We start from the raw sequence: 57,671 nt of genomic DNA on the forward strand, positions 1-57,671 counted from the left end.
TTTTTGTCTTTAAATATTTTATCTAAAATACCTTTATTTTCATTCGATTCTTTTTTATTTAACTCTTCTTCATCTTCCCAAAAAGATGCAGAATAGGTTAAGGAGTTTATTCCTATAACCATTGATTCAACTAATTTATAGGCTCCTCTAATAATTGGCAAGGCTAGTATTTTATATTTTTTTGATAGGTCTTTTGCTTCTTCAACCTTAAGTTCTATATCATTATCGGGCTTTCTAACTGCTATTGCAATTTTTGAAGGACCTCTCATCATAACTCCTTCAATTAGAGCTTGTCCACCAATTGAAGTTTTAAATAACTCCTTAGTATTTCTTTTCTCCATAATGCTCCTTATAGAAAAATGGTTAGCCTAGCTAACCATTAATCATTTCTTTGATATTTCTTATTGAATCTTTCAATACGTCCGCCATGGTCAGTAAATTTTTGTTTTCCTGTAAAGAACGGATGGCATTCAGAACAAATTTCAACTTTTAATTCTTCTTTAACTGAACCTGTTTTAAATGTTGTTCCACATGATGCACAAGTTACAGTTGCTTCTTTATATTCTGGATGAATTCCTTTTTTCATTAATATACAACTCCTTTATATCAACTATTTAAGTTTAACATAATATTTATACTATTACAATAAATAAAATGACAATTATCTTAAGCTTTTAATATACTCTTTAACGTCTATAACTTCTCCTGAGGATAAAATTATTTTTATAACAAAATCCCCTAAAAAGTCCGTTCCCATAATGCCCACTCCCAATAGAGCTGCTACAGGCGCTATAACTATACCTATAGCAGATACTGTAAGAGAAATATTTAATAATAGCTCTCCATTTCTTTCTATTGTCAATCTGCTGGCATTACCTTCTTCCCAAATTGACTTTATGGCATCTTTAATATCATTAAAATCTATTGTATCTTTTTTATTTTCTTTATTTTCAAAAGGTTCTAAAGAATTTTTAATTAATTTAATCGCCTTATCAACGTCACCATCTGAATCCAATAAAGCTTTTCTTACAACTTCATAGGGAACTCCTGTTATATTCATAACATAATCTATTTTTTCAATTGTTATCAATTCTCAACACCATCCTTATACTACAAATATAATACCCAAATTTAATAATTATATACCTTGCATTTTTTCTAATTTTTGAATATCTTCATTACTTCCAAGTAGTACAAGTATGTCATTTTCCAAAAGGATAGTATCTGAGGATGGAGAAATATCCAAATTATCCCTACTCTCAATGCCAAGAATTGTAACGTTAAATAACTTTCTAAATTGCACTTGCTCTATGGTCTTACCATACCAATCGGGTACAACTTTAATTTCAGCAATTGAAAAATCAGGCGATAATTGAATAATATCCAATATATTACTTGAAGTTAAATTGTGTGCAACTTTGTAACCCATATCTATTTCAGGATAGATTATTTTATTTGCACCTACTTTTTCAAGTATATTTCCATGTCTAAGTCCATTTGCCTTTGCAACTATATAACTGATACCTGCTTCCTTAGACATTATTGTAGCCATAATTGCGGCTTCTAAGTTTGTACCTATTGCAATTACAGCTACATCAAAATTTTTTAATCCTAAATCTTTAATGGCATTTTCGTCTAGTACGTCACATTGAACTGCTGCAGTAACCTGATCCGAAATCCCTTGTACCTTATCAAAATTAATATCTACCACTAAAACCTCATTATCAAGTTCAGCTAAAGTAGTAGCTACAGTAGAACCAAATCTACCACATCCAAAAACAACAAATGATTTCATTTTTCCTCCTAGCCTACCATTATATTTCCTTCAGAGTATTTTACACTTGAAGGTTTCTTTTTCTTTAATATACCCATTGCAATAGTTGCCGGTCCAACTCTTCCAATAAACATAGTAACTGAAAGTATAACTTTGGATAAATCACTTAAATTACTAGTAATACCTCTAGTCAATCCCACAGTACCGAAAGCAGATACCGCTTCAAATAAAATATCCTCGAAGTTAAATCTTTCGTTTTCAATTATTGATAAACTAAAAGCCACAACGATTACTAAGCTTAAACAAATAATTATAATAGTCAAACTTTTTAAAATGGTCTTTGTAGGAATAGTTCTTTTATAAGCAACCGGCTCTCTTTCACCTCTTAAAGCTGAAATGGTTGAAAAAATCAACACACCTATTGTAGTTGTCTTTAACCCACCTGCCGTAGAAGCTGGTGAACCTCCAATAAACATTAAGATTATTATTAAAAATGCTGTTGCATCTTTTAAACCACCTATATTTATAGAGTTAAAGCCTGCTGTACGTGTAATTGTAGATTGAAAGGCAGAAATCAAAAACTTTTCTCCTAAAGAATAATTCTTTAAAGTTTCCGGATTATTGTACTCCAAAATAAAAATAAAAAAAGTACCTATTAACAATAGAGATAAAGTCATTACCAAAACTATTTTAGTATGCACTGTTAGTTTCTTTAAATTTCTCTTAGAATATATATCCAAGTATACTACAAAACCAAGACCACCAATAATAATTAAAGCCATTATAGTAGCATTTACAAGAATATCGGTACTATAAGGTATTATTGAATTTCCTAAAATATCAAATCCTGCATTACAAAAGGCTGAAATTGAATGAAAGATAGAATACCATATTCCTGTTTTTAAACCAAACTGAGGTATAAAACGTATCATAAGCATTAAGCTACCAATGAATTCAATTAAAAAGCTGACGCCTATTACATACTTAGTAAGTTTTACGACTCCAGACATTGAATTGCTATTTAGTTGTTCAACTATTAAAATCCTCTGTTGGAATCCAATCTTTTTCCCCAATAATAAGGCAAACATTGTAAATACAACCATAGTACCAAGTCCGCCTATTTGAATTAATAATAAAATTATTACTTTTCCGAAAATAGTCCAATGCTCTGCAGTATTCACAACCACTAATCCGTTTACTCCAGTAGCAGAACTGGATGTGAATAGAGCATTAACAAAGCCTATAGATTTACCATCTTGACTTGCCAAGGGTAAGTTTAATAGAATAGCCCCTGCAAGAATTACTGTTATAAATGATAAACCTATGAGTAATGGAGGATTTCGTAAAAGACCTAAAAATCGCGATTTTATTTCAGACCACATTTTTATTCCCCCAAAATATTTATAATTTCCCAAAAAAGAAAGTTCCCGAGGGAACTTAATAATTAATTACCTTTTGCAATTTCCACTAAATGTGCAAATCCCTTTGGATCATTAATAGCCATTTCTGAAAGCATTTTTCTATTAATATCAACATTTGCTTTCTTTAATCCATTTATAAATTTAGAATAGCTTAAGCCATTATCTCTAGCTGCTGCATTAATTCTTGTAATCCAAAGCTTTCTAAAATCTCTTTTTCTGTGTTTTCTTCCTATATAAGAATAATTTAAAGACTTCATAACTGCTTGATTAGCAGGTCTAAATAATTTTGATTTTGCTCCAAAATATCCTTTAGCTTGTTTTAATATTTTTTTATGTTTTTTCTTAGCATTTACTGCTCTTTTAACTCTAGCCATTTATCTTTCCTCCTTAAATTATGGAATCATATTATTAATTCTTCTTTGATCTCCAGCACTTACTAAAGAAGATTTTCTAAGTGTTCTAATTCTCTTCGGACTTTTTTTACCTGTTAAATGACTTCTAAAAGCAGAAAATCTTTTAATTTTTCCTGTACCTGTTCTTTTAAATCTCTTAGCAGACCCTCTGTGAGTCTTCATCTTACCCATAATAATCCTCCTTATTTATCTGTCTTAGGAGATAAAAACATTGACATATTTCTACCTTCTAATTTAGGTTTTCTATCCACTACTCCATGCTCAGAAACTAATTCAACAAATTTTTCGAGTACTTCTTTACCAATTTCAGTGTGCCCCATTTCTCTACCTCTAAATCGTACAGATACCTTTACTCTATCTCCATTATTTAGAAATTCAATGGCTTTGTTTGATTTTGTATTTAAATCGTGAGTCTCTATATTAGGTGTCAAACGTAACTCTTTTACACTAATTACCTTTTGTTTCTTCTTAGATTCTTTTTCTTTCTTCATCATCTCATACCTGTACTTACCATAATCCATAATACGACATACAGGCGGTTTCGAATTAGGAGCAACGTTTACTAAGTCTAGTTTCCTCTCCTCAGCCATTTCAAGAGCACGATTTCGAGATACCACTCCTATTTGGTTTCCTTCATCGTCAATTAATCTAACTTCTTTTTCTCTTATCTCTTCATTGATTTGAAGTTCTTTAATTTCTAAGCACCTCCATATAATTAAAAAAAGCGAGCAAAAGCCCGCTAGAATATAAAACTTCTATTCTAAAATAACCTTATAACTTAAGAATAAGGTGAGAAGCGGACTTCTTCTTTACAACTCTTGATAGTATACTACTATAATTAAAAATTGTCAACATTAATCTTTATTTTCCTTTAAAAAAGTTTGAATTTTAGTATTAATCAAGTCAATTGCTACTTCGTTATATCCACCCTCAGGTATTATTACGTCAGCATATTTTTTTGAAGGTTCAACAAATTGCAAATGTGCAGGACGAACAGTCGACATATACTGCAATATAACAGACTCCAAAGACCTGCCCCTCTCTTTTATGTCCCTTAATATTCTTCTTATTATTCTAACGTCACTATCAGTATCTACAAAGACTTTAATATCCAATAACTCTCTAATACTTTCTTCAGTTAAAATTAAAATACCCTCCAGTATAATAACTTCTTTAGGTACAATTAGTTTAGTTTCCTCTTTTCGATTATGGATTTCAAAATCATATATAGGTTTTTCAATAGTTTCGTTATTTCTAAGTTTCTTTAAATGTTCAATTAAAAGATCATTATCAAAGGCGAAAGGATGGTCATAATTGGTTTTTACTCTTTGTTCATATGGTAAAGCACTTTGATCTTTATAATAACTATCCTGCTCAATTATAGTGACTTTATCTTCATCTATTAAAGACTTTAACTCATTGGTAACTGTAGTTTTACCTGAACCGGAACCACCTGCAATTCCTATTATAATTGATTTTTTCATACGCTTTCACTTTTTCTCCTAATCATATAACCCGATTTAACTTCATTGTCTACTTTTATTTTAAAAATTTGCTGAGCATGATTTGCCACATCTAAATCATTACCCTCATCATCAACCATATAATATAATTTTTGTTCAAAATGTTCAATGGAAGGTCCAAATATTTCCACTAATTCATCTTTGAAAATTCTATTTCTCTGTTCAACAGTTGCAATTTTAGATTTTGGATCGTAATCTAAAACCAAACCTACAAAATCATAACCTCTAATATAGGAATTTGTCTTATAAACTTGAGAATCCTCATTTGCCTTACCAAAATAAAATCCGGTTGTAAAATCTCTGTGACTTACCTTTTTTATTTCCTCCATTAAATATGGATTAAATTTATATTCACCCGGATTTTTGTAATAATCATCTATGGCCATTCTATAAGATCGAATTACAGTGGCCAAGTAATACTCGCTTTTAACTCTTCCTTCAATTTTTAAACTTTGAATTCCCGCTTTTATTAATTCATCTAAATGTTCAATAATACATAAGTCCTTAGAGTTCATAATAAAAGTTCCTTCTTCATGTTCCTCTATTGGAAAATACTCCCCAGGTCTTTTTTCCTCAACTAAATAATACTTATATCTGCAAGGTTGGGCACAATCACCCATATTTGCATCTCTTCCGGTCATATAATTAGATAAAAGACATCTTCCGGAGTATGACATACACATTGCTCCATGACCAAAGGTTTCTATTTCAATAGTGCCTTTTGTGTCATTAATTATACTTTTTATTTCATCTAAGGATAACTCTCTTGCAAGAACTACTCTTTTAGCTCCCATTTTACTCCAAAATTGTACTGTAGATGTGTTTGTTACAGAGCCTTGCGTTGAGATGTGTATATCCATTTCAGGACAAGTTTCTTTCACTTTCATAAACATACCCGGATCTGCAACTATTAGAGCATCTACGCCTATATCGTATAATTTTCTTACATAGTCTTCAACGCCGATAATATCCTTATTATGTGGAATTATATTTAAAGTTACGTGAACTTTTTTTCCTCTACTGTGAGCATATAAGATTCCTTCCTCTATTTCATCCATAGAGAAGTTTTTAGATGCTTTTCTTAATCCAAAACTTTCTCCACCTAAATAGACAGCATCTGCACCATAGTCAATTGCTGTCTTTAATTTATTTAAATCTCCGGCTGGAGCTAATAGTTCAATTTTTTTCATTAATTGCTTCTCCTAACTAATAAAACACCGTCTCCTATTGGTACTATTGAAGACTGATATTCCTTATTTTTTGATATTTTATTTAAAAAGTTTCTAAGTCTTTTTACAATAGTTTTTTTTCTTTTGTTAACCAACTCTTCATTGGCAATCATCCCTTTATATAGAACATTGTCGCAAATTATTATACCATCTTCATTTAAATTTTTTAATACTAAGTTGAAATACTTCTCATATTGACCTTTTGCGGCATCAATAAATATTATATCAAAACTATCTTCAAGTTCATTAATAACTTCTGCTGCATCTCCTTCAATAACTTTTATTATAGAATTTAGTTGCTCTTCTTCTATGTTTTTTCTTGCAATTTCTACCATTTCATTTTTTATTTCTATAGTAGTAAAGTTTTTAATGCTATCTGAACTCTTAGTAAAACTTATAGCTGAATAACCAATTGCAGTTCCCAATTCCAACATTTTTTCAGGTTTCTTTATAGAAATTAAAAATTTTATGAATTCTTCCGTTTCTTCTTCAACTATGGGAACATTATGCTCTATAGCAAAATTTCTTAATTTAAATAAATTATCAGTTTTTCTAGGAATTACACTTCTTATATATTCTTCAATATAATCATAATTAATATTTGACATTTGCACCTCTAAAAGGGGAATCTATTAGATTCCCCAAATCTTCAAAAATTAAATTTCCATAATAATTGGAAGTATCATAGGATTTCTTTTAATTTTACTAAATAAAAATCCTTTTAAATCCTCGCGTATATTGTTCTTAAGTGTTGACCAGTCTGTAATTGATTTACTGTCACATTTTCCCAATGTTTTTTTAACAATTTCTCTAGCTTCGTCCATTAAATCTTCAGATTCCCTAACGTATACAAATCCTCTTGAAATAATATCAGGACCTGAAATTATCTTTCCATCTGACTTAGATATTGTTACAACTACTACAATTAATCCATCTTCTGAAAGATGCTTTCTATCTCTTAAAACTATATTTCCAACATCACCAATTCCTAAACCGTCTACTAATATATTTCCAGCCGGTACATCTGATACAAACTTAGCATCTTTTTGTGAAATTTCTAAACAATTTCCATTTTCCATTATAAATATATTTTCTCTTCCTATTCCTAAATCTTCTGCAATACTGGCATGTTTTAACAAGTGTCTTAACTCACCGTGAGCAGGAATAAAATATTTAGGTTTTACTAAAGATAATATAAGTTTTAGTTCTTCCTGACAAGCGTGCCCTGAAACATGGATTTCAGTTAACGTTTCATATATTACATTCGCTCCAACTTCCATTAATTTATTTGTTACTTTTGAAACATCCATTTCATTTCCAGGAATAGGAGTTGCAGATAGAATTACTATATCATTAGGGGTTAACTGAATTCTCCTATGTTCTCCATAGGCAATTCTAGTTAGGGCGCTCATAGGCTCTCCCTGAGATCCTGTCGTTATTATTACCAAATCCTTATCATCATATTTATCCATATTCTTAATATCAATTAAAGTGCCTTTTTTTACCTTTAAATAACCCAATTTATTTGCAGTTTCTGTTACATTTAACATTGATCTGCCAGATAAAACCACTTTTCTATTAAAGTTTTCAGCTGCATTTATAATCTGCTGAATCCTATGAACATTTGATGCAAAGGTTGCAATAATAATTCTATTGGTAATATGATTTGAGAAAATTCTATTAAAGGTTTCTCCAACCTTGCTTTCACTCATTGTATAGCCTTCTCGAAGTACGTTTGTAGATTCTCCAATCATTGCTATTACACCTTTTTCGCCAATTTTTGCAATTCTCTGTAAATCTATTACTTCTCCTGAAATAGGCGTATAATCAACTTTGAAATCTCCTGAATGATATACATAACCTAAAGGTGTTTTAATAGCTAAAGCACAGCTATCAGGTATTGAGTGATTTACCGATATCCATTCAACTTCCATTTTTCCCAGTTTAACATTCTGTCCTGCATGGACTACATTTAAGTCCACTTCACCTAATTTATGTTCTTTTAATTTGTTCTCCAATAAACCTAAAGTTAAAGGTGTACCATAAATAGGCATTTTAATTTTCTTTAGAATATAAGGTATTGCTCCAATATGATCTTCATGTCCGTGAGTTAACACCAAAGCTTTTATTTTTTCTTGATTTTTAATTAAATAGCTTATATCAGGTATTACTACGTCTATTCCCAACATTTCTTCTTCCGGGAATGTCAGACCGCAATCTACAATTATTATCTCGTCCCTATATTCCACAAGAGTAAGATTTTTCCCCACCTCATACATTCCACCCAGGGGAATAATCTTTAATTTGTTACTATTTTTCATTAATTCTCTCCTTCTCATTACTACATTTTTCACAGTAACCATAGAATTTGAGATTGTGGTCAATTATTTTAAAATTTTCTGCTTTTTCAATTTTTTTCTCAAGCTCATCTAATAAATCAAGTTTAAATTCAATTACTTTTCCACAGTTTGTACAAATTAAGTGGTGATGTCTATGAACTGCATCATCAGACTTAATTTCATATCTTATTAAACCATCATCAAAGCTTATTTTATATAAAATTCCCAATTCTTCAAAAAGCATTAAAGTTCTATAAACTGTTGCAATTCCAATTTCAGGATTATCTTTTTTTAAATGTTCAAAAACATCTTCTGTGGAAAGGTGACTATCTCTATTATTTAGAAAAACCTCATAGATTTTCGCTCTTTGATGAGTATACTTATAACCGTTTTCTTTCAATACATTTTTTATATAATCATCACTATATTCCATAATTCACCTCATTGCAATTTATCTTTCATAAGCTCTTCGTATACTTCTATAGCTTCTTCAAGTTCATCATCATCAATTCCCGCCAATAATTCGTTGCCGGCATCATCTACATCAACTCTTAGTATATATACCAAAGGTTCTATATCATCAGCAGGTACCATTGCAACGTAATCATAATCATCAATGCTGAACTTAGCTTTTATGATAAATTCTACAGCATTTCCTTCTTCATCGTAAAAAAGTTGTCTTTGCATTTAAGCCTCCTTTAACCCATCGAGATAAGTCTGCAAAATATAAGTTGCAGCTATTTGATCTACATATTTTTTTCTATTCTCTCTTCTTACGTCAGCTTCAATTAAAACTCTTTGTGCTGAAAGTGTGGTCATTCTTTCATCTAAATAAATAATTTCAACATTATATTTCCGACTAAGTCTAGAAGCAAACTTCATTACTTTTTCTCCCTGAGGTCCTATTGTATTATTCATATTTTTAGGTAAACCTACAACTACTTTTCTTATATCGTATTCAAGTATTATATCTTGAATCTCCTCAAGGGTTTGTTTACTTGTATCTCTCTTTATGGTTTTTAAAGACTGGGCAATTAATCCTAAGGGATCACTTATGGCAACCCCAATCCATTTGTCGCCAACATCTAATCCTAAAACTCTTTCTATTGTTACCACAACCTCATTCTAAGTACATATTTTATAAATTAATTATTTAACAATATGTAAAAGAGATGGATAAATCCATCTCATCACTAATTATTTTAAATAGGATTTTAAAAGCTCTCCTAATAATTCATCTCGCTCAATTTCTTGTATTATGGATCTTGCATTATTATGACTAGTAATATAAGTTGGATCTCCCGATAATATATATCCAATTATTTGATCAATGGGATTATACCCTTTTTCACTGAGAGCTACGTAAACCGATTTTAAAATTTTTTTATATCTTTCCGATTCTGAGTTCTGTTTTTCAAAAACTTGAGTTTCAAAATTCTTATCGCCCATAATATACCTCCAACTTAATTATATCATAAAACCATATTTAATTATATTTTCAAAGTAAGTTTTTTAATTCAGATAAAGCTAAGTCTAATTTGGAAATATCCTTTCCACCAGCGGTAGCCATGTCCGGTCTTCCACCGCCTCCGCCTCCAACTATCTTAGCCACTTCTCTAACTATGTTTCCTGCGGAAATTTTTTGTTTTACCAAATCTTGTGAAACAGTACAAACAAAATTTATTTTATTCTCACTTACAGTTGCAAAAAGTACTACTACACTACCTACTTTATCTCTTACTTCATCAGCTAAATCTCTTACAATGTTTAGATCTACATCTTCAAAAACATGTGTTACATAGTTTATTGAATTGTGATTTTTTACATCTTTAATTATATCAGAAATTTCATTTTTTACTTCTTTTTGCTTTAATTTTATAATTTCTTTTTCATAATTTTTATTTAATTCTATTATTGACTTAATTCTCTCAAGTAATTCTGTGGAATTGACCTTTAAGAACTTCAAGCTCTCATCTCTCATAAATTCTAAACTATTTAAATAATTATAAACTGAAGGGCCTGTTATAGCTTCTATTCTTCTTACTCCTGATGAAATCCCATTCTCAGCTAATATTTTAAACATTAAAATTTCTGAAGTGTTACTTACATGAGTACCACCACAAAGCTCCATGGAAAAATCTCCCATGCTTACTACTCTTACCTCATCGGAATACTTTTCATCAAAGAGGCCTACAGCACCTAATTTAAATGCTTCCTCAACAGAAGTAATAGTCGTTGTCACAGGTAATGATTCACTTATTTTTTCATTAACAATATCCTCTATTTCCCTTAGCTGCTCTTTAGTTATTCCCTCAAAATGAGTAAAGTCAAATCTCATTCTATTATCATATATCTCAGAACCTGCCTGATTTACATGAGAACCCAATACCATTTTTAAAGCTTTATGAAGTAAGTGAGTAACAGAGTGATTTCTACGTATATTAGATCTTCTCTCCGTATCTATCTCAGCATATACTTTTGAATTAGTAACTATACCCTCTTCAACTTCAACTATGTGTATATGAATACCCTTTGAACTGACTTTTGTATCTATTACTTTCACTTTAAAGTTTTCAGATGTAATAGTACCGGTATCTCCTACCTGACCTCCCGATTCTCCATAAAAAGGAGTCTTATCAAGAACAATTAAAGCCCTATCCCCTTCAGAAATTTCTTCTACTAATTCATTATCCTTAACTATCCCAATAATATTAGCTTCTACAGACTCTTTATCATAACCTACAAATTCACTTGTAAAGCTTTCAAATATTTCATCATTGTCTCGATTTGACCATCCAATGTTATCTGAATCGTCTCTGGCTTTTCTTGCCATTTCTCTCTGATGCTCCATATTTTTATTAAAGCCCTTTAAATCTACTTTAAAATTGTTTTCAGCCAATATTTCTATAGTTAAATCTATTGGAAAGCCATAGGTATCGTAAAGCTTAAAGGCAATATCTCCTGAAAGTGTATCTTTATTAGTTCCCTTTAAATCTTTTACCATATAATTATCCAGTAGAGCCATACCCTGTTCAATGGTCTCTAAGAACTTTTCCTCTTCAGCCTTAATTACGGAGATTATTCTATCTTTATTTTCATTTAATTCCTTATAATAATCTCTACCCCAATAATCTATAATAACCTTAGATAACTCACTTAGAAAACTTTCCTTTATACCTAAAATTCTTCCATGTCTGGCAGCTCTTCTAATTAATCTTCTAAGAACGTAACCTCTTCCTTCATTTGAAGGTCTAACTGTATCTGAAATTAAAAAAGTAATAGCTCTAATATGATCAGTTATAACTCTAACTGAAATATCTTTGTTTTTATCACTACCGTACTTATAATTAGATATACTTTCAATTTTATCTATAATGTTTTTAATGGCATCAATTTCAAATATATTATCAGTCTTTTGCAATACAGTTGCAAGTCTTTCTAAACCCATTCCCGTGTCAATGTTAGGATGTTTTAGCGGATGATAATTTCCTTCTTCGTCTTTGTCAAACTGAGTAAATACAAGATTCCAAACTTCTATAAATCTATCGCAATCACAACCCGGCTTACAGTTTTCATCTCCACAGCCATATTCCACTCCTCGATCTACAAAAATCTCAGAGCAAGGACCTGATGGACCAACTTCAAGCTCCCAAAAGTTATCTTCTTTACCTAATCTTACTATTTTTTCTTTTGGTAAACCAACTTCCTCATTCCAGATTTTATAGGCTTCATCATCTTCAAAAAAAACTGTAGCCCATAAATCTTTTTCGGATATTTCAAGATTTTCAGTTAAAAACTCCCAAGCCCAAAAAATTGCTTCTCTTTTAAAATAATCACCAAAGGAAAAATTTCCCAACATCTCAAAAAAAGTAGCGTGTCTATCTGTTATTCCAACATTTTCTATATCACCAGTTCTGATACATTTTTGACAAGTAGCCACTCTTCTAGATGGAGGAGTTAATTCACCTGTAAAATATTTTTTCATTGGAGCCATACCTGCTCCTATTAATAATAAGGATTTATCATTTTTAGGTATTAAAGAAAAACTTGGTAACACCAAATGCTCTTTTGATTCAAAAAATTTTAAATATTCCGATCTAATCTCATGTAATTTCAGATTTTTCATTATACACCTCTTCATCATAAAAAACCTCCCATCAAAGGGAGGAACTTTGCTAATAAAATTATAAGTTGTTAATAAGCATTTGTCAATTTATACTAGCTTAGAATTATTTTCATTATATTTCATTTTTGCAAAATCTATAAGAATTATAATTATTGACACCACAGGCACTGCTAAAATCATACCGAATACACCAAATGTTCCTCCTCCAATTATTATGGATATTAGAATTAACATCGGATTAAGTCCGGTCTTATCAGATAACAACTTAGGTGCAAGTATATTATTTTCTACCCATTGTAGCAATACAAATAAAACACCAACCCAAACTGCTTTAATCGGAGACTCTATAAAGGCGAATAATACTGCAGGTATAAACCCTAGGAATGGTCCTATATAAGGTATTATATCCGCAATACAGGTAATCATACCGATTACTATGGCAAAATCCACACCTAAAATCAATAAATACAACATAGTTGCAAATCCTACAAATAAAGCCATCAAAAGTCTTCCTTTTACAAAATCCAACAAAGCCTGATTTATTTTTTTTGAAACATAAAATATATCATCTTTGTATTTCTTAGGAATATTTCTAATTAAAATATTTTTATACTTATCTTTATCCACTGTAAAATAGAAGGAAAAAATAAATACCAATACAAGCCTAATTAACTTGGAAAATACAACATATACTCCGCTTGCAGCATTTCTCAAATAATCTCCCAATCTATTTTGGAATTCCTCTAAGGAACCAAGGAGGAAATCTTCAAAACTGTTTATTATTTTTTCTATATCTAAAGTGAACATCTGTGTTGAAACTTCACTGGTTACAACTTGTTGAGTTGTTGAACTTTCAATGTTAAAGATATTTGATATTGAATCTAAAAATCCTGTAAGTATATTACTTCCTGCCTCAATTATAGTAGGTATACTTTTCAATAGATTCGATATCTCTTGTATTGTCTTCGGTATAACAATTGTCAAAAGTAAAGTGAATATTAATATTGCAGTAAAGTATACTATAATTACCCCATACTTTCTACTTACATTTTTTTCTTCCAAGAAAGTAACTGCTGGATTTACTACAAAAGCCACAATAATACCAGCTAAAAGTGCCCATACAGTATCTCCTACTATGGAATATCTGCTAAAAATAGCCCTTATTATAAAAATTACAATTAGAACTACAATAATTTTTAGAACTAATTTCAAATCGATTCCAAGTCTTTTATTTTTTTCAATATATCTATTACCTATGTTTATTAAATAATAAATTATTAAAAAAAGTAAAATTATAGATAAAATTGTAACTGCTCCAGTTAAAACCTTGGGCATCATATCACTTACTTGTGGTGTTATCATAGTTGAGTTCATAATCTTACCTCTATCTTCTCAGTGTAATAATTGCATCTTTTAAAATATTTGTAACAGTTTCCACCTCTTCAAAAGTATTCTCATAGTCCAAGCTAAGTCTTAAAGAATTTTTTGCAAGGTCATCATTTAAACCTATAGCCTTTAAAACATGAGAAGGTTCTATACTTCCAGTAGTACATGCACTTCCACTTGAAGCACATATGTTTTTCATATCTAGAAAAATTAATAATTCCTGAGATTTAACTCCCTCAATGGAAATATTGACATTTCCCGGTAGTCTTTTTAAAATAGGGCCGTTTAAGACTATACCCTTAATAGAAGTTAAATCCTCAATTAATTTGTCTCTTAAAGGTAGTAGCTGTACCCTTTTCTCTTCTAAATTTTCAACTGCACATTCAATTGCCTTACCCAACCCAACTATTCCTGCAACATTTTCAGTTCCGGCTCTTTTGCCTCTCTCTTGGGTACCTCCGTGAATAAGGGGTGTAATCTTAGTTCCATTCTTTACATATAAAATTCCAATTCCTTTAGGTCCATTTACTTTATGTCCGGAAAAACTCATTAAATCAACATTAAGTTTTTCTAAGTCAATTTTAATATTTCCTAAAGCTTGAACTCCATCTACGTGAAATAAAATATTTCTTCTCTTTGCAATTTCTGAAATAGTCTCAATTGGCTCTATGGTTCCAATTTCATTGTTGGCATACATTACCGATATTAATATCGTATCATTTCTAATTGAATTTTCAAGTTCTTTTAAATCAACAAAACCTTCTCCATCTACATTTAAATAAGTTACTTCATATCCTCTAGATTCTAAAAACTCCATAGTATGAAGTACTGCATGATGTTCAATTTTTGTAGTAATAATATGTCTTCCCTTATTCTGAAATGTATCAGCTACACCTTTTATAGCCCAATTATCAGACTCTGTTCCTCCTGATGTAAAATAGATTTCCGTTGCTTTACAATTTAAAAGCTCTGCTATTTTAGTCCTACTACTTTCAATTACACCCTTTGATTTTTGGCCAATTCTATACATACTAGATGCATTTCCATAATAATCTTCCAAATAGGGCAACATTTCTTCTAATACTTCTTTTCTCAATTTTGTAGTAGCTGCTTTATCAAAATTAATTATCATTTCTACCTCACATATCGGCAAGACTCATTGAATTTAATACTTCTTCCATTTTAACTTGTAACTTATCCAGTATATTTTTTGTTGCGCAGTCCTCAGTATTTTTACACTCCGGAAAATTTTTCATACTACTACATGAAAGAGCCATGTCACCTTCTAAAACATTTAAAACTTCACCAATTTTAATTTCCTCAGGCTTTCTGGTCAATTCATAACCGCCTCCGGCACCTCTTATGCTCTTAACGAGACCCCCTCTTTTTAAAAGAGTAAATAATTGTTCCAAGTACAATTCCGACAAATTTTCAGCTTTTGCTATGTCATTTATTGACATTGGACCATTGCCATAGTTTAATTGCAGTTGATACATTGCCATAAGCCCATATCTACCTTTTGTTGACAATTTCATACTATCACCCTTTTTAAGGAATAAAACTCCCCTCTTTTTTATCATTTTCAATTATATCTTTAAGTGTATACCAAGGCAAAACAGCACATTTTAAACGAGCCGGAAGATTTTTAATACTTTCAAATACTATTGCATCGCCTAAATCCTCCAAATCAGCCTCATCTTCTATTTCATTTTTCACCATTGCAATAAATTTATTACTTAAATTTAATGCATCCTTTACTTTCAAACCCTTTACTGTATCAATCATTATAGAAGTACTGGCTTGTGATATTGCACATCCATGACCCGTATAGGAAATATCTTCTATAATATCATTAACTATTCTAAGCTGTAAAGTTATTTCATCTCCACAGCTTGGATTATGCCCTAATTCTACGTGCGTTGGATTTTTTAACTCCCTTTTATTTCTCTTATTTCTACTTTGTTCTAGAATCAATTCAGTATAAATTTCATTAAGATCCAATTCCCATCAACCTCCTAACATCCTCAAGATGATTTAAAAAATAATCAACCTCATCAAAAGTGTTATAGATTGAGAAAGATGCTCTACAAGAAAAATTAATACCCAAGTATCTATGAAGAGGCTGTGCACAATGATGCCCACTTCTAATGGCTATATTATAATTATCTAAAATAGAAGCTACGTCATGGGGATGAGCCTCTTTGAAATTAAAAGAAATCACAGGACTTCTCTTTTCCACAGGAGTTGTATAGACTTCCAAGTATGGTAATTCTATCATTTTATCATAGGCATATTTCATTAACTCTTCTTCATATTTGAAGATATTTTCACTTCCTATTCCTTCAATATAATCAATAGCATCTCCCAAAGATTTAGCACCGCTAACATTTACAGTTCCAGCCTCAAACCTCTGTGGAGATTTTAAAAATGTTGAATGATCTTCATATACATATTCTATCATTTCTCCCCCGTACATAAAAGGCTCCATTGAATTTAACAGCTCTTCCTTTCCATAAAGAACGCCAATACCCATTTCCGAAAACATTTTATGCCCTGAAAAAGCTAAAAAATCACAACCTAAGTCTTTTACATCAACAGTGTGATGTGGAACGTACTGCGCCCCGTCTATAACTGTTATTATACCACTGTTTTTTTTCTTTGCCATTTTAATAAATTCCTTTACATCAGGCATAGTTCCAACTACGTTTGAGGCGGCAGTAATTGTAAATAATTTAGTTTTTGCACTTAATTTTTTATTTAACTCCTCTTCAGTAATTTGCATTTTATCATCTAAATATAGATATACCAATTTGGCTTTCGTCTTATCTGCAACAAATTGCCAATTTACAAGATTTGAATGATGCTCCATAATTGATAATAGGATTTCATCACCTTCCTTTAAATTATTTAAAGCCCAAGAGTAGGCTATTAAATTTAAGGCTTCTGTCGCATTTCTTAAAAAAATAATTTCATTTGAAGAAGAATTAATAAACTTTGCTACTTTTTCTCTTGCGCCCTCATAAACTTCCGTAGATTTTATTGCAAAATGATGGGCTCCTCTGTGAGGATTGCCGTTCTCATTGTAATAATAATTATCCACTCCATCAATTACCTTCTTGGGCTTTTGCGTAGTAGCTCCGTTATCAAAATATATATAATTATTTGTTGATTCTAAAAATTTGAAATCTTTTCTAATTTCTAAAATATCATTTTTATTTAACATAATTATTTCCCCTCTATTTCCAGAACCTTATCCCAAAGTAATTTTTTAATTTCCTCATCTGTTACTTTAGATATTGCTCTTGAGAATTTGGATTGTATTATTAATGTTTCTGCCTCTTTTTCTGAGAAACCTCTACTCATTATATAAAACATTAAATTATGATCAATTTTACCTGAACTGGCAGCGTGATTTCCCTCAATATCATCTTCATGGGCTAAAAGGATGGGAACTGAAAGTGCGTGTACTATATCGTCTAATAAGATAACATACTCCTCTTCCGAACCTTTAGAGTGGGTAGAACCTTTTTTAAAATCCAAAGTAAATTTTAAATTCTTATAACTTTCTCCCTTTAAAGCTCCATTCACTAATATATCAGAATTAGTACTTTTACCGCTATGGATTATATTGTAAAGCATATTTAACTCACGGGAACCATATCCGAAATAAATACTATCTAAATTTAACTGAGATTTTTCTCCTATTAAATCACTTTGAAAGTTAGTATATAATTTTTGTGAACCTAACTCATATTGATGCACATTAATAATGGCTTCTTTCCCAAGTTGGACTGCTATTGATTCCAATGCTACAACCTCTTCTCCGTCATTTTGTACTACAAATAAATCCACCGTTGAATTATCCTCTGCAATAACTTTTATAACAGAACTTTTAAATTTTTCACCTTTACCAACACTACTGTAATTTAGTATAATTTCAATTTTAGAATTCTTTTTAGCAACTATATTATGAGTGTCTAAAAGTTCATTGTAATTATCATTTAATTCTAAATTCACTATTTCTTTATGAAAACTGTCTTCTTCACTTTCATAGTATCTAAATAAGTTTCCCTTTTCACTGTTTAATTTTAATATATCTTTTGAAATTCCATATTCTAAATTATTAAATTTAACTTCATCAAAATAGCTGTCAGATTCCAGCATATATTCTTTTCCCGATAAATCAGGTATTAATATTTCCGTATTATTTACCTTCAGCCAATTAAAAGTTTTAAAGGTTAGGTCATTTCCTATTGTTTTCATTTTTCTTTCCTCCTAACCAATTGAACCTTCAAGTTCAAGATTTATAAGATTATTCATTTCAACTGCATACTCCATAGGAAGTTCCTTGGCTATTGGTTCTGCAAAACCTCTCACTACTAAAGCCTTAGCTTCTTCTTCAGAAATTCCTCTTGTCATTAGATAAAAAATAACCTGATTTGAAATTCTACCTATTTTTGCCTCATGACCTAAATCCACATTTTTATTTTTAATATCTATAACAGGTATGGTATCAGATCTTGATTCCGGATCCATCATCAAGGATTCACAGCTTACCGAATTTTTTGAACCGTAAGCATTTTCATTTATTTTTACCAATCCTCTATATACAGCTACACCACCGTCTTTAGAAATTGATTTTGAATTTACTGTGGAAGTAGTATAAGGTGCAGCATGGACTACTTGAGACCCGGTATCTATATTTTGTCCCTTACCTGCAAAAGAAATACCCGTAAACTCACTTGTTGCATATTCTCCCACTAAAATAGATGATGGGTATAACATAGAAACTCTTGAGCCAAAAGAACCGGATACCCATTCAATTTTTCCGTTTTTTTGTACTATTGCAGTTTTCGAGTTTAAATTGTACATATTTCTTGACCAGTTTTCAATTGTAGAATATCTAAGCGTTGAATTTTCTCCGATAAATAATTCCACTCCTCCTGCATGGACATTTAGAGCATTATACCTTGGAGCTGAACAACCCTCTATAAAATGACAATAGGCATCATCTTCAACAATAATCAAAGTATGTTCAAACTGTCCTGCTCCAGGAGCATTTAATCTAAAATAAGATTGTAAAGGTACGTCCACTCTAACTCCCTTTGGAACATAGACGAAACTTCCACCACTCCATACAGCATAGTGAAGTGCAGAATATTTATGAGCAGAGGGCTTTAAAGCGGTACCAAAATATTTTTTAATAATTTCGGGATATTCTTTTAATGCAGATTCAAAATCAGTGTAAATAACCCCTTGATCTAGTAAATATTTCTGTATATTGTGATATACTACTTCGCTATCATACTGTGCACCGACTCCTGACAATAACATTTCCTTTTCCGCTTCAGGAATACCAAGCCTATCAAAAGTATCTCTTATATCATCTGGTACTTCATTCCAATCATCAGTTAATTCAGCATCAGGTCTTATATAAGTTGTAACTTTTTGAATATCAACTTCTGTTAAATCAGGTCCCCATACGGGATTTTTCAATTCGTTAAAAGTTTCTAAAGAATTAAGTCTAAAGTCCAACATCCACTTAGGTTCCTCTTTTTCTTGGGAAATTTTCCTTACTATATCTTCTGTAAGTCCTTTTTCCGTTTTAGATTTATAGGTGAATTCATTTTTTATATCGTAGACACCTCTATCTAAATCTTCTACTTGAGTTTTTTTCCTAACCATTTCAGCCAACTTAATTCACCTCTTCTCTTATCCAGTTAAATCCTTCATTTTCTATTTTATCTATTAAAGTATGATCTCCCACTTTTACTATTTCTCCATTTAAAATAATGTGTACAAAATCAGGCACAACTTCTCTTACAAGTTCTCTGTGGTGAGTAATAATAATAACTGCATTATCTTTACTTAAAAATCTTTCAATTCCCTGAGATACAATTTTTGTAGCATCTACATCTAAGCCGGAGTCTGTCTCATCTAAAATAGCAAGCTTGGGATTTAACATAAGCATTTGTAAAATTTCATTTTTTTTCATTTCGCCTCCGGAAAATCCTTCATTTAAATATCTGCTAGCATAGGAATGATCCATTGAAAGTTTATCCATTTCCTTTTCTAAATCTTTTTTAAATTTTAAAATAGAAATGTTTTTATCTTCTATAGAAGATTTCGCAGTTCTAATAAAATTTTCCACACTTATACCAGAAACCTCCATAGGATTTTGAAAACTCATAAAAAGTCCTTTTTTAGCCCTTTTATCTGTTGATAAATCCATAATGCTTTCTCCATCAAGATATATTTCTCCACTAGTTACTTCATATTCAGGATTATTCATTATTACATTTGCAAGTGTACTCTTGCCTGAACCGTTAGGTCCCATTACAACGTGAACTTCTCCATAATTCACCTTTAAATTTATATTTTTTAAAATTTCCTTACCTTCTACTCCAGCTGATAAGTTTTCTATTTTTAATAATTCTTTCACTTTCTTTCCTCCTAAAAACGGTCTTTTAATTCATATCATTTTACTATGAATTAACCTACTTAATTATAGCATAAAAACAATAATAATAGTAAATTTTTTTTAAATATTTATAATGTGCTGATTTTGACAAATACACTATATAAATATATAATTTAGATGAGGTGGATTATGAATTCAGATGGTTATATATACCTGGTATTATTCCTGTTATTTTTATTTTTTTCCTATGAGTTTACTTTAATAGAAAATGCTTATTTTAATTTATCAACTCATAGAATAAAGAAATTAGAAGAAAAAGAAGTTAAAAATTTAGTTACTATAAAAGAACTTCATAATAATAAAAAATTTTATTCAACTATTTTAATTGCTGATTACTTTTCAAATGCCATATCTGCACTTTCTTTTGGTTTATTGTTAAATGTGCTATATGGTTTTAAGGGTTTTATTTTCAGTGCACTGCTATCTCCAATTTTAATTATAATCTTTGGAGAAATGTTACCCAAATCTATGGCTATTCAAAAATATGAAAAAATTGTAGTTAAAAAAACTAAGCTATGTTCCATAATTTATTTAGTATTAAGACCTCTGGTATTCATAGTAGACGGTCTCTATTCAATTTTAGCCATAGTTACTAGAACACATAAAAATTATGAAGTACCTTTAATTACAGAAGATGATTTAATTGATGCTTTTTCCCTTGGAATGGAAGAAGGAATCTTGAATAAAGATGAATCGTTTTTTATTGAAAATGTATTTGAATTTAAAGACAGTTTAGCAAAAGATATTATGACTCCACGTACAGATGTAATTGCTGTAAGCTTAGATGACAGTTATGGTGAAATTATAAAAATTATTAAGGAAGAGGCCTTTTCAAGAATGCCTGTCTATGATGGCGATTTAGATAATATAGTGGGAATACTTCATGTTAAGGATCTTTTAACTATATCGGAAAAATCAACTTTAAGAGATAATTTAGACATATTAAAGAAAACATTTTATACTTTTGAATTTAAACCCATTGGAGAACTTTTTGATGAAATGCGAAAAAATAAAATCTCCATTGCCATAGTTAACGATGAGTATGGCGGAACTGAAGGTTTAATTACTATGGAAGATTTAATAGAAAAAATCGTTGGCTCCATATCTGATGAATATGATGAAGATGAGGACGAAGATATAATAAAATTAGGACCTTCCGAATATTTAATAGATGGATCTATGAATTTATCAAATTTAAATCAAATACTTAATTTAGATTTACAATCAGATGAAACCGAATCCATTGCAGGATATATTATTGAAAATATTGATAGATTCCCTAAGAAAGACGAAATTTTAAAAATTGGTGATCTTCAATTTAAAATTAAAGAAACGTCAAAAAATAGAATTGAAAAAGTGACCTTGAAACTATAATCAAGGTCACTTTTATTCTACTTCTACTACTTTTAAATTAGAATTTTTCCAGCTTGCATCGTCACCTAGTTTTTCTATTACTACCTTTAATATTTCATCTTCTTCGTAATCCTCATCTATTGGATTAACTCTTATATTGTCATCAAAAGGTATTTCTGAAACTCTTCTTCCCAAATCTACAAAGGTTAAAATCCTATTTTTTAATTCTCTTTCATTGGATAAATCATCCACTCTTAAGTACGTGCCATCACTACAACGTGTATAAACATAAATATTTTTATTAGATTTCCTTTTAAAATATTCTATATAGGCTTTGCAAGATAATGAAAAAGAACCTAAAGGATTCATATCAAATATTATCTTTTTCATACTTACCTCCTTTGAAATATTATATCATTTTATTTTAATAATACATCATATAAAGTTTAATACTTTCCTAAGAATATCTTAAATTACAATAAAAAATTATATTACATCTTAACTTTAATTTTTCCATTTACGGTTATTATCCCTTTTAGTTCAAGTATAGTTATTATTGAACTGATAAAGGAAACATCTTCTTTTAAACTTTGAGCAATTAAATTAATATCATCTACTCCTTCTGATATAAGATTGTAAATAGCCAATTCAATCTCACTTAATTCAACTTCATTTCTTTGATTTCTTTTTAAATTATGTATTTCTTTTAATTCAGATATTTCATTTAAGATATCATCTATAGTTAAAAGTAAAGTAGCTCCATCTCTTATTAACATATTCGTACCTTCACTATAGATTGAATTAATATTTCCCGGCACTGCAAATACTTCTCTACCCTGTTCGGCAGCCAGTCTTGCAGTTATTAAAGAACCGCTTTTAGCTTTGGCTTCTATAACTATAGTCCCCAAACTTAAACCGGATATGATTCTATTTCTCTCTGGGAATCTAAAAGGCAATGGCCTTGTTCCTAAAGGATACTCACTAATAACCGCTCCATTTGTTATAGTATTCCAGTATATAGACGAGTTTTTATTAGGATAGATTATATCAACTCCATTACCTAACACTGCTATAGTCCTATTATTGTTTTCTAAAGAACGTTTATGAACTAAACCATCTATTCCGTAGGCCATACCACTTATAATTGTAATTTCTAGTTTTGAAAGTTCATCTACAAAATAATTTAATACATTGTTCCCGTAGGAAGTATATTTCCTAGATCCAACTATACTTATTGAAATACTATCTTCTTGGATTAATTTTCCCCTAATATATAGAACTTTCGGAGGATTTTCTATATGTTTTAGATTTTCCGGATAGTCTTCATCGACAATTGTAATTATCTCTACTCTTTCTTTTAAACAAAGGTCACATAAATTATGTAATGTATTTTCATTATAGTAGCTTAACTTTTCCAATGTTTTGCTTGTTAAATAAGTACTTTGGTTCTTAAAAACAAATTTATTGAAAATCTCTTTAAAATTAATATTATGCTTTTTTATAATAAATTCAATTTTATCTATCTCATCATTTCTCATTCCAATAGCATTTAAACATATTAAAAATTCTCTATACTCCATAGTTAACCCCAATATCTTAAATCCACACTTCTAAATCTAATAGCTTCCAAAATGTTTTGCTCTTCTATATTTTCATTTCCATCTAAATCAGCTATAGTTCTGGAGACTTTTAATATTTTATTATATGTTCTTGCTGAAAAGCGAAACTTTTTAAAGGCAATATCCATAATCGTCTTACATTTCTGATTCAATTTACAGTACTTATGAATTTGATTTTCTCTTATCTCGGAATTAGTATATATGCCAATGTCTTTAAATCGTTCCTTTTGAATATTTCTTGCGTGTTCTACTCTTTCTCTAATACTTTTAGAACTTTCTTCTCTTTTATCTACAGACATATCATCGTATTTTACAGGGCTTACTTCTATATGGATGTCTATTCTATCCAGGAGAGGATGGGAGATTTTTAATAAATATCTATTAATTTCATTCATAGAACATTTACACTGATGATAAGGATCTCCATAATATCCGCAGGGACATGGATTCATAGCAGCTACTAAAATAAACTTTGCGGGATAGGACAGACTTGCATTTGCTCTAGCTATATTAATGGTCTCATCTTCAAGAGGTTGTCTTAAAACTTCTAAAACCTGTTTAGAAAATTCCGGCAGTTCATCTAAAAATAAAACTCCATTGTGTGCAAGAGAAATTTCTCCGGGTTTCGGAATCCTACCTCCTCCAATTAATGAAACAGCCGAAGCAGTATGATGAGGAGATCTGAAAGGAGGTTGGGTTATTAGTTTATTATCTGTCAATAAATTTGCAATACTGTATATTTTTGTAACTTCTATTGCTTCCTTAAAATTCAACATTGGTAAAATAGTGGGAAATCTCTTTGCCGCCATAGACTTCCCACTACCTGGTGTTCCTATTATAAGGATATTGTGTTTTCCCGCCGCTGCTACTTCAAGGGCTCTTTTTAAAAATTCTTGACCTTTTATGTCAGAAAAATCTATATTATAATCTATTTCTTCATAGTAATATTCATCAACATATCTATCTATACTTAAATCTCCATTTAAGAAGTTTACAACATCTTGTAAGGAAAGCACCGGATATATTTCTACATCTGAAATTACAGAACACTCTTTCTTGTTTCCCTCAGGAATAATAAATTTCTTAAATCCCCTTTCTCTTAAGGATATTACCATTGGAAGAGCACCTGTAACTTTATTGACACTTCCATCTAAGGATAATTCACCTAAAATAATAAAATCTTCTACATCTTTAAAATTAACAGTTCCATTTGCAGTTAATATAGCCACTGCTATTGCCAAATCAAATTGAGATCCATCCTTCTTTAAATTGGCAGGCGCTAAATTAATAGTTATTCTCTTTAAAGGAAACTCATAGGCACTGTTTTTTATTCCGCTCCTAACTCTTTCCATGGATTCTCTTATTGCTATGTCAGGTAATCCTACAATGGTAAACTTTGGTAATCCATTGGATAAATCAGCTTCAACTTCTATTAATTCTCCATCTAAGCCTGTTAATGAACAGGTATTTACATAGGAATACAAATTCTCACCTCTAATCCAAATCAAAAGCGTTTTCTATATGGTTAATATATTTTTCATTTACATAAACTTCAATAATGTCATATCTAACTTGAAAGTTTTCAAAATTATTTTGCAAAATATAGTTAAGAGAAGTATTAATAATATTTTTTCTCTTATTAAAATCAACTGCTTCAAAAGCGTGACCAAATTTTTTACTGGATCTGGTTTTTACTTCTATAAATACTAAGATATCATCATTTAATGCAATTATATCTATTTCAGTACCGGCATATCTAAAATTTCTCTCCAACAATTTATAGTTTTTTGATTTAATGAACTTAGATGCTAAATTTTCACCATATTCACCTAAAGTTCGTTTTTCCACTACCAATCACCTATATTTTTTAGAAAAGATTTTCTATGCATATCTGAAGGTCCATAAAGCTTAATAGCTTCTCTATGCAATTTAGTTGCATAACCTTTATGCCTTTCCAATCCGTATCCGGGATATTCTTTAGCCCATAATTTACAAAGTCTGTCTCTATATACCTTGGCAACTATGGAAGCACAGGCTATTGAATAACATTTATCATCACCCTTTACTATTGATACTTGAGTAAATTCACTTTCAATTTTCTCAGCATCAATTAGTAAAATATCGGGAGTGACCTCATCCCCATTTCTATCTCTCAAATTGGAAATAGCCTTTGACATAGCTAAATGCGTAGCCATCCTAATATTGATTTTATCAATTGTATCTGAATCAACTCTGCCCACTCCCACAGCTAGAGCTTCTTCTAAAATAATTTCATATAATTTTTCACGTTTTTTTTCAGTAAGTTTTTTAGAATCCTTAATACCTTCAATTCTTAAATCCATAGGCATTATAATAGCACATGCTACTACATCTCCAAATAAAGTTCCTCTACCAACTTCATCAATACCAACTATGTCTTTAAAACCCATCTTGCTGTAATCTTTTTCATAATTTTCAAACATCACAATCTCTCCAAAGTAATTTTACCAAGTATTCCCTTTCTAAATTCGTCTAAAACTATATTGGAAACTTTAGTATAATCAATTTCATTGCCTTTTAATTTTGCGCCTCTTTTTGCTCCAATCTCCTCCATAATTTCAATAGGCTCCTTACCTTCTATAGATATATTATATCTATTTTCCAAAATATTTTTATCTATACTATTTAATTTTTTAATAAGTTTTAAGCAAAGAGTCTCAACATCCATAATTTCATCTTTTATTGCACCGGTAAAGGCTAAATTCAAAGCAGTTTCTTCATCTTCAAACTTAGGCCACAGTACACCCGGAGTATCTAAGAGATGTAGTTTTGGATTTATTCTTATCCATTGATCAGTTTTAGTAATTCCAGGTCTGTTTCCAGTCTTAGTGGACTTGGTTTTAGATATGCCATTAATAAATGTAGATTTCCCCGAATTTGGTATACCCACAATCATAGCTCTTAAAGGGCCCTTATTTATTCCTTTACTTTTTGCCTTTTCTATTTCATCTTTCATAAGATCCAATGATTCTCTCACAATTAAATTTCCGTTAGGTTTTGAAGAGTTATATAAAATTACATGTTTATGTTCATCTGAAAGTTTATCTGTCCATTTTCTATTTTGTTCATCTTCTGAAAGGTCTGATTTGTTTAATATCAAAAGTCCCTTCTTATTCTCAAGCACTTTATTTAAAAGCGGATTTCTACTGGAAATAGGAATTCTTGAATCAATTATTTCAATATAAAAATCTACAAGTTTTAATTTTGATTCAATATTTTCTATTGTCTTTTTCATATGTCCAGGATACCAATTTATATTCATTAAATCACCTTTCTAAATTTATTATATTTAAAAATAGAAAGTATAAAAACTTTCTATTTATTTCTTTCGAAAGGTTTACCGCTTGCTGATGGTCCCTTAGTACCCTTTACAAAAAGTACCAGTACCAGTAACGTTATAATATATGGAAGCATGGATAATAAATTAGGATCTATTTCAATTCCTATATTTCCAAGTGAAACTGAAAGCCCCTGTGCTGCGCCAAAGAGCAAACAAGCTACTAAAGCCCCCTGAGGTTTCCAACCGCCAAATATCATAGCTGCAAGAGCAATAAACCCTTGACCCGATATTAATGTCTCTCTAAAATTAGATACTACTGCAAGACTCATACTTGCTCCGCCCAGTCCGGCTAAAAAACCAGATGTTAAAACACATATATATTTTATCCTATAGGCATTTACTCCCAAAGTCTCAGCTGCTTGAGGATGTTCTCCAACAGCTCTGATTCTCAATCCCAATTTGGTCCTATACAGCACAAACCATACTATAACTACCAAGATAAATGCAAAATAAACGACAATATATTGTTGCAATACCATTTTTGCATATCTCATCCAAGGATGTGCTGAAATTAAATCTGCAGTAAAAAAATTACTAAATAATTGAGGTAATTTATTACTAAAAGGAATGGATTTAGTCATTGCAGCGCCATCAAAAAATATTCTGGCTAAAAATATAGCAAGTCCAGGACCAATTAAGTTAATAGCAATCCCTGAAACTACATGGTCAGCCGCAAAATTAATAGTTGCAATTGCATGCAGAAGGGATAAAAACATCCCCGCTAGACCTCCACATAAAAATGCCAACCATGGATTCCCAGTATAAAAACCAACTGTAGCTCCAATTAGAGCACCTAAGGTCATCATTCCTTCAAGACCAATATTTACAACTCCGCCATTTTCACTTATTACTCCTCCCAAGGCTGCATATATAAGCGGAGCAGAATATAAGAGAGTAGTATTAATAATACCAAAAAATTCTATCATTGTTTATTACCCTCCTTTTTTTTAAAGATGAAGCCAATTAAATCTAGCAATTTAGGCATAGCAACAAAAAGTATAATAACACCTATTACAATTTCAATAACTTCAGAATAAATTCCCAATGCAGAATTTAATTTTCCGCCGCCGTAATTTAATCCTGCAAATAATAACCCTGCAGGTATACATGCCAAAGGATTATTTCCGGCAATTAATGAAACTGCCATACCATCAAAACCATATCCCTGTTGAGAAGCCATCATACCTATGTTTCCAGAAACTCCCAATACAGTTATAGCCCCAGCAAGTCCCGATACAAAACCTGCAATGGACATTGATACAATCTGACTTCTATTAATATTTATTCCTCCATATTCGGCCGCATCCTTATTAAAGCCCACTGCTTTTAATTGATATCCCAATGTAGTCTTTTTTAAAATAAACCATATTATAATTGCAACAATAATTGCTATAACAATTCCCCAATTTACAGGCGGTCTTAAAAGTTGTTTGAAAATAGCATGTTCGCTTAAAAATTCAATTCCTGATTCTGAAACTTTCCAATCTTTTAAAAACTCTATATTTGCACTTGGCAAAATTGAATAGGAATTATCGGACTGCGGTCTTCTTATTGAAGAAAAACTTAAAAGGTAGTTACTTAAATAAAATCCAATCCAATTTAACATTATAGAAGAAATAACCTCATTAACTGCGAATTTGCTCTTTAGTAAACCTACAATAAAGCCCCATAGTCCTCCTAGTAAAGCACCGCATAATAAAGCCACAATGGGATGAATAATTGGAGGTAACTTTAAAAAGTAGCCTGCAAGCATAGCCCCTATAGACCCCACTATATATTGTCCTTCTGCTCCTATATTAAAAAGTCCCGTATTAAAAGCAAAGGCAACAGAAATACCCGTAAGTATTATTGGCACTGAATTTACAATAGTCCATGAAATATAATTGGGCTTTCCAACAGCTCCTAAAATTATTACTTTATAAGCTTCAATGGGATTAGTTCCGTTAATTAATAATATTACAGACCCAAATATTAGACCTAATAATATTGATATAATTGTATAAAAAAGTCTGCTCTTACTCTTCACTATTCCCACCTCCTGCCATTAATAATCCTATTTCTTTTTCATCAGTATTTTTTCTTTTTAAAGTTCTTATTATTTTACCTTCAAATATTACCGATATTCTATCTGATAAGGAAAGGACTTCATCTAATTCAAAAGATATTAAAAGTACAGCCTTGCCTTTATTTCTTTGGTCTACGAGATATCTGTGAACATATTCAATTGCCCCTACATCTAATCCTCTAGTAGGTTGAGCAGCAATTAAAACGTCAGGATTATTGGTGATTTCTCTTGCAATAATAACCTTTTGCTGGTTTCCTCCTGAGAGAGACCCAGCAAGATAATCTATTTTTCTAGGTCTTATATCAAACTTTTCCACTAATTCTTCAGCAAATTCATTTATTTCTTTATCTTTTAATATTCCATTTTTTGAAAATTTAGAGTCTGAAAAATTTTCCAGTATTAAATTTTCCGCTACTGTAAACTCCAGAACCAAACCTCTTCTCTGTCTATCTTCCGGAATATTAAACATACCAAAATTTTGAATGTCCCTAGGCGTTTTATTCACTATATCTTTACCATTTAATGTTATTTTTCCGCTTTCAACTTTTCTAAGTCCCGTTAAAGCTTCCAAAAGTTCACTTTGACCATTTCCATCAACGCCTGCTATTCCTAGAATTTCTCCCTTTCTCAATTCAAGGTTTAATCCGTTTACTTTATTTATCTTTCTTAAATCCTTAACTACTAGATTTTCAACATTTAAAATTACATCTCCCGGATCTTGTTCTTCCTTTTCAATTTGTAACCCTACTTGTCGACCAACCATCATATCGGCAAGATTAGATTCTGTTACTTCACTTACCTCTACGGTGTCTATCTTTTCTCCCCTTCTAATAATAGTACATCTATTAGCCATGGATTTTATTTCTTTTAACTTATGTGTAATTAAAATAATCGTCTTTCCCTGAGCTGCAAGATTTCTAATAATATCCCCAAATTCTTCTATTTCCTGAGGTGTTAGTACAGCAGTTGGCTCATCTAGAATTAAAATATCGGCTCCTCTATATAAAGCCTTTAAAATTTCAACCCTCTGCTGCATGCCAACGGAAATATTCTCGATTTTTTCGTCAGGATTAACTACTAAACCATATTTATTAGAAATTTCCATTACATTCTTTTTTGCCGTTTTAATATCTAAAGAAATCCCCTTAACTGTCTCCATTCCCAAAATTATATTTTCTACTACAGTAAAGGGTTCCACTAACATAAAGTGTTGATGAACCATTCCCAAACCCAATTTTATAGCATCATTGGGCTCGTTAATTTCTACTAAATTCCCATTTATAAATATTTCTCCCGATGTCTTTGAATATATTCCATATAATATATTCATCAATGTGCTTTTGCCGGCTCCGTTTTCTCCTAAAAGAGCATGAATTTCACCTTTTTTTACTTCGAGAGTAATATTATTATTAGCTGTGAAATCTCCGAATTTTTTTGTTATATTTCTCATTTCAACTGCTAAATCACCCTGTAAATTATCCACCTCTTCACTCTCCTTTATGACAATTATACTATAACAAACTCTTTTAATGTAAAAAAAATAGTCTGAAAATAAAATACTTTCAGACTATTTTTTTAATTAAATTTTTTAGTTTTTATTATAATCTTCCTCATTAGCAGGAACTACTATTTCGCCACTTATAATCTTTTCTTCTATTTCTTTAACTTTATCTAATATTTCCTGTGGTACATGAGTATCAGAAGTTGGAGCTATTCCTACTGCACCTTGATCTTTCAAACCAAGATATATTGTAGTTCCTCCTTCAAACTCCTCACCATTAACTAAACTTTCAATTAAATCATAAATTGCAACATTGGCATTTTTCATAGCTGAGGTAAGAACATTGTCAGGTGCCATTTCACTTTGATCCTTATCAACGCCTATTGCCCACTTATCCTGTTCCTTTGCAGCTTCAATAACTCCATCTCCTGCTCCTCCAGCAGCATGGAATACTATATCAGCACCTTGTTGGTACATTTGATTAGTTATAGCTTTTCCCTTTTGAACATCGGAAAAGTTTCCTACATACTGACTCATAATTTCAATTTCTTTTCCAAGTTCTTTTGCACCATAGTCAACGCCAGCTTTATATCCATATTCAAAACCGCTGATTATTCCAGATTCCTGTCCACCTACAAAACCAACCTTATTAGTTTCAGTAGTTAGTGCTGCAATGTAACCAACTAAAAATGATGGTTCTTCTTGCTTAAACATAATTCCCAATAAGTTTTCAGGAGCCTCCACTGTAATAGGATTTTCTTCTTCATCAAAACCAGCAGTTGGATCCACATCTACTATTGCAAATTTAAGTTCTGGATTTAATTTAGCTTCTTCAACTATAGTGTCCCCCATTTTAAATCCTGCACCAATAATTACTTCCATACCTTCATCAATTAGAGTTTCAAAATTAGGCTTGTAATCGTTAGCATCTGTTGACTCCATATATTTATTTTCTATACCAAGTTCAGCTTCAGCTTTTTCAATTCCTTCCCAAACACCTTGGTTAAAGGATTGGTCATTAATTCCACCTTCATCAGTTACAAATCCAATTTTCAATGCTGTTTCAGCATCAGTTTTCTCCTCGCCTTCATTTGCAGGAGCTTTGCCATTATTTCCTCCACAGGCAACTAGTACAAGTGTAAGAACTAAAATTAAAGCAATTAGAGAATTTCTCTTTTTCATAATTTACCTCCTATATTTTTATACTCTAATTATAATTCATTTTTTAAAGTTTTTCAATTTGCTAAATGTTGTAAAAAAAGGTTTTCACATAGTGGATTCAATAAAAAATCCCATACTGTTCAAGTATGGGTTTTAAATTTAAAATGCTCTTGGAATAATTATTAAAACAAGAACTACTACTAAAAATACAAGTGTGTAGGCTAAGTTCTGTTTTAATTCATTCTTTGTTACAACAAGGGCTTCTTTTGACATTAATTTAGAAATTGTAATTCCAATATAACCTAAAATAGGATAAGAAATTAAAACACCTAAAGTTGTAGAGCCCTTTCCTAGGAATCTATAAAAAGTTATTAAAATAAGCATTAACAATATAGGATAAAATTTATTTAAACGCTTATTATCTAGCCAAACAAAGGCTAAAACTATTACTACAGAAGCCGCAAAGACAATGTAACTTAAATTATTTAATAATGAAATTCTAGATATAGTTTTATTTTCTTTAATCTCCTGTGCATTTACATAGAAGCCATCATCTTTAAAGAAAGTATTTTCACCATCATTCATTTTCTGAGTGTTGGCAAATTTAACATTTGTTACATTGGTAATAAAGACATCTGTTTCAGAAACTAAATTTTTTCCTCTGTATAGAAGCTCCCTAGGTTCGTAATAAATAGTAAATGAATATGTATTTTCACTACTAACTAACGGAACTCTAATTTGAGAAATAGCTTTTAAATTATAATTGCTGGTTTTCTTATAATAATCTCTTAAAGAAAGTTTTTCATTAAATAATCTATTATTTATCTTATCGTAATCGCCTTTTAAAGTAACTACACTGTGACTTGGCTCAATTGCATCTCCAAAAAATATCTGTCTTACAGGAGTCCCTAAAATTCTAACACTTGAATCATCTCCCAAATAATCAAATTCCACGTCGTATTTTACTAATTTTTTTGAGGAATTAGATTCAATACTGCGAGAAACAGTTAAATTTGAAACGTCAAGTGGATTTTTAAATAATAAACCATTAAAACTCTCTCCACTATCGCCAACATTTTTCCACAAAACGGAAGAATCAAATTGACTACTTAATGTGGAGAGAAATAAAAACAGAATAAAAACTCCGAATAAAATGACGTTTTTAAGTTTTTTATTCATTAATAAACCTCCATAAATTGTGAAAACATTTGATTATTAATATAATATCATAGGTTCGCGAAATAATAAACATCTTTATTCTGAAAAAACTTTACTAATTTACCATAAATCAGCCATTCAACTCTATTTTTGAGATATTTGCAAGAGAAAAACCATCAATTTAAATACCTGTTCTTATTAAAGAGCAGGCATTTAATCACTAATATTTCATTTTTAAAGCTTAACTTCCGACCAGATTTCATCATAGACCTTATTAAAATCTTTCGGATCTTTAAATATTTCCAAATTTGGATACTCTTCTAAATTCGGATAAATAACTTCACTATTTCTAATTTCTTCAGGCAATAATTTTACAGCTTCAGTATTTACTAAAGGATATCCCACATAGTCCGCGATTTTAGCTGAGTTTTCCGGCTCTAAAATAAAATTAATAAATTTTTCAGCATTTTCTTTATTTTGTGCATTCTCAGGTATTACCATTGCATCAAACCACAAATTTGCACCTTCTTTTGGAATAACAAAGTCTAAATTTTCATTTTCAGCCATTGCAACTATTGCATCTCCTGTATATGCAGGTGCTAGAGCCGCTTCTTCATTTACCATTTGACCTTTCATTTCATCAACTAGGTAAGCTTTAACTAATGGCTTTTGTTTAATTAAATCTTTTTTTGCAATTTCCAACTCATCAAGATTTCTTGAATTCATGGAAAAATCATTTTTTAGCAATGCTATACCAATAGAATCCCTAGTTGAATTCATCATTATAATTTCATTTTCATACTTTTCATTCCATAAAATATTCCAGCTCTCTACAGAATCATCTACTAAGCTTTTATTATAAAGTATTCCAACTGTTCCCCATAAATAAGGCACAGAATATTCCTGATTCGGGTCATAATCTCTATATAAAAATTCTTTACCAATATTTTTCATATTGGGTATATTATCATAATTTATTTTAGATAACATATTCTCAGAGATCATTCTTTCAATCATGTAGTCAGATGGTACAACTAAGTCGTAATTTGATCCGCCTTCTTTTAACTTCATATACATATCTTCATTTTGTTCAAAAGTATCGTATACTACTTTAATTCCCGTTTCCTTTTCAAATTCATCTATTAGTGAATCATCAATATACTCTCCCCAATTGTAGATGTGAAGTTCTTCTTTATTAGAATTTGAACTGCAACCTACTAGTAAAGTCAAACTTAAAATTAAAACAACTGTAATTAATAAATAGTTTTTTTTCATTTTCCCCTCCAAATTCTTAAAATATATTACCTTTTGAATTTGTCTTTTTATTAATAATCAACAACAATATCAGCACTGTTCCAAACATCAATGTTGATAGTGCATTTATAGCGGGATTAATTCCCTTCTTTGCCATTGAAAAAACTGTAATAGACAAATTTGAAAAACCACTTCCTGTTGTAAAAAAAGAAATTACAAAATCATCTAGCGAAAGTGTAAAAGAAAGCAAGGCACCTGATATAATACCCGGCTTTATTTCAGGTATGATAACCTTTCTAAAAGTATACATAGGCGTAGCACCCAAATCCATTGCCGCCTCCGGAATGGACTTACTCATCTGTCTTAACTTGGGAAGTACTGAAAGTACAACGTAAGGTGTTGTAAAGACTATATGAGATAAGAGCATAGTTACCATCCCGAATCTAATTCTCAACAAATTAAACAAAACCATTAAAGATATTGCAGTTACTATATCAGGATTTAAAACAGGTATATAATTTATATTTAAGGCCGCTTTTTTCTTCCAATTTTTCATATAATAAATTCCTATTGCAGCCATAGTCCCCAGTATAGTTGCAATAACAGTGGCAAGAACCGCTATTAAAATTGTATTATAGAAAGACTTTAATATTTCCTGATTTCTAAATAACTCCTTATACCATTTAAAAGTAAATCCAACCCAACTTCCCTTTAATCTTGAATCATTAAAAGAAAAGACTATTAAAACTATAATAGGTGAATATAAAAATAAAAAAACTAAAAATAAATAGAATTTTTTTAAATACTTTTTTATAGCAATCCACCTCCTGATTTTTCATCTTCCGAGTCAAACTTATTTGTAATCATCATCGCCACTATAATTAATAGTATCATTACAATACTCATAGCAGAACCAAAGTTCCAATCTCCTACTAATCTATATTGATTTTCAATAATATTTCCAATTAAATTATATTTATTTCCACCAAGAAGTGCAGAAATTTCAAAGGTTGAAATTGCAGGAATAAATACCATTGTAATTCCAGTAATAACTCCCGAAATACTCATGGGAAATATAATTTTCCAAAATGCCTGAGTTTCAGTAGCGCCTAAATCCTGAGCCGCTTCAATCATGGATTTATCTATTTTTTCAAATACGGAATAAATAGGTAAAATCATAAATGGAAGGTAATTATAAACCATACCTATCATAATTGCTTTATTTGTATAAATTAAATTTAAAGGCTCAATTCCAAATATGCCTAAAAAATTATTTAGAATACCATTTTTACTTAAAATTAATACCCAAGCATAGGTTCTCAATAAAAAATTCATCCACATAGGGATTACTATTAATAACAACATTACAGATTTATACTTAGACTTTGAAGAAAAAATCCAATATGCTGTAGGATATCCTATAATTAAACAAAACACCGTAGTTATTAAAGCCATTTTTAAAGATTGAAATAGTACTTTTAAGTATTGAGGAGTTAAAAATCTTCTATAGTTTTCTAGAGTAAAATTTTCAATATTAAAATCTTTTATCATACCACCTGTTACTGAGTAGAAAAATACAAGAACTAAAGGCATAACTATAAAAACAATCATCCAAATTAAATAAGGGATTGCCAATTTTCTAAATTTCATTTAATCACCTTTTTCATTATATGAATGTTGTCGGGAGAAATATCCAGTCCTACAAAATCACCAACTTCTTTAGAAACTGTAGATCTAACTTTATACTTAAATCCTTCTACCTCAACTATCATTTCATAGTGAACTCCTTTAAAAACTGTAGACTTAACTACACCTTTTAACATTGATGTTTCACTGTTAACTAATTCAATATCCTCAGGTCTGATAACTACATCTATTTCTTCCTTTTTGGAAAATCCGCTATCCACACACTTGAAAATATGGTTTGAAAATTCTACTAAAAAGTCCTCACAGAAAACTCCCGAAATTATATTACTTTCTCCAATAAAATCTGCAACAAAGGCATTTTTAGGCTCATTATAAATATCTATGGGAGAACCTATCTGTTGGATAACTCCGTCTTTTAAAACTACTATAGTATCACTCATAGTAAGTGCCTCTTCCTGATCATGAGTTACATATATGAAAGTTATTCCCACAGACTGTTGAATACGTTTTAATTCCAACTGCATTCCCTGTCTTAACTTTAAATCCAATGCTCCTAAAGGTTCGTCTAATAATAAAACCTCCGGTTCATTTACTAAAGCTCTTGCAATAGCTACTCTTTGTTGCTGTCCTCCACTTAGAGAATCTATCTTTCTATTTTCAAAGTTTTTTAGGTTTACTACCTTTAACATCTCTTTAACTTTTTCATCAATTTCAGTTTTCGGTGTTTTTTTAATTTTTAATCCAAAGGCTATATTGTCGTAAACATTTAAATGTGTAAATAGAGAATATTTTTGAAATACCGTATTTATTTCCCTTTCATAGGGAGGGTGTTCAGTTATATCCTTACCATCAAATATAATTTTCCCTGAATCAGGCTTTTCAAAACCTCCTATTAATCTCAATGTAGTAGTTTTACCACAACCACTTGGCCCCAATAATGTTAAAAATTCATTTTTATGAACTGACAAATTAAAATCTTTCAAAATTATATCTTCATCATAAGATTTATTTATCTTTACTAAATCAATAATAGTATTATTCATTTACTGCTCCTTAAAAATTTGGTGGTGAACTGACATAGAGAAATTTTGCCAATTTACTCTTTTTATTTTCAATATAACTCTCTTTATCAGCTCTAAAATAAAATGTTTCTCCTTTTTTTACTTCTTGTTTTTTATCGCCATAATAAAGCACTATACTTCCCATTAAAATATAGCCTAAAATCTCACCTTCAAAGGGACTTAACACTTTTGTTGTCGAACCATTTTCCAATTCTATAATAGTTGGCTCCATTTCGTTTTTTTGTGCATTTGGCACTATCCATTTAATCTTGTAGCCATTATCTTTTATACTTTCAAAATAATCTTCATCTTTAAAAACTATTTTTTCATCCTTAACATCTTTAAAAAATTCAAAGGGATTAGTTCCCAAAGCTTCTAAAATATCAATTAAGGTTGCTATTGAAGGAGAAGTTAAATTTCGTTCAACCTGTGAAATAAAGCCCTTTGTAAGTTCAGATCTATCTGCTAATTCCTCCTGGGTTAAATTTTGTTTTACTCTTAAATTTTTTATTTTATTTCCTATATCCATTTTTTCACCAATAACACTATATTAAACTTTTTACTTACTTTATTAACCAATATGATTATAAATTTTACTTTTAAATATGTCAACAGATATTTAAAAAATTTTACTTTTTGTTTAATTTATAAAACTTATATCTAAAAAAAATCACACCTTCAAGATGTGATTTCCTACATTTTTACTATATTCTTTAGATGATAACAGAGTCTATCCCCCACTTCGCCAGTTTTTGCATTTCCTCCCATATCTCTTGGAAGATGAGTTCCCTCTTCTATTAAATACTCAATAGCCTTTAAAATATCTGCTCCTATATCTTCTCTGCCAAAAAAATCCATCATTTGACTTACTGACCAAATAGCTGCTATTGGATTTGCTATATTATCACCTGCTATGTCCGGAGCAGAACCATGAATAGGTTCAAACATTGAAGGATACTTCCTTTCAGGATTTATATTCGCTCCGGCAGCAAGACCTATTCCCCCGGCTATTGCTGCTCCTAAATCAGTTAAAATATCACCAAATAGATTTGATGACACTACCACTTCAAGTTTTTCAGGATTTTCCAACATAACGATAGTAGCTGCATCAACAAGGTAACTATGAGTTTCTACTTCCGGATATTCTTCTTTTAATTCATTAAATATATTGTCCCAAAAAACCATAGAATAATTTAAAGCATTGGCTTTTGATATACTTGTCAAAGTTTTATTTGAGTTTTTTGCAATTTCAAAAGCATATCTTATAATTCTCTCACAACCATATCTTGTAAATACACTGTCTTGAATTACAAGCTCCCTATCTGATCCTTTAAACATGTGGCTTCCTGTTCCTATATATTCACCTTCACTGTTTTCCCTAACAAAAATCATATTAATTTCATTTTGCGACTTATTCTTTACAATGCTGTCAACACCCTTTAAAAGTTTAATTGGTCTTAAATTGACATATTGGTCAAATCCCTGTCTGATTTTTAACAACAGACCTCTTAAAGAAATATCGTCGCTAACTATATTATTTCCAACCGCTCCTAAGTAAATAGCATCAAATTGAGATAGTTTTTCCAGTCCATCTTCTTCCATCATTACACCGTGCTTTACATAATAGTCACAACCGTAATCAAAATACTCCAAAGTAAAATCAATATCACCATATATTTTAGAAATTAATTTTAAAAGCTTCACACCTTCATCCACAACTTCTCTACCTATTCCATCACCCGGTATAACTGCAATTTTATATTTCATATTTTCTCCTTCTTTGGTGCACTCGGAGGGAGTTGAACCCTCGACATTTGGCTTCGGAGACCAATGCTCTATCCACTGAGCTACGAGTGCTTATGAAGATGCCAAACATCTTCAAAAATCATTATACAACTTAACTGCTTCATTATATCTGCTTTTTCCTTCTTTACTGCCATCAAATTCAAAGTAATAAGACTTATAAGTTTGAATGTCTATTTCAAAGAAAGGATTTCCGGACGAATCAAAATAAACAAGTTTAGTAGGTTTTCCGTTTCTTCTTTCTTCTACCATGTATAGTCTATTTCTATTATCAACAAGATATCTCAACACTTGAATTCCACTGTCTAACTCATAAGTTTTATCAAGTATGTTATAGCTACCCATAAAATCTATATTTTGACTATAGACATCTATTCCGAAAACCATATTCTTTAAAATTTCCTTACTATTCTTTATAAGATTATCAGTTAAAGCAACATTAGCATATTCTACATTTTTCTTTTCTACGGAAATATTATTACTTAGATTAGATAGAAATTCACTATTGTGGGAATTAGGAAACAATAAAAGGTCATATCCTCTTAAAGCCTTTGACTTTAAATATAAAACACCGTCAGTAAAATCCTTAGTCTCTTTTCCGCTAAAAGCCAATTGATTTTCCTTTATATCTTTTTCAATTTTTTCAAATATTTTAGTTTTAATTAAATAATTTTTATTCTCAATATAGTAATCTATCAAACCCATTTTTTTAAAGATTCTATTATTGTTTTCAACAATTTTTTCATTTAACGAATTTATAATAAAATTATTAAATGATAGGTTGCTAATTAATACATTCCCATTTGCCTCATTTAAATTCTCCACTTCAATATCTCCAAAATAAGTGGCAATAAGCTTCCTATATCTATTTGTTTTATCGACCAATGAAAGATTTCTTGCATTGTCAAAATTCAAATTTATTGTTTGTAAAAAATGATTGGAGTAAAGTTTTTTAATAGTCTCATAGTCTCTACTATCTTCAAAAGAATCATAAACATTTGAAATTTCTTTCAGCTCTTTTAATTTTAGATCAAGTGATTTTTCATCTTCCCTTAATTTTTCAATAGAAGTTTCTTTTTCATCTATTTCTCTTTTAAGAGTTTTATTCTGTTCTTTATAAAAAACTTGATTAGATGAAATCTTTTCAAAGTTTAAATAGCTATAATAGATTAAAACTCCGGCAAGTAAAATAAATACAATACTTAATAATGTTAGGGTTTTATTACTTAGATTTTTCATTTTCTTCACCTAAGCTTTCTAAAAATTCAATAGTTCCCTTGTTTTTAAAGTATTCTTCAATCAAAGTTAAAGAGTTTTTCTTTAAATTCAATAAATTACCATAGGATAACTTACCGGTTTTAATTCCAAAAGTTTCCATATTTCTATATACTTCAGTTAAACCTACAATTTGTGAATATAACTTATTTAAGTTTTGATCAATATCACTTAAGTCATTGCCGATCTCATATAATTTATCTGAGTACATAGCAGTGGTAAAGGCCAATATATCAAATTTAATGTCTCTTTTATTAAGAGAAATTAAATACTTTACTGTACCTGATCTAATTGCTTCTTCCATAAATTTTTCCAATTCTAAGTAAGAATAAAGATCGGGATTAAGTTCATCAACATCATTTATAGAGTTTAAAGAAACAAATTTAGAAATGGAATTATCTAAAGTCTCGGTTAAATAATAATCTCCGCTATAGTAATCTTTATATTTTTTAATTTCTTCCTTCAATTGTATTTTTATAGAGGAGTTCTTACTTTTAAGATTTTCAATTTCAGATTCTATTACATCTTCATCTCCCATAGTATAATCATAACCATACTTTGAAGTAAATTCCAATTCAATTTCTTCAAATGCTTTCATTGTTTCATTATATTTTTCCTTTATTTCAATTTCACTTTCGACTATTTGAGTTAAGTCATTTTTTAACTTTTTATTATCTTTTTCAATATCCTCCATATTACTATAGCTGAAAAAAGAAAATCCGAAAATTAAAATTGAAATAATTAAAATTCCTAAAGTCACTTTTGAAATAATATTTAAAAAATTATTTTCTTTCATAGATCAATACCTTTTAATACTAATTTCATTTAACTTGTTTTCTCCATGTTTAGCATCTACTCTTTTAATTATTAAATAAGCCATACTCATAACTATTAAGCCTAATCCGAAAGCTAGGATTTCTGCAGAAGTCAAATTCATTTTTGAAAATACATATATTCCAATTAATGTACCCAGTAACAGGAATACAAGCGGTAATCCATATACCAATAGTATATAGCTTATTACCATTTTGGAATTCATTTCAATTTTAACTCTTTCTCCCACTTTTAAATTAAGAGTATTTGGTACTTTTAAGTTAAAAGGTTTTGATTCACTGCACTTAGCTTGACAAGTTTCACAATTAGAACCGCAAGCAGATTCCCTCATCACAGAAATTTCTACATATTCACCTAAATCCTTAATTACGTATCCATCCTGTTCCATATGACACCTCTATTCTATTACTTTAATATGAACTTCCTCTAACTGTTCTTCGCTTAGTTCCACAGGTGCTCCTGTAAGTAAATCCGTAGCAGATTGGGTTTTTGGAAAAGCTATTACATCTCTTATATTTTCAGAGTCAGTAAAGAGCATAATCAATCTGTCCAATCCATAAGCCAATCCACCGTGAGGAGGTGCTCCATATTTAAAAGCTTCCAATAAAAATCCAAATTTCTCTTCAGCTTCTTCTTCTGAAAAACCTAAAGCTTTAAACATTCTGTTTTGAATTGCAGGATTATTAATTCTTATACTTCCTCCACCCATTTCATCTCCATTTATAACGATGTCATAGGCCTTTGCTCTAACAATCTCAGGCTGTGTTTCCAAGTATTCTAAATCTTCTTTCATAGGAGAGGTGAAAGGGTGGTGTTTTGCAACATACCTTCCTTCATCTTCATCATATTCAAAGAGAGGAAACTCGGTAATCCACAGCAACTTATAATCATCTTTACTTATTAAATCCATATCTTTAGCTATATGATTTCTCAAATTGCCAAGACTGTCATATACAATATTATTTTTGTCTGCAACAAATACCAAAAGGTCTCCAAGCTCCCCCCTCATCTCTTTAATTATTCCATTAATTACATCTTCTGAAAGAAATTTTGCAATTGGAGAATTAATACCCTCATCTGTTATTTTAATCCAGGCTAAGCCTTTTGCACCATAGGTTTTTACAAAATCCTCAAGTTTACCTACAGCTTTTCTTGAATAAAAAGAAGCCCCATTTTTAATATTTATACCCCTTATACTGCTACCTTTTACACTTGCACTTTCAAAGACTTTAAACCCGCTGTCTTTTACAATTTCAGTTACATCTACAAGTTCCAACTCGAATCTTAAATCAGGTTTATCCACTCCAAACCTATCCATGGCTTCACTATACTTCATTCTTTGAATTGGAAGGTCTATATCAACATTTAAGATTTCTTTAAACGCATATTTTAAAAATCTTTCATTTACCTCAATTACATCTTCAATATCTACAAAACTCATTTCTAAATCAATTTGTGTAAATTCAGGCTGCCTGTTTGCTCTTAGGTCCTCATCTCTGAAACACTTTGTTATTTGGAAATACTTATCCATTCCAGATACCATCAACAATTGCTTTAACAATTGAGGTGATTGCGGAAGCGCATAAAACTTTCCTTCATTAACCCTACTTGGTACTAGATAATCTCTGGCTCCTTCAGGCGTTGGTTTTGAAAGCATTGGCGTTTCAATTTCCATAAATCCTTCATTATAAAAAAAGTCTCTCGTAACTTTGTAAAATTTAGACCTTACCATTAGATTGTTTTGCATAAAAGGTTTTCTAAGATCTAAGGTTCTATATTTCAATCTCATATTCTCTGCCACATTATCGTCATCTTTAATGTAAATTGGCGGAACTTCCGACTCACTTAAAATTCTCAACTCCTTGGCTAATATTTCAATTTTTCCAGTTGGGATTTTTTCATTTATTGAAGATCTCTCTCTAACTGCTCCCACTATAGCTATTACAAATTCAGATCTTAACTTTTCCGCCTTTTTAAATAATTCAGCATCTACAGTATCGTCAAATACTATTTGTGAAATTCCTGTTCTATCTCTTAAATCTACAAAAACTATGGATCCAAGGTTTCTTTCCTTTGCAACCCAACCCATTAAGGTAACCTCTTCTCCAATATTAGCTTCCCTTAATTCCCCACAATAATAATTTCGTTTTAATCCTTTAATATTCTCTGACATAACTACCTCCAAAAAAATAAAAATACCCCCGTCCGATAAGGGACGAGGGAAATCTCGCGGTACCACCCTAATTAGGTAAACCTCTCTCATATTTTTAACGCAAATCTACGGAATCCTCTACAAAAAAGTTGTCCCACTAAATAAATCCCATGAACTTTCACCTTTTGTCCACTCTCTAGAGAAATTTAATTTAGTTTCCTCTTTTTATCGTATTTAACTTTATTATAAAGTCCTTTAAAATCTATGTCAAGTTAACAAACTCTATTGTCTATTTTATCTAGTAATTTAGCTTTATCTTTAACTAATTTGTGTTCAATTAAAAAGTCACAGGCAAACTTAGCTCCTTTATCCATTCCTTGACATCCGGCAAATAATACAACGTCCTCCTTTTCTGCAGTTTCTAAAACAGCTTCTATGGATTCCTCTAAAGTGTCAAAAATTTCCACATCTATATTGTTTTCTTTCATAACTTCTAAAAATACATTTAACTCTTCATCTAAAACTTCATCTTTAGATGTAACTGTATCTTTACTCAACGTTGCATAAAAGGTCTGAGGCTTTAAAGTTTTTAACCATTGCGCCGTCATTTCAGCACTTTCTCTATTTAAGTTAACACCTCTATTCCCTCTAATGGCATAGAGCATTCTAAGATCAGCGAATTTCATTTTTGACAATGTGCTTAATGTCACTTCTATATTTCTGGAATTTGCATAGTGATCATCAATAATTTTAAAATCTTCATCATATATCATCTCAAATCTTCTTTCAACTCCGGTAAAATCATTCATAGCCTCTTGAATAATTTTAATATCTATTCCTTCTACTAAGGCTATTATTATAGCAACTACAGAGTTCATTACAGAAGAATATCCACCTACGGAAAGATCAATTTTAAAACTTCCTTTGCTAATCTTTCCATCTTTTAATTCTATATCACTATTTACATTAAAAGTAAATTTACCCATTCCAGTAGATAAATCTAAGTTTGAAATTGAAAAATCATAATTGTCGTTTTCCAGAGAATAGGTTAGCACTTGGGATTTTGTTTCATTTTTCAATCTGGCAATATGTTCAAAATCCATATTTAAAATTGAGACACTTTCAGGCGACGCTTCTTTTATTAACTTAGATTTAACTTCGTAATAGTTTTCAAAGCTTCCATGTTGATCAATGTGTTCTCTTGAAAAATTATTAAAAGTCACTATATCATAGTCAATATTCTTCACCCGATATAATTCTTGAGCTGAAGATGAAACCTCCATCGTCACCTTTTCTATTCCCTTATTAACCATATCTCTAAAATACTTTTGTAACTCTAAAGAGTCAGGTGTAGTTAGAATAGAAGGTATTTTAACGTCATCATAAGTCGCAAGAACTGAGCCAATTAATCCCGTTTTAAATCCCGCTTTTTTATATATATTATCCACCATAAAAGAAGTTGTAGTTTTCCCGTTAGTGGCAGTAATTCCCACTATATTAAGCTCCTTTGAAGGATTACCGTAAAAATTTGAAGAAATATCGGCTAAGGTTATTCTCGTGTTTTTTACTTTAATTTGAGGGATATCTTCTTCCGAAAAATTTTCAACTAAAATATACTTTGCCCCATTTTTTACTGCATCGGAAATATACTTATGTCCATCTGTAATATATCCCACAACAGCTACAAACAGTTCTCCGTCTTTTATTTTTCCACTATGGTAATTAATTCCGTTAACTTCATCATTGAAATCAATACTTCCCTTTACATCTAAGATCTCAACGCCTTTAAAAATCTCTTTTAATTTCAATGTAACCTCCTAAAATTTAAAATCTCGATAATAATTTAACTTTTTAGAAAAAATTTCATCGTTTCTCTCTATATAGTCCTTAATATTTCTAAAGTTCATAATACTTTCAATTCTATCTTCTTTAGGAAAGAAAAACTTAGAAGAACTGCTCATTCCAAATCCAATAATACTCTGTTTTTCCTCCATCATATATATATTGTAAATTGATTCAAAACCTTCTTTACTATATCCAACATTTTCACCATTTCCAATCATTCGCTTTTGTCTGTATAAATAGTAGGGATAATATCCTACACTGTAAGTTTCTTTATCAATAAAATCAAAAATATTTTCAATAGAATTACTTCCCCTATACTTTTCTTCATAGAGCTTAGAACCATTTTTTATAGATAGAGTGTGTACAGTAATATTTTCAGGATTTAGTTTTAATATTTCCTTTAAAGTTTTTTTATTATCTGTTATTCCTTCTCTGGGAAGCCCTACTATTAAATCCATATTTATAAAATCAAAACCTAAATCTCTTGCTAGGCTAAAGGAATTATAAATATCTTTAACACTGTGGTTTCTTCCAATTTTATTTAAAGTTATATCATTCATTGATTGGGGATTAATGCTGATTCTATTTACTCCCTCTTCCTTAAGCATAAGTAACATATCTCTACTTATAGTGTCAGGTCTTCCACATTCAACAGTGAATTCACTTGGGTTTCCATAACGTGAATTTAGAATTTTAATAATTTTTTGAAGAGACTTCACTCCTATGGAGGTAGGAGTACCTCCTCCAATATAAATGGACTTGGGTTCCCCTTTAAAATAAAAGGATTCCCTTTCCAGATCCTTTACCAGCCTTTCAATATAATCATCAGCTACTTTACTGTTGTATATCTGTGTTTGAAAAGAACAATAGGAACATTTACTTGGGCAAAAAGGTATGTGAACATAAATACTATAGGATTTCGGATCTATTGGACAAATAACTTTTAGTTCTCTCTTAGCAATATCCATTAAATATTCAACTAAATCCTCTGCTACAAAGTATTTAAACTTCAATATATTCATAACTTCCAAGTCACTATAATTTCTTAAAAGTTTTATAATTAATTTTACAGGCCGTACACCGGTAAGTATACCCCATTTATCATAACTTTCAAAATGGGGTTTCAGCGCTTTATATAATTTCTGTTTTATTAATATCTTCTGTTCTCTAATATCAGAGGTCTTCTCAACTAAAATTTCACCTTTAAAAAAATCGGATTCTATCTTTAAGTTAAAATCTTCTAAATCTGTAATTTCTAACTTAATATAATTGGAATTTTCATAGGAGGGAAATTTCAACCTTAAAAATTCAAATACTTCTTTTTTTATATTTTCATTATAATATTTAACTTCAATCATTTTATCTAATAAACGGGTTATTAGCCCTTTCAAATTCAATTGAAGTCTCCGGCCCGTGACCCGGAAGAACTACTATATCCTTATCTAATTTCATTAACTTGTGTAGAGAGGCTATTATAGTGTCATAATCTCCTCCAGGAAAATCTGTACGTCCTATTGAACCGTAAAACAACGTATCTCCTGAAAATAATACTTTATCAATTAATAGACAAATTCCTCCGGGAGTATGTCCGGGAGTTGAGATAACTTTTAACTCTTTATTTCCAAAAGGAATAGTATCTCCATCTTTTACCAGTATATCAGCCTTTAAAGGTTCATCTTTAACACCGAGCATTCCATTTAATTCGCCTGATCTTTTAGCCAACATTTCGCTATCATCTTCACTTAAATAGGCCTTAACCTTAAACTCGTCTCTCACTTTTTCCAAAGCTCCGAAATGATCCGGATGAGCATGTGTAATTATAATGCTTAAAACTTTTAAATCATTTTCTTTTACAGCATTTATTACTTTATGCGCTTCAGCACCAGGATCAATTATTATAGCTTCCTTATTTTCGTTAAATAAAATATAACAGTTAGTTTGATAATCTCCTAAAACCAGTCTAATTATTTTAAAATCCATATTATCTCCTAAAATATTTTTTCACTGTCAAGTAAAATAGTAACAGGTCCGTCATTTACTAAATGAACTTTCATATCTGCTCCATATTCACCTGACTCCGTTTTAATTCCCAACTCTTTAGCTTTCTCAATAAATTTATTGTAATACATTATTCCGTTTTCAAATTTTGCAGCTCTTATATAACTTGGCCTATTGCCCTTTCTTGCATCTCCATATAAAGTAAACTGCGAAACTACTAAGAGCTCACCTTCCACGTCTAATAGACTCTTATTCATTACAGAATTTTCATCATTAAAAATTCTAAGTTTCACAACTTTGTTAAAGATATAATCAAAGTCCCTATCCTCATCTAGGTCTTCTACTCCCAATAAAACTAAAATGCCCTTATTTATTTGGGAAATAGTCTTTCCGCTTATCTCTACACTTGCCTTTTCCACTCTTTGTACTACTGCTCTCATAACACCTATGCCTTTACTCTATAAACATCAAATACATTTTTTATCTTTTTAAGCTTTTCAATTATTCTTTCCAACTCTTCAATACTGTGAATTTCAACTGTAACATCTAAAATTAAGTCTCCGTCCTTTGTTGTCTTTGCATTTAAATTGTGAAGTGCCAACTTTGAATCGTTTATTTTTGTTGCCACATCGGAAATCACATTTCCCTTATCAACTGCTTTAACTTCAATTTGAGCATTATAGGAAACGCCTTTTTCTGTCTGCCACTCAACTTCTATTAGCCTTGCAGTTTCATTTAAACTCTTTATATTTGAACAGTCAGCTCTATGGACAGATACTCCCCTTCCAATAGTAATATAACCAACTATGTCATCTCCCGGCACCGGATTACAACACTTGGCAAATCTAACCTTTAAGTTATCTACGCCTTTTACTATAATGCCGCCCTGAGTTATCTTCTTAGACTTTTGAGGTATTACTTCCTCTTGTACAAACTCAACCTTGTTGTTCTTTTTATATAATTCAATTAATTTTGACATAACCTGATTAATAGTTATGCTTCCAAATCCAACAGCAGCATATAAATCATCTAAAGAATAAACATTCATCTTAATACATACTTCATCAAGCCATTCATCTTTTAAGATGTCGCCAACTCTATAGCCCAGCTTTTTAGCTTCCCTTTCAAGCATGTCTCTTCCTCTTTCAATATTTTTATCTCTGTCTTTAACTTTAAAATATTGAGCGATTTTTTTCTTTGCTTGTGGACTTTTAACTATTTTAAGCCAATCCATTGAAGGACTTGCATTTGAACTTGTGATTATATCGATAATATCTCCACTTTTTAATGTGTAATCCAAGGGAACTATTCTTCCGTTTATCTTAGCACCGACACAGTGATTTCCCACATCCGAGTGTATTCTATAGGCAAAGTCAATAGGAGTGGAACCTTCAGGCAGATTAATTACATCTCCTCGAGGCGTAAATACAAATACCTCGTCAGCAAAAAAGTCTATTTTCAAAGTTTCCATAAAGTCATTAGGATCACTTAAATCCTTTTGCCACTCTAAAAACTGTCGTAGCCAAGTTAGGTTTTCATCAAAGGATGTAGATTTAGAAACTCCAGCCTTATATTTCCAATGGGCTGCAATACCGTATTCAGCAGTTTGATGCATTTCAAAAGTTCTGATTTGAACCTCAAAAGTTTCTCCGCTATTGTCTATAACTGTAGTATGCAATGACTGATACTTATTTGGCTTAGGCATTGCAATATAATCCTTAAATCTTCCCGGTATAGGTTTCCATAAAGTATGAACTACACCTAAAACCCCATAACAATCTTTTATATCATCTACTAAAACTCTCACTGCAGAAAGGTCATAAATTTCATCAAAGGCTCTTCCCTTAAATTTCATTTTTTTATAGATACTATAAAAATTTTTAGGTCTTCCATGAATATCTGCGTTTATTCCAATCTTATTAAGATTCTCTTGAAGTTCAGAAATAATTCTGTTTATTAAAGCCTCTCTTTCATTTCTTCGTTTATTTACCATTTCAACTAATTGGTAGTAATTTTCAGGATCCAGATATCTTAAAGATAGATCTTCTAATTCCCATTTAATTTTACTCATACCCAACCTATCGGCAAGAGGTGCGTATATTTCAATGGTTTCCGTTGCTTTTTCTTTTTTCTTGGCATCAGTCATATACTCAAGAGTTCTCATATTGTGAAGTCTATCAGCCAGTTTCACTATAATTACTCTTATGTCCTTAGCCATAGCAAGTACCATTTTTCTAATATTTTCGGCTTGTTTTTCCTGTTTAGTTTGATAGTTTAACTTTTTAAGCTTTGTTACGCCATCTACAAGATTTGCTATTTCTAATCCAAATTCTCTTTCCACATCTTCAAAAGTCACATCAGTGTCTTCAATTGTATCATGGAGAAGTCCTGCAATTATTGTAGGCGTATCCATATTCATTTCAGCTAAAATCAATGCAACATTGTAGGGATGAATAATATAATCCTCTCCGGAATTTCTCTTCTGTCCCTTATGATTTTCATAAGCCAAAGTATAAGCTTTTCGTATTAATTCTTCGTCAACTGAAGGATTGTATTCTTTAATTTTGTTAATTAATTCATCAATCATTTCATCACCCCACTTGCTCTATAATTGTTAATTTTTAATTCTAAATTTTCTACACCTCTAAAACTATTTATTTCAGGTGTAAACACAATATCTAAAAATATATTATTTTTAAGTCCGTTAATCATTTTATTAATTTCCGCTTCGCTATAATGTCTATTTAAATTCTCAGTAAAAACATCTAAATTTTCAAAGAGAATAGCTTGCCTATTTTCCTTTCCGTCACTTAATGTCATCTTTATCACATTTTTATTTTTCCCAAAGACGTTAAAATTGACTACATTTAAATTTAAAGAACCTAAGAGCGGTTTTGGATTTCCACTTCCAAAGGGTTTTAAGACATCAATATTACTTGCTAAGTTAATATTTACTCTACTTAGTTCAATTGAACTGTCAATATAAACCCTCTTTATTAAATCCTCTTTTGTTAAGTTTGATTTTTTATTTACATCTATAACAAATTCTTTAAAATTTTCTTCTTTTAAACTTAAACCACAGGCCATTGCATGACCGCCAAATTTTTCTAAAAAATTCTTAGATAGAGAAATCTTTTCAAACATATTGTAATTTTCAATACTTCTTCCGGAACCTTTTAAATAGTCGCCTGATTTTGTCAACACAATAACAGGCCTGTTATAATTTTCTTTTATTCTTCCAGCGATAATACCAAGTATACTTTCATCTATGGAATCATCTTTTAAAATTAAAACAGGAAATTTATTTACTAAATTATTTTCCTCTATAACATTTATAATTTTATTATACCCCTCATCTGTCATTTCCTGTCTTTTAGCATTTAATGCTCTTAAATACCTTGCTATTTCAATAGCTTTTAGCTCATCTTCTTCAAAAAATAATTTCAAAGCATCTGTTGCATCTTCAAGTCTTCCTGCTGAATTAATAGTCGGTCCAATTACAAAGCCAATATGGTAGGTATTTATATCATCTTTATTAAGTCCGGACTCCGATATAATAGCTTTTAATCCTTTGTTTTCCGTTATTTTAAGTCGTTTTAAACCTTCTACTAAAATAATTCTATTTTCATCTGTTAGTGGCATTACATCACAAACTGTAGCTATTGCAGCAAAAGGTAGTAATTCATTATAAAGTTCTTCATCATCTATTCCATAAATTTTATAAAGGTAACTTATGACTTTAAAAGCCACAACACCTCCGCAAATTTCCTTAAAGGGATATTTTGAATAACTTATCTTAGGATCAACTACTGCCTTAGCCTTAGGAATAATTTCTCTTCCATCTTCGTCTACCGGTACTTCATGATGGTCGGTAATAATAACATCTATATTATTTTTTTCTGCATATTCTACTTCACTAAAAGCAGCTATCCCGTTATCACAGGTAATTATTAATTCAATACCATCGTCAACAGCCCTATCAATAATATCTTTATTAATGCCATAACCATCTTTTACTCTATGCGGTATTGCATAATCAACAGTTGCCCCCAACCTTTTAAGTCCCTTTACTAAAATATAGGTGCTCATAACACCGTCTACATCATAATCGCCTACTACTCTGATTTTACTACCAGTTTTTATAGCACTAACTATAAAATTAGAAGCCTTTATTAAGTCGGGCAAAAGTAAGGAAGTATTTAATTTTTCCAAATTCGGATTTAAAAAATCCTCAATTTTTTCCTTAGTATCAATGTCTCTATTTAATAAAATTTTATAAATAAAAAAATCTATATTTAGATTTTCAAATATTTCTCTATTAGGTTTAACATTTTTAATAAACCACTTTTCCATTTAATCACCGTTCTCCAGATATAAGCTTAAGTATACCATAAAAAACCATTATTTTAAACAAGGGTAAATAACATATACTTTAAAAATTCTTGGAAAGTTATATACTTATATTTCATTTATAATTATTTAAATTTAAGATTATAAACACCACAAAAAGATTTAATGAAAATGTCATTAAATCTCATTTGAGCATATTAAAATTTTTAATAATTTAAAGTTAATGAAAATGATTTAAATATTATACTTGTTTTTTAAAAATTCCTGTCTTTCTCTTTCAAGTTTGTTTATTTCATTTAAAACAGCAAATCTAGAATAGTTTAAATGTTCTTCAACTAACACCCTTAAAGAATCTTCATCCTTAAGTTTCATAAGTCTTACAATTTCCATATGTTCTTTAATAGCATCAAGTCTTCTCGAGTCATCATAAAGAGATATATCCCTAAATCTAATTAAATAATCCCTAAGATTTCCTATTATAGTTTCCAACCTAGGCATTTTGGCAAACTTTAAAATATTTGAATTAAATATTGCGGAAAGTCTTATTACCTCTTCTACATTATGATTTTCATGTTCTTCATAAGTAATTTTTAGAAGCTTATCCATGCTCTTAAATTCATCTTCAGTCATATTGTTCATTGCAGTAATTGTAGCCAGTGTCTCCAATGCAATTCTTATTTTATATACTTCCTCTGCATCTTCGGGACTTATTCTTTTTACAACTACTCCATAATTTTGTATATATTCAACGATGCCTTCTTCTTTTAATTTTTCTATTGCATTTCTTATGGGTGTACGACTAATATTTAAATATTCAGAATAATATTTTTCATTTATTCTTTCACCAACGGGAATAATCCCCTTAATAATGGCAGTTCTCAACCCGGAATATACTGTTTCGTTTAAAGATTTGTTAGAACTTACATTTACATATTTTTTTAACTCTGACATGTATCCATACATTTTATAACCTCATAACAATATTTCATTTGTCCTAGAAACTTACTATATTATATGGATATCCAAAATACAAGATATTTAAACTATTTAATAAAACATATCAATAAGATAAAGTATTTAACACATTTTAAAAACACTTTAATACATAAAAAAAACACTCTTGTATCAATTAAAAATATATAATTACTATTAGGGAAACAATACATTATTGCTTAGGGATTATTATATTTAATTATAAAATTAATATAATTGAAAACGATATTTTATTTTGCATTATATGATTATAAGCTGTTTTCCCATTTTATAAAGACAATTACTTATTAGTCTGTATTAAACGGCAAAGTTCAAAAATATTTCAAAGTTTAATTACTAAAGAATATTTATTTAAACTATTGCTGTTGGAAATCAATTTATAGAAAGACAAAACATTATCATTAAATAAACTATTAAGGAGGTTTTTAAATGTTGGAAATTAAAAAGGAAGCAGTTGCAGGTACTGTAGAGTCCAATGATATATTGATTACAGCCAACAAAGGTGATGGAATCAATATTGAATTGCAAAGCTCTGTGAAAACTCAATTTGGTAAACAAATTGAAAAGACCATAAGGGACACCTTAAAAGAACTTGATATTTCAAATGTCAATATAAAGGCTGTGGACAAGGGAGCCCTTGACTATGTAATTAAAGCTCGTACTAAATCCTGCATATATAGGGCTTGTGAAGTAGAAGATTATAATTGGAGGGTGTAAAGTGAAAGAAAGACTTAGAAGAACAATGATGTTTTTACCGGGAAATAATCCTGGGATGCTTACTGATGCACATATTTACAAACCTGATTCAATTATGATTGACTTAGAAGATGCAGTAAGTATAAATCAAAAAGATGCTGCTAGAATGTTAGTATATCACGCTTTAAAAACTATTGATTATGGTAATGTTGAAAGAGTTGTAAGAATTAACGGACTGGACACTCCCTATGGTGAAGAAGATATTAGAGCTGTAGTAAGTGCCGGAGTAGATGTAGTAAGACTTCCAAAGACAGATACTGCCCAAGATATTATAGATGTAGATAAAATTATTACTGAAGTTGAAGAAGAACTTGGCTGTGTTGGAAGAACCTTAATGATGGCTGCAATTGAATCGGCAACGGGAGTTTTAAATGCAGTGGAAATAGCGCAGGCTTCTCCAAGAATGATGGGTATTGCCCTAGGAGCGGAAGACTACGTTACAAATTTAAAAACCACAAGATCTTCCCACGGTTGGGAGTTATTTGCTGCTAGGTCTCAAATTGTATTAGCTGCAAGAAATGCTGGTATAGCATGCTTTGACACTGTTAACTCCAATTTAAATGATATGGAGCAATTTGAAAGAGAAGTTCAATTTATTAAAGACCTTGGGTTTGATGGTAAATCTGTAATTCACCCTAACCAAATCTCTGTTGTAAATAAAATCTATACACCTACTGAAAAGGAAATAAATTCCGCTATTAAAATTATAGCCGGAGCAAAAGAGGCAGAAAGAAAAGGCAGTGGCGTAATCAGTGTAGATGGAAAAATGGTTGACGGTCCTATAATAGTAAGAGCTGAAAGAACTTTAGAATTAGCTGTTGCCAGTGGTATTTTAAGTGAGGAGGATATTCATGAACTATAATAAAAATTCTGTTGGAAGAGAAATTCCTGAATATCTTGAGGGAATTGGTGAATTACAACCCTTTATCGGCGTTGGAAAAACCTTAGTAAATAAAAGTAAAGCGGGAGCCAAAATAAGAGTTGGAAAACCTGGCGATAAAAAATTAGTAAGTTCAATTAAAGAAGCAATTGAAAAATCAGGTTTAAAAGATGGAATGACAATTTCTTTTCATCACCACCTAAGAAATGGCGACTACGTTTTAAACATGGTTTTAGATGTAATTGCCGAAATGAACATTAAAGACTTAACTCTTGCTCCAAGTTCTTTGGCATCAGTACATGACCATATAATCCCCTATATCAAATCCGGAATTATAACTGGAATACAATCTTCCGGACTGAGAGGACAATTAGGTGAAGAAATTTCCAAAGGTATATTAAACAAACCGGCTATTATAAGAAGTCACGGTGGACGAGCTAGGGCTATTGAAGATGGTGAACTACACATAGATGTGGCTTTTTTAGCTGCGCCATCTTGCGATGAAATGGGAAATATGAATGGACAATCGGGAAAAAGCGCCTGTGGTTCACTGGGATATGCAATGGTTGATGCACAATTTGCTGATTGTGTAGTAGCCATTACTGATAATTTAGTTGCATACCCTAATATCCCGGCTTCAATTAATCAAATGTACGTTGACTACGTTGTTGAAGTGGAAGAAATCGGAGACCCTAAGGGAATTGTTTCAGGTTCCATTAGATTTAATGACAATCCTAGGGATTTATTAATAGCACAAAATGCTGTAAAAGCTATTAAAGCTTCTGGACTTTATAAAGATGGCTTCACTTTCCAAACGGGAGCTGCCGGATCCACTCTTGCAGTGGCAAAACTTCTTAAAGAAGATATGAAAAAAGACAATATTAGAGCTTCTATGGCCCTTGGCGGTATTACAGGATACATGGTTAATATGTTGGAAGAAGGTTTAGTAGACGGTCTATTTGACACTCAATCCTTTGACCTAGATGCTGTTAGGAGTATTAGAGAAAATGAAAAACATTTTGAAATTTCCGCTTCGGAATATGCCAACCCTAACAGTCCGAGTCCTGCAGTAAATAATTTGGATTTTGTTCTATTAGGAGCTTTGGAAATTGACACAGATTTCAATGTAAACGTAATGACAAGATCAGACGGAGTTATTAACCAAGCTGTTGGAGGACATCAAGATACTGCTCCCGGAGCAAAAATGAGTTTAATTCTAGCACCTCTTGTTAGGTCAAGAAATCCAATAGTTCTTGATAAGGTAACTACTGTTTGTACTCCCGGAGAAGCTGTAGATGTAATATGTACTGATTACGGAATTGCAGTAAATCCTTTAAGAGCTGACTTAATTGAAAAGTTCAAAGAAGCTAAAATTGAATTGTTAACAATTGAAGAACTTAAAGAAATGGCTGAAAAGCAAACCGGTGTTCCGGATACTATAGAATTTAGTGATGATATAGTGGCAGTTCTAGAATATAGGGACGGAACCATTATTGATACTGTTAAAAAACTTAAAAATTAATTTAAATAAATTTTTCTATGTAGGGGTCAAAGGACTCCTACTGGAATTATTTTTATTGTTTTGAAATTAATTTCAAATAGTGAACATTTCTAAATATTACGTGCTATACTGTAAATATTTAGAAAGATATTATTTAGAATATTTCGAAAATTAAACAACGTAGGTAAAGACTTTTAAGGAGTTTATCTAAATTTTAAAGATTAAAACAAACGAAAATACAATGATTATGCGAAGTGATTTTAGTCTTCCCTACTCATCCTTAATAAAGTTTCCTGCAGATGACTAAGATATTATTATAAATTTATTTTATATAATATAAAAATTAATAAAGAGGAGATGAATCTATGACACTTACAATTCTTGCTTGGGGTATGATTATTGTTTTCTTAGCCCTTGTAATGACGAAAAAAATGCAACCTTTTACGGCACTTGTGCTCGTTCCTTTAGTTTTTACTATTATAGGTGCATTTCTAGGACTTTACACAGAACAAGTTTCAGTTGCTAATGAAATTAGCGCTTCGCAAGTTGGACTGTGGGATCAAATTAAAATCGTTGGTGATTGGACTGTTGATGGTATTCAACAAACTTCAAAAACAGGTATTATGTTACTTTTTGCTATTTTATTTTTTGCTATTATGTTAAATGCCGGACTTTTTGATCCAGTAACTAAAAGTATGATTAAAATGGCTAAAGGAGACCCTGTTAAAGTACTTGTTGGTACTGCAGTAGTAGCTGCTGCTGTTTCATTAAACGGTGACGGTACTACAACGACTTTAATCTGCTGTACAGCTTTTATTCCAATCTATAAAAAGCTGAATTTAAAAATGATGAACCTTGGTGTGCTCATAATACTTATGAATACTATTATGAACCTTCTTCCTTGGGGAGGACCAACAGCACGTGTTATTTCAGTTTTAGCTGAGCAGCCGGGAGTAAACGAACAAACTATCTTAAAGGCTCTTATACCTGGAATGGTTGTTTCTGTAGTTTATATGCTTGGTGTTGCTTACTATCTTGGTTTAAAAGAGAGAAAAAGAGTTGGAATTCAAAATCTAACTGATGCAGATATTGAAGCACTAACAGCTCCTGCAAGTGAAGAAGAGGAGGCTTTAAAGAGACCTCAAAACTTAGTAATTAATGCTATTTTAACTATAGGTATAGTTATTATGTTAGTAGTTGGTACCTTCCCTTCACTTTTCCTATTCCTAGTAGGTACTGCTTTAGCTCTTATGATTAACTATAAGAAAATAAGCGAACAAAAGGCTAGGATTCAAGATAATGCGGGAGATGCACTACAAGTTGTTATTTTAGTACTAGGTGCCGGAATATTTATGGGTTTATTTACAAACTCCGGAATGTCCGACGCTCTTGCAGCAAGTTTAATTAAAATTATTCCTGAATCACTGGGAAGATTCTGGGGACTAATTACTGCAATAGTTTCTGCTCCGGGAACATTCTTCCTATCAAACGATGCTTTCTACTATGGAGTGCTTCCTGTATTTGCAGAAGCAGGATATCAATATGGATTTACAGCATTGGAAATAGGTACCGCATCACTTCTTGGTCAGGCTTTCCACCTTTTAAGTCCATTAGTTGCATTTATTTACTTGCTACTAAACTTAACTGGACTAGATATGGGAGCATGGCAAAAAGAATCTGCTAAGTGGGCTATAGGAATATTTGTGATTTTTATAGGTATGGCAGCAATTACCGGTGCCGTTCCACTTTTCAAATAATCAAATTTTTAAAGACCTACCAACTGGCAGGTCTTTATTTTTCATTTAAAATCAATTTATTTACTTTAGCTTTAATTTCTTCTAAACTATGGTTTTCTTCTCTCATACACTGGACTGCACTTTTGGAACAAAGAATACACTTTCTACTTGATAATCCCATTTCACTTCTGGATATTTGATTAAATTCTCTATCAAATACATCAATATCTAAAAGTCTTGTACTTTCATTTTTTTCTTCAAGCTCAACCATTAACCCTTTAATGTTCTCTCCATTAGAATTTACTACTGCATAATACTCCATTCCCGTTTTTTTATTAAAATACAGTTCATCTATTAATTCAATTTTTTCCTTCCTTAATATTTTCTTTATTTCCAATATATATTTTTTATGAAATAAAACGTAACTATCTTTATTTTTTACTTCTCCCGGGATGTTTAGCATAAAGGATATTAATGTGGACTTATATTTATCAATAAATTCTTTTTGAATTTTTCTTCTTTCTTCCTTACTTTCTAACATTTCTGCCATTCTAACTTCATAGTTATCCATTTCTATAAACCATCCACAATTCTTTTACCCTCTTCGCTCTCCAAAGCATTAATAGTACTTTGAGGTAAAAGTCTATAAGCGCCTTTA

The 57,671-nt window shown here is 30.7% G+C and carries 60 protein-coding genes and 1 tRNA gene (2 of these 61 cut by a window edge); 5 read left to right on the plus strand and 56 right to left on the minus strand.

Annotation, left to right across the window (positions count from 1 at the left end):
- The 25 genes from EF514_RS02775 to sufC all read right to left on the minus strand — a co-directional run.
- Positions 1–341, minus strand: the 5' end (the start) of a protein-coding gene (locus EF514_RS02775; protein ID WP_127723617.1) for a DUF1385 domain-containing protein. It extends 619 nt beyond the left edge of the window; only the first 341 of its 960 coding nucleotides appear in the window; its start codon is at positions 339–341; the stop codon falls past the left edge of the window.
- 38 nt (positions 342–379) lie between these two features.
- Positions 380–586 (minus strand): 50S ribosomal protein L31, encoded by a 207-nt coding sequence (gene rpmE, locus EF514_RS02780; RefSeq protein ID WP_073182645.1) that lies wholly within the window; start codon positions 584–586, stop codon positions 380–382.
- A 75-nt stretch (positions 587–661) separates the two neighbouring features.
- Positions 662–1,090, minus strand: a complete 429-nt coding sequence (locus EF514_RS02785; RefSeq protein ID WP_127723619.1) for a DUF4342 domain-containing protein — start codon at positions 1,088–1,090, stop codon at positions 662–664.
- 48 nt (positions 1,091–1,138) lie between these two features.
- Positions 1,139–1,795 (minus strand): potassium channel family protein, encoded by a 657-nt coding sequence (locus EF514_RS02790; protein ID WP_127723621.1) that lies wholly within the window; start codon positions 1,793–1,795, stop codon positions 1,139–1,141.
- An 8-nt stretch (positions 1,796–1,803) separates the two neighbouring features.
- Positions 1,804–3,156, minus strand: a complete 1,353-nt coding sequence (locus EF514_RS02795) for a TrkH family potassium uptake protein (RefSeq protein ID WP_127723623.1) — start codon at positions 3,154–3,156, stop codon at positions 1,804–1,806.
- 62 nt (positions 3,157–3,218) lie between these two features.
- Positions 3,219–3,569 (minus strand): 50S ribosomal protein L20, encoded by a 351-nt coding sequence (gene rplT / locus EF514_RS02800; protein WP_127723625.1) that lies wholly within the window; start codon positions 3,567–3,569, stop codon positions 3,219–3,221.
- A gap of 18 nt (positions 3,570–3,587) precedes the next feature.
- Positions 3,588–3,779, minus strand: a complete 192-nt coding sequence (gene rpmI, locus EF514_RS02805; RefSeq protein WP_127723627.1) for a 50S ribosomal protein L35 — start codon at positions 3,777–3,779, stop codon at positions 3,588–3,590.
- Between the two features lie 11 nt (positions 3,780–3,790).
- Positions 3,791–4,324 (minus strand): translation initiation factor IF-3, encoded by a 534-nt coding sequence (gene infC, locus EF514_RS02810; RefSeq protein ID WP_127723629.1) that lies wholly within the window; start codon positions 4,322–4,324, stop codon positions 3,791–3,793.
- Between the two features lie 138 nt (positions 4,325–4,462).
- Positions 4,463–5,092, minus strand: a complete 630-nt coding sequence (gene udk / locus EF514_RS02815) for a uridine kinase (protein ID WP_127723631.1) — start codon at positions 5,090–5,092, stop codon at positions 4,463–4,465.
- A complete protein-coding gene (locus tag EF514_RS02820) occupies positions 5,089–6,321 on the minus strand; it encodes a peptidase U32 family protein (RefSeq protein WP_127723633.1) in 1,233 nt (410 codons plus the stop codon). The genes udk and EF514_RS02820 overlap by 4 nt, the downstream gene beginning before the upstream one ends.
- Positions 6,321–6,968 carry an O-methyltransferase gene (locus EF514_RS02825; RefSeq protein WP_127723635.1) on the minus strand — a complete coding sequence of 216 codons (648 nt, stop codon included), beginning with the start codon at positions 6,966–6,968 and terminating at the stop codon, positions 6,321–6,323. Before EF514_RS02825 ends, EF514_RS02820 begins: the two co-directional genes overlap by 1 nt.
- Positions 6,969–7,016: 48 nt before the next feature.
- On the minus strand, positions 7,017–8,681 hold the full coding sequence (locus EF514_RS02830; RefSeq protein ID WP_127723637.1) for a ribonuclease J: 1,665 nt from the start codon (positions 8,679–8,681) through the stop codon (positions 7,017–7,019).
- Positions 8,671–9,132, minus strand: a complete 462-nt coding sequence (locus EF514_RS02835) for a Fur family transcriptional regulator (protein ID WP_127723639.1) — start codon at positions 9,130–9,132, stop codon at positions 8,671–8,673. The genes EF514_RS02830 and EF514_RS02835 overlap by 11 nt, the downstream gene beginning before the upstream one ends.
- 8 nt (positions 9,133–9,140) lie before the next feature.
- The gene (locus EF514_RS02840) at positions 9,141–9,386 is read right to left on the minus strand and encodes a DUF1292 domain-containing protein (RefSeq protein ID WP_127723641.1); all 246 of its coding nucleotides are present in this window, start codon (positions 9,384–9,386) and stop codon (positions 9,141–9,143) included.
- Positions 9,387–9,806, minus strand: coding sequence for a Holliday junction resolvase RuvX (gene ruvX / locus EF514_RS02845; RefSeq protein ID WP_127723952.1), 420 nt, complete (start codon positions 9,804–9,806; stop codon positions 9,387–9,389).
- Between the two features lie 90 nt (positions 9,807–9,896).
- Positions 9,897–10,148, minus strand: coding sequence for an IreB family regulatory phosphoprotein (locus tag EF514_RS02850; RefSeq protein WP_127723643.1), 252 nt, complete (start codon positions 10,146–10,148; stop codon positions 9,897–9,899).
- Positions 10,149–10,197: 49 nt separating this feature from the next.
- Entirely contained in the window at positions 10,198–12,825 is a 2,628-nt protein-coding gene (alaS, locus tag EF514_RS02855) for an alanine--tRNA ligase (RefSeq protein WP_127723645.1), read from the minus strand.
- 87 nt (positions 12,826–12,912) lie between these two features.
- On the minus strand, positions 12,913–14,199 hold the full coding sequence (locus EF514_RS02860) for an AI-2E family transporter (protein WP_127723647.1): 1,287 nt from the start codon (positions 14,197–14,199) through the stop codon (positions 12,913–12,915).
- A gap of 10 nt (positions 14,200–14,209) precedes the next feature.
- The gene (locus EF514_RS02865; RefSeq protein ID WP_127723649.1) at positions 14,210–15,343 is read right to left on the minus strand and encodes a cysteine desulfurase family protein; all 1,134 of its coding nucleotides are present in this window, start codon (positions 15,341–15,343) and stop codon (positions 14,210–14,212) included.
- Positions 15,344–15,350: 7 nt separating this feature from the next.
- Positions 15,351–15,746 carry an RrF2 family transcriptional regulator gene (locus EF514_RS02870; RefSeq protein WP_127723651.1) on the minus strand — a complete coding sequence of 132 codons (396 nt, stop codon included), beginning with the start codon at positions 15,744–15,746 and terminating at the stop codon, positions 15,351–15,353.
- 13 nt (positions 15,747–15,759) lie between these two features.
- A complete protein-coding gene (gene sufU / locus EF514_RS02875) occupies positions 15,760–16,212 on the minus strand; it encodes a Fe-S cluster assembly sulfur transfer protein SufU (protein ID WP_127723653.1) in 453 nt (150 codons plus the stop codon).
- Complete coding sequence (locus EF514_RS02880; RefSeq protein WP_127723655.1) at positions 16,202–17,434, minus strand: aminotransferase class V-fold PLP-dependent enzyme; 1,233 nt, start codon at positions 17,432–17,434, stop codon at positions 16,202–16,204. The genes sufU and EF514_RS02880 overlap by 11 nt, the downstream gene beginning before the upstream one ends.
- A 2-nt stretch (positions 17,435–17,436) precedes the next feature.
- Positions 17,437–18,474, minus strand: a complete 1,038-nt coding sequence (locus EF514_RS02885; protein WP_127723657.1) for a SufB/SufD family protein — start codon at positions 18,472–18,474, stop codon at positions 17,437–17,439.
- Positions 18,475–18,486: 12 nt separating this feature from the next.
- Entirely contained in the window at positions 18,487–19,896 is a 1,410-nt protein-coding gene (gene sufB, locus EF514_RS02890; protein WP_127723954.1) for a Fe-S cluster assembly protein SufB, read from the minus strand.
- A 10-nt stretch (positions 19,897–19,906) separates the two neighbouring features.
- The gene (gene sufC / locus EF514_RS02895) at positions 19,907–20,653 is read right to left on the minus strand and encodes a Fe-S cluster assembly ATPase SufC (RefSeq protein ID WP_127723659.1); all 747 of its coding nucleotides are present in this window, start codon (positions 20,651–20,653) and stop codon (positions 19,907–19,909) included.
- Between the two features lie 168 nt (positions 20,654–20,821).
- On the opposite strand from sufC, the gene EF514_RS02900 reads away from it, so the two are divergent.
- Entirely contained in the window at positions 20,822–22,066 is a 1,245-nt protein-coding gene (locus EF514_RS02900; RefSeq protein WP_127723661.1) for a hemolysin family protein, read from the plus strand.
- Between the two features lie 12 nt (positions 22,067–22,078).
- Here EF514_RS02900 and EF514_RS02905 read toward each other — a convergent pair whose 3' ends face one another.
- The 29 genes from EF514_RS02905 to EF514_RS03045 form a co-directional block, all read right to left on the minus strand.
- Positions 22,079–22,435, minus strand: coding sequence for a hypothetical protein (locus EF514_RS02905; protein ID WP_127723663.1), 357 nt, complete (start codon positions 22,433–22,435; stop codon positions 22,079–22,081).
- Between the two features lie 101 nt (positions 22,436–22,536).
- Positions 22,537–23,625: a DNA-processing protein DprA gene (gene dprA / locus EF514_RS02910; RefSeq protein ID WP_127723665.1), complete on the minus strand. Its 1,089-nt coding sequence runs from the start codon at positions 23,623–23,625 to the stop codon at positions 22,537–22,539.
- Between the two features lie 2 nt (positions 23,626–23,627).
- On the minus strand, positions 23,628–25,148 hold the full coding sequence (locus EF514_RS02915; RefSeq protein ID WP_127723667.1) for a YifB family Mg chelatase-like AAA ATPase: 1,521 nt from the start codon (positions 25,146–25,148) through the stop codon (positions 23,628–23,630).
- Positions 25,149–25,158: 10 nt separating this feature from the next.
- Entirely contained in the window at positions 25,159–25,512 is a 354-nt protein-coding gene (locus EF514_RS02920; protein ID WP_127723669.1) for a YraN family protein, read from the minus strand.
- Positions 25,512–26,129 carry a ribonuclease HII gene (locus tag EF514_RS02925; protein WP_420836568.1) on the minus strand — a complete coding sequence of 206 codons (618 nt, stop codon included), beginning with the start codon at positions 26,127–26,129 and terminating at the stop codon, positions 25,512–25,514. Before EF514_RS02925 ends, EF514_RS02920 begins: the two co-directional genes overlap by 1 nt.
- Positions 26,126–26,965 carry a ribosome biogenesis GTPase YlqF gene (gene ylqF / locus EF514_RS02930; protein ID WP_127723673.1) on the minus strand — a complete coding sequence of 280 codons (840 nt, stop codon included), beginning with the start codon at positions 26,963–26,965 and terminating at the stop codon, positions 26,126–26,128. The genes EF514_RS02925 and ylqF overlap by 4 nt, the downstream gene beginning before the upstream one ends.
- 53 nt (positions 26,966–27,018) lie before the next feature.
- Complete coding sequence (locus EF514_RS02935) at positions 27,019–27,969, minus strand: ABC transporter permease (protein ID WP_127723675.1); 951 nt, start codon at positions 27,967–27,969, stop codon at positions 27,019–27,021.
- A complete protein-coding gene (locus tag EF514_RS02940; protein ID WP_127723677.1) occupies positions 27,966–29,069 on the minus strand; it encodes an ABC transporter permease in 1,104 nt (367 codons plus the stop codon). The genes EF514_RS02935 and EF514_RS02940 overlap by 4 nt, the downstream gene beginning before the upstream one ends.
- Positions 29,059–30,591, minus strand: a complete 1,533-nt coding sequence (locus EF514_RS02945; protein WP_276317161.1) for an ABC transporter ATP-binding protein — start codon at positions 30,589–30,591, stop codon at positions 29,059–29,061. Before EF514_RS02945 ends, EF514_RS02940 begins: the two co-directional genes overlap by 11 nt.
- A gap of 105 nt (positions 30,592–30,696) precedes the next feature.
- Positions 30,697–31,791 carry a BMP family lipoprotein gene (locus tag EF514_RS02950; RefSeq protein WP_127723679.1) on the minus strand — a complete coding sequence of 365 codons (1,095 nt, stop codon included), beginning with the start codon at positions 31,789–31,791 and terminating at the stop codon, positions 30,697–30,699.
- 138 nt (positions 31,792–31,929) lie between these two features.
- Positions 31,930–32,949: a hypothetical protein gene (locus EF514_RS02955; protein WP_127723681.1), complete on the minus strand. Its 1,020-nt coding sequence runs from the start codon at positions 32,947–32,949 to the stop codon at positions 31,930–31,932.
- A gap of 213 nt (positions 32,950–33,162) precedes the next feature.
- Positions 33,163–34,203 carry an ABC transporter substrate-binding protein gene (locus tag EF514_RS02960; RefSeq protein WP_127723683.1) on the minus strand — a complete coding sequence of 347 codons (1,041 nt, stop codon included), beginning with the start codon at positions 34,201–34,203 and terminating at the stop codon, positions 33,163–33,165.
- A gap of 16 nt (positions 34,204–34,219) precedes the next feature.
- Positions 34,220–34,996, minus strand: coding sequence for an ABC transporter permease (locus tag EF514_RS02965; protein WP_127723685.1), 777 nt, complete (start codon positions 34,994–34,996; stop codon positions 34,220–34,222).
- Complete coding sequence (locus tag EF514_RS02970; protein ID WP_127723687.1) at positions 34,993–35,832, minus strand: ABC transporter permease; 840 nt, start codon at positions 35,830–35,832, stop codon at positions 34,993–34,995. The genes EF514_RS02965 and EF514_RS02970 overlap by 4 nt, the downstream gene beginning before the upstream one ends.
- On the minus strand, positions 35,829–36,872 hold the full coding sequence (potA, locus tag EF514_RS02975; RefSeq protein WP_127723689.1) for a spermidine/putrescine ABC transporter ATP-binding protein: 1,044 nt from the start codon (positions 36,870–36,872) through the stop codon (positions 35,829–35,831). Before potA ends, EF514_RS02970 begins: the two co-directional genes overlap by 4 nt.
- Before the next feature lie 10 nt (positions 36,873–36,882).
- Positions 36,883–37,419, minus strand: a complete 537-nt coding sequence (locus tag EF514_RS02980; protein ID WP_127723691.1) for a helix-turn-helix domain-containing protein — start codon at positions 37,417–37,419, stop codon at positions 36,883–36,885.
- Between the two features lie 164 nt (positions 37,420–37,583).
- Positions 37,584–38,657 carry a tartrate dehydrogenase gene (locus EF514_RS02985; protein ID WP_127723693.1) on the minus strand — a complete coding sequence of 358 codons (1,074 nt, stop codon included), beginning with the start codon at positions 38,655–38,657 and terminating at the stop codon, positions 37,584–37,586.
- 14 nt (positions 38,658–38,671) lie between these two features.
- Positions 38,672–38,747: transfer RNA gene (locus tag EF514_RS02990), tRNA-Arg, on the minus strand.
- Between the two features lie 21 nt (positions 38,748–38,768).
- Entirely contained in the window at positions 38,769–39,932 is a 1,164-nt protein-coding gene (locus tag EF514_RS02995) for a hypothetical protein (protein ID WP_127723695.1), read from the minus strand.
- Positions 39,916–40,764, minus strand: a complete 849-nt coding sequence (locus EF514_RS03000) for a hypothetical protein (RefSeq protein WP_127723697.1) — start codon at positions 40,762–40,764, stop codon at positions 39,916–39,918. Before EF514_RS03000 ends, EF514_RS02995 begins: the two co-directional genes overlap by 17 nt.
- 3 nt (positions 40,765–40,767) lie before the next feature.
- The gene (locus EF514_RS03005; RefSeq protein WP_127723699.1) at positions 40,768–41,190 is read right to left on the minus strand and encodes a SoxR reducing system RseC family protein; all 423 of its coding nucleotides are present in this window, start codon (positions 41,188–41,190) and stop codon (positions 40,768–40,770) included.
- A gap of 9 nt (positions 41,191–41,199) precedes the next feature.
- The gene (gene aspS, locus EF514_RS03010) at positions 41,200–42,975 is read right to left on the minus strand and encodes an aspartate--tRNA ligase (protein WP_127723701.1); all 1,776 of its coding nucleotides are present in this window, start codon (positions 42,973–42,975) and stop codon (positions 41,200–41,202) included.
- A gap of 251 nt (positions 42,976–43,226) precedes the next feature.
- Positions 43,227–44,762 (minus strand): Mur ligase family protein, encoded by a 1,536-nt coding sequence (locus tag EF514_RS03015; protein WP_127723703.1) that lies wholly within the window; start codon positions 44,760–44,762, stop codon positions 43,227–43,229.
- A 9-nt stretch (positions 44,763–44,771) separates the two neighbouring features.
- Complete coding sequence (hemZ, locus tag EF514_RS03020; RefSeq protein ID WP_127723705.1) at positions 44,772–46,157, minus strand: coproporphyrinogen dehydrogenase HemZ; 1,386 nt, start codon at positions 46,155–46,157, stop codon at positions 44,772–44,774.
- Position 46,158: 1 nt separating this feature from the next.
- Complete coding sequence (locus EF514_RS03025) at positions 46,159–46,779, minus strand: MBL fold metallo-hydrolase (protein ID WP_127723707.1); 621 nt, start codon at positions 46,777–46,779, stop codon at positions 46,159–46,161.
- Between the two features lie 8 nt (positions 46,780–46,787).
- Entirely contained in the window at positions 46,788–47,237 is a 450-nt protein-coding gene (dtd, locus tag EF514_RS03030) for a D-aminoacyl-tRNA deacylase (protein WP_127723709.1), read from the minus strand.
- Between the two features lie 5 nt (positions 47,238–47,242).
- Complete coding sequence (locus tag EF514_RS03035; protein ID WP_127723711.1) at positions 47,243–49,384, minus strand: RelA/SpoT family protein; 2,142 nt, start codon at positions 49,382–49,384, stop codon at positions 47,243–47,245.
- Complete coding sequence (recJ, locus tag EF514_RS03040; protein WP_127723713.1) at positions 49,381–51,150, minus strand: single-stranded-DNA-specific exonuclease RecJ; 1,770 nt, start codon at positions 51,148–51,150, stop codon at positions 49,381–49,383. Before recJ ends, EF514_RS03035 begins: the two co-directional genes overlap by 4 nt.
- 231 nt (positions 51,151–51,381) lie before the next feature.
- Positions 51,382–52,110, minus strand: a complete 729-nt coding sequence (locus tag EF514_RS03045) for a GntR family transcriptional regulator (RefSeq protein WP_127723715.1) — start codon at positions 52,108–52,110, stop codon at positions 51,382–51,384.
- A gap of 459 nt (positions 52,111–52,569) precedes the next feature.
- On the opposite strand from EF514_RS03045, the gene citD reads away from it, so the two are divergent.
- From citD to EF514_RS03065, 4 genes are all read left to right on the plus strand, one after another.
- Positions 52,570–52,857, plus strand: a complete 288-nt coding sequence (citD, locus tag EF514_RS03050) for a citrate lyase acyl carrier protein (protein WP_240648991.1) — start codon at positions 52,570–52,572, stop codon at positions 52,855–52,857.
- A 1-nt stretch (position 52,858) separates the two neighbouring features.
- Positions 52,859–53,758, plus strand: coding sequence for a citrate (pro-3S)-lyase subunit beta (gene citE / locus EF514_RS03055; RefSeq protein ID WP_127723717.1), 900 nt, complete (start codon positions 52,859–52,861; stop codon positions 53,756–53,758).
- The gene (gene citF / locus EF514_RS03060) at positions 53,748–55,298 is read left to right on the plus strand and encodes a citrate lyase subunit alpha (protein ID WP_127723719.1); all 1,551 of its coding nucleotides are present in this window, start codon (positions 53,748–53,750) and stop codon (positions 55,296–55,298) included. The genes citE and citF overlap by 11 nt, the downstream gene beginning before the upstream one ends.
- Before the next feature lie 344 nt (positions 55,299–55,642).
- Positions 55,643–57,034: a CitMHS family transporter gene (locus tag EF514_RS03065; protein WP_127723721.1), complete on the plus strand. Its 1,392-nt coding sequence runs from the start codon at positions 55,643–55,645 to the stop codon at positions 57,032–57,034.
- Positions 57,035–57,068: 34 nt separating this feature from the next.
- Here EF514_RS03065 and citX read toward each other — a convergent pair whose 3' ends face one another.
- Together citX and citC are read right to left on the minus strand one after the other, a co-directional pair.
- A complete protein-coding gene (gene citX, locus EF514_RS03070) occupies positions 57,069–57,584 on the minus strand; it encodes a citrate lyase holo-[acyl-carrier protein] synthase (RefSeq protein ID WP_127723723.1) in 516 nt (171 codons plus the stop codon).
- Positions 57,585–57,586: 2 nt separating this feature from the next.
- Positions 57,587–57,671: the final stretch of a [citrate (pro-3S)-lyase] ligase gene (gene citC / locus EF514_RS03075; protein WP_127723725.1), read on the minus strand. Its footprint extends 920 nt past the window's final position; only the last 85 of its 1,005 coding nucleotides appear in the window; its start codon lies off the right edge, out of view; it ends in the stop codon at positions 57,587–57,589.

Source organism: Anaerosphaera multitolerans (assembly GCF_004006535.1).
GTDB lineage: Bacteria > Bacillota > Clostridia > Tissierellales > Peptoniphilaceae > Anaerosphaera > Anaerosphaera multitolerans.

What these genes read in the sequence shown, in the direction of transcription:
- EF514_RS02840 (WP_127723641.1), bottom strand. Translation starts at nt 9,386, where the DNA reads ATGCAAAGACAACTTTTTTACGATGAAGAAGGAAATGCTGTAGAATTT.
- EF514_RS02980 (WP_127723691.1), bottom strand. Translation starts at nt 37,419, where the DNA reads ATGGATATAGGAAATAAAATAAAAAATTTAAGAGTAAAACAAAATTTA.
- dtd (WP_127723709.1), bottom strand. Translation starts at nt 47,237, where the DNA reads ATGAGAGCAGTAGTACAAAGAGTGGAAAAGGCAAGTGTAGAGATAAGC.
- rpmI (WP_127723627.1), bottom strand. Translation starts at nt 3,779, where the DNA reads ATGGGTAAGATGAAGACTCACAGAGGGTCTGCTAAGAGATTTAAAAGA.
- EF514_RS03005 (WP_127723699.1), bottom strand. Translation starts at nt 41,190, where the DNA reads ATGGAACAGGATGGATACGTAATTAAGGATTTAGGTGAATATGTAGAA.
- EF514_RS02995 (WP_127723695.1), bottom strand. Translation starts at nt 39,932, where the DNA reads ATGAAAAATCTAAGTAATAAAACCCTAACATTATTAAGTATTGTATTT.
- citF (WP_127723719.1), top strand. Translation starts at nt 53,748, where the DNA reads ATGAACTATAATAAAAATTCTGTTGGAAGAGAAATTCCTGAATATCTT.
- EF514_RS02795 (WP_127723623.1), bottom strand. Translation starts at nt 3,156, where the DNA reads ATGTGGTCTGAAATAAAATCGCGATTTTTAGGTCTTTTACGAAATCCT.
- EF514_RS02865 (WP_127723649.1), bottom strand. Translation starts at nt 15,343, where the DNA reads ATGATAATTAATTTTGATAAAGCAGCTACTACAAAATTGAGAAAAGAA.
- EF514_RS02820 (WP_127723633.1), bottom strand. Translation starts at nt 6,321, where the DNA reads ATGAAAAAAATTGAACTATTAGCTCCAGCCGGAGATTTAAATAAATTA.
- EF514_RS03045 (WP_127723715.1), bottom strand. Translation starts at nt 52,110, where the DNA reads ATGTATGGATACATGTCAGAGTTAAAAAAATATGTAAATGTAAGTTCT.
- EF514_RS02870 (WP_127723651.1), bottom strand. Translation starts at nt 15,746, where the DNA reads ATGAAATTGTCAACAAAAGGTAGATATGGGCTTATGGCAATGTATCAA.
- EF514_RS02970 (WP_127723687.1), bottom strand. Translation starts at nt 35,832, where the DNA reads ATGAAATTTAGAAAATTGGCAATCCCTTATTTAATTTGGATGATTGTT.
- EF514_RS02880 (WP_127723655.1), bottom strand. Translation starts at nt 17,434, where the DNA reads ATGTTAAATAAAAATGATATTTTAGAAATTAGAAAAGATTTCAAATTT.
- EF514_RS02860 (WP_127723647.1), bottom strand. Translation starts at nt 14,199, where the DNA reads ATGAACTCAACTATGATAACACCACAAGTAAGTGATATGATGCCCAAG.
- EF514_RS02950 (WP_127723679.1), bottom strand. Translation starts at nt 31,791, where the DNA reads ATGAAAAAGAGAAATTCTCTAATTGCTTTAATTTTAGTTCTTACACTT.
- EF514_RS02830 (WP_127723637.1), bottom strand. Translation starts at nt 8,681, where the DNA reads ATGAAAAATAGTAACAAATTAAAGATTATTCCCCTGGGTGGAATGTAT.
- EF514_RS02900 (WP_127723661.1), top strand. Translation starts at nt 20,822, where the DNA reads ATGAATTCAGATGGTTATATATACCTGGTATTATTCCTGTTATTTTTA.
- rpmE (WP_073182645.1), bottom strand. Translation starts at nt 586, where the DNA reads ATGAAAAAAGGAATTCATCCAGAATATAAAGAAGCAACTGTAACTTGT.
- EF514_RS02985 (WP_127723693.1), bottom strand. Translation starts at nt 38,657, where the DNA reads ATGAAATATAAAATTGCAGTTATACCGGGTGATGGAATAGGTAGAGAA.
- dprA (WP_127723665.1), bottom strand. Translation starts at nt 23,625, where the DNA reads ATGGAGTATAGAGAATTTTTAATATGTTTAAATGCTATTGGAATGAGA.
- ylqF (WP_127723673.1), bottom strand. Translation starts at nt 26,965, where the DNA reads ATGAATATAAATTGGTATCCTGGACATATGAAAAAGACAATAGAAAAT.
- citX (WP_127723723.1), bottom strand. Translation starts at nt 57,584, where the DNA reads ATGGATAACTATGAAGTTAGAATGGCAGAAATGTTAGAAAGTAAGGAA.
- hemZ (WP_127723705.1), bottom strand. Translation starts at nt 46,157, where the DNA reads ATGATTGAAGTTAAATATTATAATGAAAATATAAAAAAAGAAGTATTT.
- alaS (WP_127723645.1), bottom strand. Translation starts at nt 12,825, where the DNA reads ATGAAAAATCTGAAATTACATGAGATTAGATCGGAATATTTAAAATTT.
- EF514_RS02905 (WP_127723663.1), bottom strand. Translation starts at nt 22,435, where the DNA reads ATGAAAAAGATAATATTTGATATGAATCCTTTAGGTTCTTTTTCATTA.
- citD (WP_240648991.1), top strand. Translation starts at nt 52,570, where the DNA reads ATGTTGGAAATTAAAAAGGAAGCAGTTGCAGGTACTGTAGAGTCCAAT.
- rplT (WP_127723625.1), bottom strand. Translation starts at nt 3,569, where the DNA reads ATGGCTAGAGTTAAAAGAGCAGTAAATGCTAAGAAAAAACATAAAAAA.
- EF514_RS03065 (WP_127723721.1), top strand. Translation starts at nt 55,643, where the DNA reads ATGACACTTACAATTCTTGCTTGGGGTATGATTATTGTTTTCTTAGCC.
- EF514_RS02835 (WP_127723639.1), bottom strand. Translation starts at nt 9,132, where the DNA reads ATGGAATATAGTGATGATTATATAAAAAATGTATTGAAAGAAAACGGT.
- EF514_RS03035 (WP_127723711.1), bottom strand. Translation starts at nt 49,384, where the DNA reads ATGATTGATGAATTAATTAACAAAATTAAAGAATACAATCCTTCAGTT.
- udk (WP_127723631.1), bottom strand. Translation starts at nt 5,092, where the DNA reads ATGAAAAAATCAATTATAATAGGAATTGCAGGTGGTTCCGGTTCAGGT.
- EF514_RS02935 (WP_127723675.1), bottom strand. Translation starts at nt 27,969, where the DNA reads ATGATAGAATTTTTTGGTATTATTAATACTACTCTCTTATATTCTGCT.
- EF514_RS02955 (WP_127723681.1), bottom strand. Translation starts at nt 32,949, where the DNA reads ATGAATAAAAAACTTAAAAACGTCATTTTATTCGGAGTTTTTATTCTG.
- EF514_RS02885 (WP_127723657.1), bottom strand. Translation starts at nt 18,474, where the DNA reads ATGAAAACAATAGGAAATGACCTAACCTTTAAAACTTTTAATTGGCTG.
- EF514_RS02790 (WP_127723621.1), bottom strand. Translation starts at nt 1,795, where the DNA reads ATGAAATCATTTGTTGTTTTTGGATGTGGTAGATTTGGTTCTACTGTA.
- EF514_RS03000 (WP_127723697.1), bottom strand. Translation starts at nt 40,764, where the DNA reads ATGAAAGAAAATAATTTTTTAAATATTATTTCAAAAGTGACTTTAGGA.
- EF514_RS03025 (WP_127723707.1), bottom strand. Translation starts at nt 46,779, where the DNA reads ATGGATTTTAAAATAATTAGACTGGTTTTAGGAGATTATCAAACTAAC.
- EF514_RS02825 (WP_127723635.1), bottom strand. Translation starts at nt 6,968, where the DNA reads ATGTCAAATATTAATTATGATTATATTGAAGAATATATAAGAAGTGTA.
- recJ (WP_127723713.1), bottom strand. Translation starts at nt 51,150, where the DNA reads ATGGAAAAGTGGTTTATTAAAAATGTTAAACCTAATAGAGAAATATTT.
- EF514_RS02960 (WP_127723683.1), bottom strand. Translation starts at nt 34,203, where the DNA reads ATGAAAAAAAACTATTTATTAATTACAGTTGTTTTAATTTTAAGTTTG.
- aspS (WP_127723701.1), bottom strand. Translation starts at nt 42,975, where the DNA reads ATGTCAGAGAATATTAAAGGATTAAAACGAAATTATTATTGTGGGGAA.
- EF514_RS02850 (WP_127723643.1), bottom strand. Translation starts at nt 10,148, where the DNA reads ATGGGCGATAAGAATTTTGAAACTCAAGTTTTTGAAAAACAGAACTCA.
- sufB (WP_127723954.1), bottom strand. Translation starts at nt 19,896, where the DNA reads ATGGTTAGGAAAAAAACTCAAGTAGAAGATTTAGATAGAGGTGTCTAC.
- potA (WP_127723689.1), bottom strand. Translation starts at nt 36,872, where the DNA reads ATGAATAATACTATTATTGATTTAGTAAAGATAAATAAATCTTATGAT.